General features: G+C 37.0%; 48 protein-coding genes (1 of these 48 only partly in view). 34 read left to right on the forward strand and 14 right to left on the reverse strand.

All coding sequences use genetic code 11. The features are described 5' to 3' along the window. The 4 genes from BKP45_RS06675 to BKP45_RS06690 all read left to right on the forward strand — a co-directional run. Positions 1–846 carry the 3' portion of an ABC transporter permease gene (locus tag BKP45_RS06675; protein WP_245747406.1) on the forward strand. The gene continues 357 nt to the left of window position 1, outside the view, so only the last 846 of its 1203 coding nucleotides appear in the window; its start codon lies beyond the left edge, outside the window; the stop codon is at positions 844–846. 2 nt (positions 847–848) lie between these two features. Continuing rightward, entirely contained in the window at positions 849–2063 is a 1215-nt protein-coding gene (locus BKP45_RS06680) for an ABC transporter permease (RefSeq protein ID WP_071388877.1), read from the forward strand. After that, entirely contained in the window at positions 2060–2749 is a 690-nt protein-coding gene (locus BKP45_RS06685; RefSeq protein WP_071388878.1) for an ABC transporter ATP-binding protein, read from the forward strand. The genes BKP45_RS06680 and BKP45_RS06685 overlap by 4 nt, the downstream gene beginning before the upstream one ends. A 94-nt stretch (positions 2750–2843) precedes the next feature. Further along, the gene (locus BKP45_RS06690) at positions 2844–4145 is read left to right on the forward strand and encodes a hypothetical protein (protein WP_071388879.1); all 1302 of its coding nucleotides are present in this window, start codon (positions 2844–2846) and stop codon (positions 4143–4145) included. 133 nt (positions 4146–4278) lie between these two features. Here BKP45_RS06690 and BKP45_RS06695 read toward each other — a convergent pair whose 3' ends face one another. The 3 genes from BKP45_RS06695 to BKP45_RS06705 form a co-directional block, all read right to left on the reverse strand. Continuing rightward, on the reverse strand, positions 4279–5406 hold the full coding sequence (locus tag BKP45_RS06695; RefSeq protein WP_245747389.1) for a CapA family protein: 1128 nt from the start codon (positions 5404–5406) through the stop codon (positions 4279–4281). Positions 5407–5473: 67 nt separating this feature from the next. Continuing rightward, positions 5474–6226: a ZIP family metal transporter gene (locus BKP45_RS06700; RefSeq protein ID WP_071388880.1), complete on the reverse strand. Its 753-nt coding sequence runs from the start codon at positions 6224–6226 to the stop codon at positions 5474–5476. A 189-nt stretch (positions 6227–6415) separates the two neighbouring features. Beyond that, positions 6416–7633 (reverse strand): M20 metallopeptidase family protein, encoded by a 1218-nt coding sequence (locus tag BKP45_RS06705; RefSeq protein ID WP_071388881.1) that lies wholly within the window; start codon positions 7631–7633, stop codon positions 6416–6418. 330 nt (positions 7634–7963) lie between these two features. Between BKP45_RS06705 and BKP45_RS06710 the strand changes: the two genes are divergently transcribed. Next, positions 7964–8497, forward strand: coding sequence for a transposase (locus tag BKP45_RS06710; protein WP_071388882.1), 534 nt, complete (start codon positions 7964–7966; stop codon positions 8495–8497). 351 nt (positions 8498–8848) lie between these two features. Here BKP45_RS06710 and BKP45_RS06715 read toward each other — a convergent pair whose 3' ends face one another. Both BKP45_RS06715 and BKP45_RS06720 read right to left on the reverse strand, forming a co-directional pair. Beyond that, on the reverse strand, positions 8849–9310 hold the full coding sequence (locus BKP45_RS06715; protein WP_071388883.1) for a hypothetical protein: 462 nt from the start codon (positions 9308–9310) through the stop codon (positions 8849–8851). A gap of 342 nt (positions 9311–9652) precedes the next feature. Further along, the gene (locus tag BKP45_RS06720; RefSeq protein ID WP_071388884.1) at positions 9653–10969 is read right to left on the reverse strand and encodes an anaerobic C4-dicarboxylate transporter family protein; all 1317 of its coding nucleotides are present in this window, start codon (positions 10967–10969) and stop codon (positions 9653–9655) included. A 484-nt stretch (positions 10970–11453) separates the two neighbouring features. Between BKP45_RS06720 and BKP45_RS06725 the strand changes: the two genes are divergently transcribed. Then, a complete protein-coding gene (locus BKP45_RS06725) occupies positions 11454–12620 on the forward strand; it encodes a nucleotide sugar dehydrogenase (protein WP_071388885.1) in 1167 nt (388 codons plus the stop codon). 426 nt (positions 12621–13046) lie between these two features. Next, positions 13047–14045, forward strand: a complete 999-nt coding sequence (gene galE / locus BKP45_RS06730; RefSeq protein WP_071388886.1) for a UDP-glucose 4-epimerase GalE — start codon at positions 13047–13049, stop codon at positions 14043–14045. A gap of 188 nt (positions 14046–14233) precedes the next feature. Here the strand turns inward: galE and BKP45_RS06735 are convergent, their stop codons facing one another. Continuing rightward, positions 14234–14755 carry a sigma-70 family RNA polymerase sigma factor gene (locus BKP45_RS06735; protein ID WP_071388887.1) on the reverse strand — a complete coding sequence of 174 codons (522 nt, stop codon included), beginning with the start codon at positions 14753–14755 and terminating at the stop codon, positions 14234–14236. 277 nt (positions 14756–15032) lie between these two features. After that, positions 15033–15365: a hypothetical protein gene (locus BKP45_RS06740; RefSeq protein ID WP_071388888.1), complete on the reverse strand. Its 333-nt coding sequence runs from the start codon at positions 15363–15365 to the stop codon at positions 15033–15035. A 205-nt stretch (positions 15366–15570) separates the two neighbouring features. Here BKP45_RS06740 and BKP45_RS06745 point away from each other — a divergent pair, with 205 nt between their 5' ends. The 4 genes from BKP45_RS06745 to BKP45_RS06760 all read left to right on the forward strand — a co-directional run bounded on the left by BKP45_RS06745 (position 15571) and on the right by BKP45_RS06760 (position 20078). Next, entirely contained in the window at positions 15571–16308 is a 738-nt protein-coding gene (locus tag BKP45_RS06745; protein WP_071388889.1) for an HI0074 family nucleotidyltransferase substrate-binding subunit, read from the forward strand. Between the two features lie 404 nt (positions 16309–16712). Continuing rightward, positions 16713–17969, forward strand: coding sequence for a DUF418 domain-containing protein (locus tag BKP45_RS06750; protein ID WP_071388890.1), 1257 nt, complete (start codon positions 16713–16715; stop codon positions 17967–17969). A gap of 458 nt (positions 17970–18427) precedes the next feature. After that, positions 18428–18814 carry an SMU1112c/YaeR family gloxylase I-like metalloprotein gene (gene gloA2, locus BKP45_RS06755; protein WP_071388891.1) on the forward strand — a complete coding sequence of 129 codons (387 nt, stop codon included), beginning with the start codon at positions 18428–18430 and terminating at the stop codon, positions 18812–18814. Between the two features lie 163 nt (positions 18815–18977). Next, positions 18978–20078, forward strand: a complete 1101-nt coding sequence (locus BKP45_RS06760; RefSeq protein WP_071388892.1) for an N-acetylmuramoyl-L-alanine amidase — start codon at positions 18978–18980, stop codon at positions 20076–20078. A 472-nt stretch (positions 20079–20550) separates the two neighbouring features. On the opposite strand, the gene BKP45_RS06765 is transcribed toward BKP45_RS06760, so the two are convergent. Then, complete coding sequence (locus tag BKP45_RS06765; protein WP_071388893.1) at positions 20551–21315, reverse strand: hypothetical protein; 765 nt, start codon at positions 21313–21315, stop codon at positions 20551–20553. Positions 21316–21728: 413 nt separating this feature from the next. Further along, positions 21729–23747, reverse strand: a complete 2019-nt coding sequence (locus BKP45_RS06770) for a S8 family serine peptidase (RefSeq protein ID WP_071388894.1) — start codon at positions 23745–23747, stop codon at positions 21729–21731. Positions 23748–24266: 519 nt separating this feature from the next. On the opposite strand from BKP45_RS06770, the gene BKP45_RS06775 reads away from it, so the two are divergent. The 4 genes from BKP45_RS06775 to BKP45_RS06790 all read left to right on the forward strand — a co-directional run bounded on the left by BKP45_RS06775 (position 24267) and on the right by BKP45_RS06790 (position 30226). Continuing rightward, a complete protein-coding gene (locus tag BKP45_RS06775; protein WP_071388895.1) occupies positions 24267–26780 on the forward strand; it encodes a peptidoglycan-binding protein in 2514 nt (837 codons plus the stop codon). A gap of 295 nt (positions 26781–27075) precedes the next feature. Next, positions 27076–27942, forward strand: coding sequence for a VanZ family protein (locus tag BKP45_RS21480; protein ID WP_084787658.1), 867 nt, complete (start codon positions 27076–27078; stop codon positions 27940–27942). Positions 27943–28455: 513 nt separating this feature from the next. After that, positions 28456–29406 carry a hypothetical protein gene (locus BKP45_RS06785; protein ID WP_071388896.1) on the forward strand — a complete coding sequence of 317 codons (951 nt, stop codon included), beginning with the start codon at positions 28456–28458 and terminating at the stop codon, positions 29404–29406. A gap of 16 nt (positions 29407–29422) precedes the next feature. Continuing rightward, positions 29423–30226, forward strand: coding sequence for an SGNH/GDSL hydrolase family protein (locus BKP45_RS06790; protein WP_071388897.1), 804 nt, complete (start codon positions 29423–29425; stop codon positions 30224–30226). Positions 30227–30270: 44 nt separating this feature from the next. On the opposite strand, the gene BKP45_RS22035 is transcribed toward BKP45_RS06790, so the two are convergent. After that, entirely contained in the window at positions 30271–30867 is a 597-nt protein-coding gene (locus tag BKP45_RS22035; RefSeq protein WP_169824075.1) for a hypothetical protein, read from the reverse strand. Positions 30868–31258: 391 nt separating this feature from the next. Between BKP45_RS22035 and BKP45_RS06795 the strand changes: the two genes are divergently transcribed. From BKP45_RS06795 to BKP45_RS06840, 10 genes are all read left to right on the forward strand, one after another. After that, positions 31259–32347, forward strand: a complete 1089-nt coding sequence (locus BKP45_RS06795) for a cytochrome c3 family protein (protein ID WP_071388898.1) — start codon at positions 31259–31261, stop codon at positions 32345–32347. An 81-nt stretch (positions 32348–32428) separates the two neighbouring features. Beyond that, a complete protein-coding gene (locus BKP45_RS06800; RefSeq protein ID WP_071388899.1) occupies positions 32429–33643 on the forward strand; it encodes a NapC/NirT family cytochrome c in 1215 nt (404 codons plus the stop codon). Between the two features lie 15 nt (positions 33644–33658). Continuing rightward, positions 33659–34441: a tetratricopeptide repeat protein gene (locus BKP45_RS06805; protein WP_084787660.1), complete on the forward strand. Its 783-nt coding sequence runs from the start codon at positions 33659–33661 to the stop codon at positions 34439–34441. Further along, positions 34438–35406, forward strand: a complete 969-nt coding sequence (locus BKP45_RS06810) for a 6-bladed beta-propeller (RefSeq protein ID WP_071388900.1) — start codon at positions 34438–34440, stop codon at positions 35404–35406. The genes BKP45_RS06805 and BKP45_RS06810 overlap by 4 nt, the downstream gene beginning before the upstream one ends. A gap of 96 nt (positions 35407–35502) precedes the next feature. Then, positions 35503–36942 carry a cytochrome c3 family protein gene (locus tag BKP45_RS06815; RefSeq protein ID WP_071388901.1) on the forward strand — a complete coding sequence of 480 codons (1440 nt, stop codon included), beginning with the start codon at positions 35503–35505 and terminating at the stop codon, positions 36940–36942. 293 nt (positions 36943–37235) lie between these two features. Continuing rightward, positions 37236–39347: a multiheme c-type cytochrome gene (locus tag BKP45_RS06820; protein ID WP_071388902.1), complete on the forward strand. Its 2112-nt coding sequence runs from the start codon at positions 37236–37238 to the stop codon at positions 39345–39347. Between the two features lie 313 nt (positions 39348–39660). Beyond that, entirely contained in the window at positions 39661–41142 is a 1482-nt protein-coding gene (locus BKP45_RS06825) for a C40 family peptidase (protein WP_084787662.1), read from the forward strand. Between the two features lie 600 nt (positions 41143–41742). After that, positions 41743–42117 carry a hypothetical protein gene (locus BKP45_RS06830; protein ID WP_071388903.1) on the forward strand — a complete coding sequence of 125 codons (375 nt, stop codon included), beginning with the start codon at positions 41743–41745 and terminating at the stop codon, positions 42115–42117. A gap of 221 nt (positions 42118–42338) precedes the next feature. Further along, a complete protein-coding gene (locus tag BKP45_RS06835) occupies positions 42339–42911 on the forward strand; it encodes a hypothetical protein (protein ID WP_071388904.1) in 573 nt (190 codons plus the stop codon). Between the two features lie 227 nt (positions 42912–43138). Next, a complete protein-coding gene (locus BKP45_RS06840) occupies positions 43139–45205 on the forward strand; it encodes a penicillin-binding transpeptidase domain-containing protein (RefSeq protein WP_084787668.1) in 2067 nt (688 codons plus the stop codon). 542 nt (positions 45206–45747) lie between these two features. Here the strand turns inward: BKP45_RS06840 and BKP45_RS06845 are convergent. Beyond that, positions 45748–46800 (reverse strand): L,D-transpeptidase family protein, encoded by a 1053-nt coding sequence (locus BKP45_RS06845; protein WP_071388905.1) that lies wholly within the window; start codon positions 46798–46800, stop codon positions 45748–45750. A 183-nt stretch (positions 46801–46983) separates the two neighbouring features. Between BKP45_RS06845 and BKP45_RS06850 the strand changes: the two genes are divergently transcribed. The 4 genes from BKP45_RS06850 to BKP45_RS06865 all read left to right on the forward strand — a co-directional run bounded on the left by BKP45_RS06850 (position 46984) and on the right by BKP45_RS06865 (position 49765). Then, on the forward strand, positions 46984–47421 hold the full coding sequence (locus tag BKP45_RS06850) for an SRPBCC family protein (RefSeq protein WP_071388906.1): 438 nt from the start codon (positions 46984–46986) through the stop codon (positions 47419–47421). A 121-nt stretch (positions 47422–47542) separates the two neighbouring features. Next, positions 47543–48058, forward strand: a complete 516-nt coding sequence (locus BKP45_RS06855; RefSeq protein WP_245747390.1) for a VanZ family protein — start codon at positions 47543–47545, stop codon at positions 48056–48058. Then, complete coding sequence (locus BKP45_RS06860; protein WP_071388907.1) at positions 48055–48864, forward strand: SGNH/GDSL hydrolase family protein; 810 nt, start codon at positions 48055–48057, stop codon at positions 48862–48864. Before BKP45_RS06855 ends, BKP45_RS06860 begins: the two co-directional genes overlap by 4 nt. Before the next feature lie 649 nt (positions 48865–49513). Next, positions 49514–49765, forward strand: coding sequence for a hypothetical protein (locus BKP45_RS06865; RefSeq protein WP_071388908.1), 252 nt, complete (start codon positions 49514–49516; stop codon positions 49763–49765). Positions 49766–49799: 34 nt separating this feature from the next. Here BKP45_RS06865 and BKP45_RS06870 read toward each other — a convergent pair whose 3' ends face one another. Further along, complete coding sequence (locus BKP45_RS06870; protein ID WP_139193752.1) at positions 49800–50396, reverse strand: hypothetical protein; 597 nt, start codon at positions 50394–50396, stop codon at positions 49800–49802. Positions 50397–50698: 302 nt separating this feature from the next. Then, the gene (locus BKP45_RS06875) at positions 50699–51334 is read right to left on the reverse strand and encodes a YigZ family protein (protein ID WP_071388910.1); all 636 of its coding nucleotides are present in this window, start codon (positions 51332–51334) and stop codon (positions 50699–50701) included. A 707-nt stretch (positions 51335–52041) separates the two neighbouring features. Here BKP45_RS06875 and BKP45_RS06880 point away from each other — a divergent pair. The 4 genes from BKP45_RS06880 (at position 52042) to BKP45_RS06895 (ending at position 56460) form a co-directional block, all read left to right on the forward strand. Beyond that, a complete protein-coding gene (locus BKP45_RS06880; RefSeq protein ID WP_071388911.1) occupies positions 52042–53169 on the forward strand; it encodes a sensor histidine kinase in 1128 nt (375 codons plus the stop codon). Between the two features lie 19 nt (positions 53170–53188). Next, a complete protein-coding gene (locus BKP45_RS06885; protein WP_071388912.1) occupies positions 53189–53893 on the forward strand; it encodes a response regulator in 705 nt (234 codons plus the stop codon). A gap of 186 nt (positions 53894–54079) precedes the next feature. Then, positions 54080–55759 carry a DEAD/DEAH box helicase gene (locus BKP45_RS06890; RefSeq protein ID WP_071388913.1) on the forward strand — a complete coding sequence of 560 codons (1680 nt, stop codon included), beginning with the start codon at positions 54080–54082 and terminating at the stop codon, positions 55757–55759. Further along, complete coding sequence (locus BKP45_RS06895; RefSeq protein WP_071388914.1) at positions 55759–56460, forward strand: ComF family protein; 702 nt, start codon at positions 55759–55761, stop codon at positions 56458–56460. Before BKP45_RS06890 ends, BKP45_RS06895 begins: the two co-directional genes overlap by 1 nt. On the opposite strand, the gene BKP45_RS06900 is transcribed toward BKP45_RS06895, so the two are convergent. Next, entirely contained in the window at positions 56457–56753 is a 297-nt protein-coding gene (locus BKP45_RS06900) for a hypothetical protein (protein ID WP_071388915.1), read from the reverse strand. The two genes, BKP45_RS06895 and BKP45_RS06900, sit on opposite strands and share 4 nt — an antisense overlap. 181 nt (positions 56754–56934) lie before the next feature. Between BKP45_RS06900 and BKP45_RS06905 the strand changes: the two genes are divergently transcribed. After that, entirely contained in the window at positions 56935–57369 is a 435-nt protein-coding gene (locus BKP45_RS06905; RefSeq protein ID WP_071388916.1) for a TIGR03826 family flagellar region protein, read from the forward strand. Positions 57370–57671: the final 302 nt, after the last annotated feature.

Below are 57671 nucleotides of genomic sequence, written 5' to 3' on the forward strand. Positions count from 1 at the left end.
AACACCCCAGTAACGGTCTTAGGAAATCCGACACGTCCTTTGCAGGCAGCTCTCGTTCGCACTCTCATGGAAAGTGGTGCCGATATGGTGACCGCTGCACAAAGTGGCGTAAACACGATCTATACGTATATGGCAAAAGCAGGTGTCAGCCAGGAAGAGCTACAGAGCGCTTTTCGCGAATCGGTGCTTCAATTCACGTTACAAACGTTAAATCGCCAAGAAATGTGGGAAAAAACAAGTGTCTCTCTGTACGGAGATGTGAGCATGCAGCAGTACTATCTCGTGACGATCGGGATTATCTTTGTCTTATGCAACGGCTTAGTAGGAGTAAGAATGGGTACGTCAGATAGCAGACTACTCGAGCGACGTTTACGTTCACAAGGGATCGGTAGTTTCCAATTCGTAATCGTACGCTGGATGACGCTATCGATCTTCGTTGCCATCCCGTATTTCTATTACTTTGGCATCCTCGCTTGGATGATGAGAGATTCATATCAAGGTGAAATCAGCTACCTACTCATCATGAGTCTCGTTTTTCCACTGACAGTGAGCGCACTGTTTACAACCGTTTTTACAATCCTGAGAAAAATGGCAACAATCAATCTAGTAAGCTTCGTACTAATTATCGGAATGTCCGTGGTTGGCGGAACGATTATTCCACTTGCATATTTGCCGCTTTGGGTTGAAAAATTTCAGTATATCTCTTTGAATTACTGGCTTGCACAAGCCATCCTTTCTTCTTTTTTTAATGGAGACGGCTTTTGGACTAGTTTGATCGTGTTAAATGTATGTTTCATTTCCTTACTTAGTATTACCGTCACTCTGCAACAAAGGAGAGTGGTGTAAGTATGTGGAACATTTTCTTTTCATCTGTTTCGTTGCGATGGAAATGGTGGGCAAAGCGTCCGTTGGAAGTAAGTGTGTTATTTCTAATTGTTCCACTAGCAATGTTCTTGTTGACGACGATCATTCAAGGTGTCGGACAAAAAGACGGGATCCCCATCGTTGTCGTTGATAAAGATCAAAGTAACTACTCGCAACTTGTGATAGAGAGAGTCGCCGAGCATCCCATTGTTTCGGTAGAACGTTCCGATGAAGAAGAAGCCATTCGCCTATTGCAAACCCAAAAAGTAGAAGCGGTGTTTATTTTTAACGAAGGGTTCATGGAAAAGCTGCATCAGGCCGACCGAAAGCAGTTACTTGAAATGCTACATACACCGTCTTCATTAGTAGCCGGTTTACTTACTGAAGTTTTTACAAGTGAAGTAAATCGACTAGCGAGTAATAGCCAAGCTGCTCACTATGTTTCAAGAAAATATGAAGAGTTAGGGCTAATTGAGATAGAAGAAAAGAGACATGAGACGAGCCTTTGGCAAGAGTCGTGGGAGCACACAGATTCCTATTGGGAGCCAGAGCCGTTGATGAGCATTCGTTATTTCGAGCTTGACCGGTTTTCACACATTGGGCAAAGAAATCAGATAGAAATTGAGAACGGCGGATTGGTTCGCTATGAACTGCAGCTATTGATGGGCTGGCTTAGTGCATTGTTACTGTTCGTGCTCATTTTTGTTGCTCAGTGGTTAGTCGAGGAGAAACAAAATGGTATCCTAAAACGTTTAAAAAGTACGGCTGCGTCTCCATTCTTTTATGTAATCGGTCATTCATTTCCTGCTTTTATATTTGCGTTCATTCAAGGGGGATTCACGTTCGTCATGATTTTTTGGCTGTATGACTTTGTGGTCCCATTAACGCTCGAATTATTAATACTTTTTTTCATGTATTTCGCGGCAGCTTTTTCACTAAGCCTCTGTATCGCAATTTTCGTAAAAACAACAGGACAATTACAGGCAGTAGGTATTTTTATCGTTTTACTTACAAGTCTAGTAGGTGGCAGCTTTATTGATTTAGGTGAATGGATTAGCTTTTTTAAGTGGCTTTCTTATGGTACCCCTCAGGGCTGGTTTTTACACGGCTTTAGAGAAGGCGCATTTGAACCGGCACTTTTCGGTTTTGTACTCTTATTTTCTTTTTTTAGTATAGGAAGGTGGCGAAAACAACTGTGATTCGAGTGGAGAATGTTAGTAAAAAAATTGGTTCTAAAATCGTGCTCGAAAACATTAACTTATTTGTAGAGAAAGGGGGGATTCTAGGCTTAGTCGGTCCAAACGGGGCAGGCAAAACGACGTTGCTTTCTGTGCTTAGCACAACAATCATGCCTGATGGTGGGGAAATATGGGTTGCAGAACATTCGCTAAGTCAAGAATTACAAGAGATCCGCAAAAAAATCGGCTATGTCCCACAAGAAATTGCCTTATACCCTTCACTATCGATTAAAGATAACCTAACATTTTGGGCAAAATTGACTCAAGTAAAAAATAGGAAAAGTAGGATAAAGGAAGTTGTTGAACTCCTAGGGTTAGACCACTATTGGCATGAGAAAGTAGAGCGATTATCTGGCGGGTATAAACGCCGAGTTAATATAGCGGTAGCACTTCTACATCAGCCACAAGTCTTGATTATGGATGAACCAACCGTTGGCATGGATTTATACTCAAAGCGGGAACTACTCCCTTTTTTAAAAAACCTTACAAAAAATGGAACGATTGTTATTTATACGAGTCATGATGTTGAGGAACTTCTATACCTTTCAGACAGAATAGCGATGCTTGAACAAGGTCAACTTGTCTTTGAAGGATCTGTGGAAGAAGCGAAAAAAGAGTTAAGTATTTTACAAGGGGTTATTGGGTAATTTAGAAAAAATTGTATTTTTTTATTCAGAAAACTATATTGTTTAATAAATTTGTAGTATGATTGTTTAGTAGAAAAAAAACAGGGGGTACGTAATGTTTAAATTTAAACCGTTTTTGTTGGTGGTATTAGTTGGACTTATGGCATTGCTTGCGGCTTGTAGTAGTGATTCCGCAAGTAACAAAAATCAGGATCCAAAAGAACTATTAGTGGATGCATTTAACAAGTCTCAAGAAATCGAAAGCTATGCTTTTGATGGTAGTTTTATTGTTTCATTAGATTTTGATGGCTTACCGTTAGATCAAGAAGAAATGGCATTTTTGGATGTTCTAAAAGATTTAACGATCAATTTTAAAGGTGCTTATCAAGAAGACATCGAAAAAATGGAGCTTATACTAGAAACTCAATTAAACTTAGGTGATTTAAGAACGACCTTAGAAGTTCCACTTCTTATTGAAGGAGAAAAAATCTGGGTGAAAATTCCTGCTGTACCTGGATTTATTCCAGATGAAGTAGCAGGGCAATATATCGAATTTGACTTAGAACAATTGGGTGAGTTTACTGGGGAAGAAATTCCTTCGTTATTTGATAAAGAAGCAGAAGAAAATCAAGCGGCTTTAGCACTAGTGCAAGATATCGTTGAAATCTTTGTTAATAACATAGACGACGAATTTTTTACAGTAACTAGCGATACTAACACAATAGTGACTACAGATTTTGGTGGAGATAGATTTTATGAAGTTATCGAAGGTGTCGTAACGAATTCATTACCGGAGCTTATTAGCTTACTAGAAAATGCAGAATATCTAGATTTACTAGGGTTGGCTCCAGCTGATTTAGAGGAGCTTAAAGCAATTGAAGAAGAGATCCCAGCAGAATTTTACGAAGCATTAGAAGAAATGAAAGAAGCTTTACAAGTGAATAAAGCAGAACTTGCTGTTCACATTGATAAGGATGGATTTATCTCGAAGCAAGATCTAGTATTTGGTGCTACATTTACAGATCCTGAAGAAGGAAATAGCGTAGGAATTTCGTTTACTACGACAGAAAATTACTATAACATTAATGAGGACCAAGAATTTACGGTAGAAACACCAGTAGATAATGTGTTAGATGTTATGGAATTATTCGGAATCTTTATGATGGGTGCAATGGGCTTTGATGAAGATTTTGATTTTGATATGGATTTTGACATGGATTTAGAGCTTGATCGAGTAGATGAGCTTCAGTTTTCACTATGGGAACAAGAATGGTTCCAAAACCCTGAAATCGAAGAATTATTTTTTACAGACGAAGACTTTTTCGATGCATTATATGATGAAGAAATTTTAGAAATGCTACTCAACGACGAAGAAGCACGCAAAGAATGGTTCAGCCAGTACGGCATTGAATTATAGGGGGTCTGACCCCCACCGCTTTAAAGCGGTAAAACATATGATCGAGTGGTGCCTGCGCACCACTCGTTTTTTATTTATGGGGGTCAGACCCCCGCTGGTTTAAAGCATTAAAGTGACAGTTCCTCAAAGTCCGTCACTCAACCTGAGTGTGTTCAACAATGTCTTCAAGTGTTGCCCCTGAAATAGATGGGCTATCTGCTTCAGACATTGGTACAACAAAGAAGCCATTCTTTTTATGTAGCACGAGAGTGGGCTCAATTTGTGGAGAATGAAGTGACACCGAACTTTTATCTCCTTCAATCACTTTAGTAACTTCCACAGTTGCCACTCCACCTATATCGGTATAATCAAAGTTTTGTCCTGAATAAAAGTTACCTAACGAGAAGAAAACGATTGTTTCTTGGTCGTTATCTTTTAGCCGTTCGATAGGTTGTAAGACATGAGGGTGGTGACCAAAAATAATATCAACTCCTGCAGCGGATAAGATTTGTGCGAGGTCGCGCTGTGTTTGATTAGGTTTACGTTCATACTCAGATCCCCAGTGCATATGAACAATGACGATGTCTACTTGATCTCGCAGCTTCTGAACATCGTCAACGATTCGTATTGGATCGATTAATGCTACTACATCTTCGTGACCTTGAGGAATAGGAATACCATTTGTCCCGTATGTGTAGGCGAGCACACCAAGCGAAACGTCTTCAACTGTTACGATGCGAGCATTATTTCTATCTTCCGTATCACGGTACATCCCAACATAAGGCATTTTAACATCGTCGTATAAGTAAATCGCGCTATCGATTGCTTTTATTCCTTTGTCTAGAGTATGATTATTTGCGCCAATCACCATATCGACTCCTAAACTTTGTAGATCAGTCACAATTTCTTGAGGACTATTGAACGTTGGATAGGTGGATAAGCCGATATCTACACCACCTGGTATTGATTCGATGTTTGCCATTAAAAAGTCAGGTGACTGTAAAAGGTCTTCAACTCCTTGTAACATAGGTATAAAATCATACCGCCCATTATCCACTTCCGCGTGTTGGTAAAGGCGCTTATGAAGTAATACATCACCAATCGCACCTACTGTAACGGTTATTTCCTTTTTTGTATCTTCTTTTACTTCAATGTAATCCTTCTCTTCAACTACCTCAGAGAAATCTTCAATAATTCGGTTATCCTCTTTTGTTTCATCAGTATGTTGACAGCCGATCATTAGTAATATGCTCATCAAAAGCACAGCCTTAAATAATTTCACCTAATACACTCCTTGTATGGGGGTCAGACCCCCACTGCTTTAAACCGCTAAAGTAACCCCTGATTCCCTACATATAATGTAGCCATAATGAGATGAAAACACCAATTGAGGTGACGAATCCGACGGTAGGTCCACCTTCTTTGTAAGCTTCGGGCATCATGGTTGAGGCGATCATCGCGATAATGGCCCCACCAGCAAAGCTACTGACGATTGCTTTGATACTATTTGGTGCATCATCCAAAAGTGTGGCACCGGCTAGGGCGCATAAAGCAGAAAAAAAGACAACGAGTCCCCACATCACTAAAATTTTCTTTTTTGCAAAGCCGCTTTGTCGTAGGCCTACCGTACTAGATAACCCTTCTGGAATGTTACTAATGAAAACAGAAACCACTAGCGCTAAACTTACTTTGCCACCACCGATTAAACTCATACCAATCATCGCAGACTCTGGCAGTGTATCCATAACACTCCCAATAAAAATACCCATTCCGGAAGTTTTCCCATGACTTTGCTGCTCAGAATCTTTGACAGTAGGACGTTGGGCTTCTTTTCGTTGATGCCCACCTTTATGCGAGATAAAATAGTCCAATATAGTAAAAAGTAGTGAGCCACCCAAAAATCCAATTGCTACTTCTATAAAACCACTAATTTCTAACGATTCTTGTAGCAGTTCATAAGTCGTTGCACCAATTAATGCACCAGTTCCTAAAGCCATAACATAGCCAATAATTCGGCTTGGGATGGAGAATTTCAATGCCAAAACTGAACCAAATAATGTTGCTGAAGCAGCGAAAGTCCCCCAAAAAAGGGCATTCCACATAGAAACGCCTCCTAAAATAAAGTAAAGTAGACGCCAAGAGGCTCTTAAGTAGTAAAACGTAAGCGAAAAAATTATAATATCTATCTTATTTTTAGTAATTTTTTAATAAATATACTTAACTCTTGGGGTCTGACCCCCACCACGTTAAAGTACTAAAGAAACCCCAGCTTGATACAAGCTGGGGTTTCTTTAGTTTGAATGTATATTTGTATCATCAGGGGTTGCTGAAGCTCCCTCTTCAAGGTAATCAACAGTGGCTTGTGCTAATACTCTTGCTGCAACTAACATGCAACGCTCGTCGATGTTAAATTTAGGGTGGTGGTGTGGATAAACGATGCCTTCATCGACATTCCCAGCGCCAGTAAAAAAGAAGGTTCCTGGTACATGCTGAAGATAATAGGAAAAATCTTCACCGCCCATCACAGGCGCCATTTGCTTTACATTTTCTTCACCCATAATTTGTTTAGCGCTCGCTACAAGAGAAGCTGTTTCCGAGTCATGATTAATGACAGTCGGATAGCCTTTTCGATATTTGAATTCATAATCTGCACCAGAAGCAATACAAATACCAGACACATAGCGTTCTAGCTTCTCGATAATATCATCTTGAACTTCAGGCTCAAACGTACGGACAGTTCCTTTTATTTTGGCAGTATCAGAAATAACATTATAAGCTTCGCCAGCATGGAATGAACCGACAGTTACGACCGCGGATTTCAGTGGATCGACATTACGGCTAACGATTTGTTGGAAATTTGTTATTAGTGTTGAAGCTACGACTATAGAGTCAACAGTTTCATGAGGAGCAGCACCATGTCCACCTTTTCCGTGAATTGTCACTTCAAATGAGTCAGCTGCAGCCATGATTGGACCGTAACAGAACCCAATTTCACCAATAGGCATTGTTGACCATATATGTGTGCCAAATACCGCGTCTACACCTTCTAAGCAGCCATCTTCAATCATTGGCTTTGCTCCACCGGGTGCCAATTCCTCAGCAAATTGAAAAATAAGTACGATATTACCTTGAAGAAAAGTTCTATTTTCTTGTAATACCTTTGCTAAAACTAATAAAGTTGCTGTATGTGCATCGTGACCACATGCATGCATCACACCAGGGTTTTGGGATTTAAACTCAACATTCGTCTCTTCTTGTATTGGTAAAGCGTCAAAGTCGGCTCTTAAGGCCACGGTTTTTCCAGGTTTTCCACCGTGTATGATACCAACAACGCCACGCCCACCCACATTCTCTTTGCATTCAATTCCTAAATCAGTTAAATACTGAAAAATCGTCTTTGCTGTTTCGACTTCCTTAAACGAAAGTTCTGGATACTGATGAAAATGGCGTCTAAGTTGAACCATTTCAGAAAATAAATCTTCTAATCTACGAATTACGTTTTCTACCACGGTACAATCCCTCTCTCTCACTGTCATATATACCCATCAATTTAAAAATATTTAGAATTTTTTACTCAATGATAACTTAAAAGTAGTGAAAATACAATTCGGGGGTCTGACCCCCACTGAGTTAAAGCGTTAAAGTGGGTTTGGCCGAGTGTTACTACCACACGGTCTACTCTTTGGGATGATTAACTCATGGAAACGGTGCAGCTATATAGTAGTTCTTTATTATTAAATATGATTGAAAAATTTTTTTAAACCTAAGAAGGAAATTACAATATTTTGTTGAATTACTAATATTGCAATGAAACCATGAAAAACTGAGGTGATTTAAATTTGGCAAGAAAGATAAGAATTTGGTTTCCGGGTGCAATATACCACATTTCGAAACGTGGAAACCGTCGATCGGCTCTTTTTTACGATGATAAAGATCGATTCAAGTATTTGCAATTGTTAGAGGAAACCTGCATTTTATACCCGTTTGTTCTTCATTCCTATTGTCTCATGACCAACCATATTCATCTCCTTTTAGAAACCATCGACCATCATCCAAAAGAAATAATGAAAATGTTAAATTCCCGTTACGCCATGTACTTTAATAAAAGACATGATCTAGTAGGTCATTTATTTCAAGGACGTTATGGAGCTGAACTAATTGATAGTTCTCAGTATTTTCTTGAAGTTAGTAGATATATTCATTTGAACCCTGTCAAAGCACAGATGGTAAAATATCCTCAAGATTATCCATGGAGTAGTTTTAACGCCCTTGTCTCCGAACAAATAAATCCTCATATTACCACTCAAAAAATCTTATCATATTTTCCAGAGCAAAGTAAGGAAGCGTACAAATTATATGTAGAGAATAAATGATATTCAGTATCGCAGTATGCTTTTGACCGTCCAATAAGCTTTAATGAGTTAGAGCGTTAATGTAGCGGGGGTCAGACCCCTCAAAAAAACAAAAAAATAACCTTTGCCCATGTTTCAATTTTTGAAATGTGGGAAGAAGGTTACTTTTGTGTATTTAGTTTTTAAAGTAACCGTTCTTCTTGTGAGGTAGTTACATTAAATAAATCGATACGTTCGGAGTTCGGTCATGGGGAGTATGTCTAATATTATTGTGTGACCTTATTAAGTGTTGAAACATTGAATTTATGTTATTTTTCGTAAGAACATGAAGTCAAAGCGTGGTATTGTTTCGAAGTAAATTGGTAAGTAAGGTTATTGTTTTTGGTTAATATACTCTAAAACATGTTGATGCTGCTTTTGGATAGTAGAGAATTGCTTGATTTCACTACTTAATTCAGTTTTTGTTTCATCGAGTTTTTTCATCATACTTCCATAATAAAAGGCAACCTCTTTGCGCATTTCACCTTGTTCAGCAGCGAGTACGTTTTGACCTTCTTGTAATGAAGTAATATCACTTTTCATTAAGTTCATATCAGACTTCATTAGGCCCATATCACTTTTCATTAAGTCCACATCAGACTTCATTAGGCCCATATCACTTTTCATTAAATCCATATCAGACTTCATTGAATTCATATCTTTCTTAATTGAAACAACATCTTTAGTTAATGTATCAACATTGGTAGTCAATGTACCAACATTGGTAGTTAAGGTACCTACACCTTTGGTCAATACATTTAGTTGGTCGAGAACTTTAGATAAAGTGCCTTCCATGCTATTCACCTCCTTTTTTTTATTATATATGGTAGGTGAATAATTTGTCACCCTTTGAAAGCGATTAACAATTTGTCTAAAAATAGAAAAGAGTGTGCCGAAAATAAATTTTCTGACACACTCTTCCTTTTAAAAGGAAAAAGAAGTTTTTGCGGTTGGAAACTGTCTAGTTTCAGCGCCCGCGAGCTTTGCCACTTCAGTCTTTATCGGAAGTTAAAAAGCGGCTTCTGTAAAAGGATTTAAAGTGCCTATCGTTCGTGAGCAAGGTGCTCTACGCTTTCTGTGAAAGTAATATACTTTCATGCTGGTTGGTTTGTGCGTGTTGAACGCTTGGGTGTTTTCTTAAAAGAATAAGAAAACTAAGATAAACCCTATTACCACGGAACACACACTGGCAATTAGTCCTGGTGCCATAAAACTGTGGTTAAATACATACTTACCAATTTTCGTTGTCCCAGTTCGGTCCATATTAATAGCAGCTAATAATGGTCCGTAGTTTGGTATGAAGAAGTAACCATTAACAGCAGGGAACATGGCAATTAAGAAAAATGGAGAAATTCCAAGGCTAAGTCCTAATGGCATTAATGCTCGAACGGTTGCAGCTTGAGAGTTTACTAAAATTGATAGAACGAATAAAGCTAATGCAAACAACCATGGGAGAGTTGTTACTAAGCTAGAGATATTGTCTTGAATTAACCCTAAGTTTGCTTGGAAGAAAGTATCTCCTAACCATGCGATACCAAAAATAGCAACGACTGCAACAACACCTGATCTGAATACATTTCCAGTGACAATTTTTTCTACATTACATTTACATATTAAAATAATAAGTGCTGAAACTGTTAACATAATAATTTGAATGGCATAAGCCATTGATAACTGAGTAACTTCTTCGCCAACTACAAAAGTTGGTCTGAGTTCAGGGAAGCTACCTAATAAAACAACGAAAACTGCACCGAATAAAAACAAGTAAACAGAGATTTTTGATTGCTTCGTCACTTCTAAAGACTTCGCACGTTCTTGTTTCATAGGCTCTAACCCATCTTTCAAACGACGTTGGTATTCAGGATCGTCTTCAAGCTCTAATCCTTTTTTTCGAATTAAAAATGCAGAAATCATGATCCCAAGGAAAGTAGCTGGAATGGTCACACCGAGTATTTGCAACAACGTAATATCAAAAGGAGAAAGAATTGCTAATAAGGCTACGGTTGCTGCTGAGATGGGACTCGCTGTGATTGCTTGTTGAGAAGCGATAACGGCAATAGAGAGTGGCCGCTCTGGGCGAACTTTCGACTCTTGAGCAACCCCTGAAATAACTGGTAAGAGACTATAGGCCACGTGCCCTGTTCCCGCAAAAAACGTAAATAAATACGTTGTAATGGGGGCCATAAATGTAATATGATCTGGATTTTTGCGTAACATTTTCTCTGCTAGCATGATGAGATAATTTAACCCTCCGGAAGCTTGCAACGCACCTGCAGCAGTAATTACTGCTAAAATCATTAGCATTACGTCAATTGGCGGAGCTGTAGGTTGCATTTGAAAACCAAACGTTAAGATGGCCAAACCAATACCACCCATAACCCCGAGACCAACACCACCGATTCGTGCCCCAACTAGGATACAAGCCAAAACGATAATTAATTGGATCCAAAACATGTTTTTCCACCACCTATTCTTTTAATGTGAGAAAAGCAATATACGAGAATAGTATACCTATAATTTTCAGAATAATGCTTGTCCCATTTTACAATTCACAAATAGTTCAATTTGTTTACAAAGAATGTGAGAGTCTTGTAAACTGCTTAAGGTTATATCAGATTAGTGACACCTAGTAACTTTATGTAATAGTAAAGCGACGACTTTGCCATACTAGAAGCGAATAGAAATAGTGTTTAAACATTATAAAATTCTTATTCAAAAAGTACTATTATGACTTGTTAATTTAATCGTTTTCGATATAATTTAGAAGATGTAATATTCTCAATAAACAAGCCGGGCGCATTAACTTATTAAAAATAGTAATTTTAATTAAAAGTAACAGTAAAATTAGCAACAATTAAGGCGGCTTTCTGTAAAATAATGATATATCGTAAATAAAGTTGAAATTTTCGATGAAATTGGAACGAGGGTGAGAGAACAAATGAAAATAGCAGTAGCTGGTACAGGTTATGTAGGCTTGTCTAATGCGGTTTTATTAGCCCAACATAACGAAGTGATAGCAGTTGATATTGATGAAAGAAAAGTAGAGATGATTAATCAAAAAAAATCTCCAATTGTTGATAGGGAAATTGAAGAGTTTTTAACGACAAAAAATCTAAATCTTGTCGCGACAACAGATATAAAAAAAGCATATGAGCAAGCAGAATTTATTATTATTGCAACACCGACTGATTATGATCCTGAAACGAATTACTTTAACACAAAATCTATCGAAAGCGTTATTAATAATGTGTTGTCGATAAATCCGTCAGCAGTAATGGTCATTAAATCGACGATTCCAGTTGGTTATACGAAGGAGATAAAAGAAAAATTTCAAACAAAAAATATTATGTTTTCGCCTGAATTTTTACGTGAAGGAAAGGCTTTGTATGATAATTTATATCCTTCTAGAATTATCGTTGGTGAAAATTCAGAACGAGCAAAAACATTTGCAAATTTATTAATGCAAGGTGCCAAGAAAGAGGATATTCCGGTATTGTTTACGAACTCGACTGAGGCTGAGGCGGTTAAGTTATTTTCAAATACGTATTTAGCACTTAGAGTCGCTTATTTTAATGAACTTGATACGTATGCGGAATTAAACGGACTAAATACAAAGCAAATTATTGAAGGAGTAGGGTTAGATCCACGAATCGGAATGCATTATAACAATCCTTCATTTGGTTATGGTGGTTACTGCTTACCTAAAGACACAAAACAGCTAAAAGCAAATTTTTCTGGAATTCCAAACAACATGATAGCAGCGATTGTTGAAGCGAATGATACAAGAAAAGATCACATTGCCTCTAGAATTATTGCAAAGAACCCTAAAGTTGTCGGGATTTATCGTTTGACAATGAAAACAGACTCGGATAACTTCCGGGCATCAGCAATCCAAGGTATAATAGAAAGGATACAAGACAAGGGCGTTGAAGTTGTCATATACGAGCCAGTTCTAAACGAAGACTACTTTGAGAACTATAGAGTGATCAAAGATTTAAACGAGTTTAAACAAATCTCAGATGTTATCGTCTCAAATAGACTAGAAGCTAATTTAGCTGATGTAGGAGAGAAAGTTTACACAAGAGATATATTTAATAGAGATTAAGAATTGAACACAATAAAGCTGAACTTCAATCAGTGGGGGGGTTCCTTCATCCCCCACTGATTGTTAGTTCAACTTATACCACAGGCATAAGAATAACTAATCATCAGCTTCACTGATGAAAGTTATTCTATATCGGACCTTTAGGGGCAGTTAATCCCCCACCTAAACTTCTCGATTTTCTTACGTTTTGAGGTGGGGGTCTTACTGCCCCTTAAGAGTGGGATAAAAAACAACAACACCCTCTTTGTTCATATTTTTGGATAAAAAGGGTGTTTATAATTGTTTGCTTAGCCAGAACATCTACAATTTTTTTGTGGAAAATGACTTAAGTGAAGCTTTGTTAAACGAACTTTCATCATTGTATAGTCTGATAGCCAAATAGTATAATGAAGGTTAACGCTTGTAGTAAAAAATAGGAGGTACATAATGTCGATTTTAGTTACTGGTGGTGCCGGATATATTGGGAGTCATACGTGCATAGAGCTATTAGAAGCTGGATATGAAGTGATTGTAATCGATGATTTATCCAATAGTAAATATGAATCGATTACGAGAGTTGAGGAAATTACAGGTCAAAAGATAACTTTTTATGAAATAAGTATCTTAGATAAAGCAAAGTTAGAGCGTGTTTTTGAGGAAAACCAAATTGATGCTGTCATCCATTTTGCTGGGTTAAAGGCAGTTGGGGAGTCTGTGAGGATACCACTCCATTATTATCATAATAATATTACCGGGACCTTACTATTGTGCGAGGTTATGGCTAACTTTGGTGTGAAGAAATTGGTCTTTAGTTCTTCGGCTACAGTTTATGGTGTTCCTAAACAAGTCCCTATTACCGAGGACTTTCCGCTTAGTGCTACAAATCCTTATGGGCGTACAAAATTAATGATTGAAGAAATCCTTCGAGATCTGTATGTCTCAGACCAAAATTGGAGCATTGCATTACTTCGCTACTTTAATCCAATTGGAGCTCATGAAAGTGGGAAAATTGGTGAAGATCCAAACGGAATACCGAACAACTTAATGCCGTATATTACAAAAGTAGCGATCGGTGAATTGCCACATTTGAATATATTCGGCAATGACTATCCAACGGTTGATGGAACAGGTGTGAGAGATTACCTTCACGTTGTAGACTTAGCTAAAGGGCATATTAAAGCGTTAGAAAAAATAAAAAATGAAGCTGGTGTTGATGCGTATAACCTTGGTACTGGAACAGGGTATAGTGTGCTGGAAATAGTTGCAGCATTCGAGAAAGCCTCAAAGGCACACGTTCCTTATAAAATTGTTGAAAGACGTCCTGGCGATATTTCTACATGTTATGCAAACCCGATAAAGGCTAAAGAGAAATTAGGCTGGGAAGCTACAAAGGGAATTGAAGAGATGTGTATAGATGCGTGGCGTTGGCAGCAACGGCGATACTAGAAGCTTAAAAAGTGAAGAGAAATAACTCTTTTCGAAGCAGTGGTTCCTTTATTTTAAAAAAATTAGTAAAAATATAAAGGAACCACTGTTGGCCAATATTAAAAATGATTTAACGGAACTGTAGTCCGTTCCCCCTTATCAAAACCTTCGAAACTTTGGACCCCAAATTCCTACATTATGTTTCTAATCTAGAAATCAACCAGGTCTAATAATTCACTAGTCTTGAGGTTTGATCGTATCCTCTCGATTGCCCTCTTACGCCACTTTTTAACTGTGTCGACAGGAACGTTGTATTGTTTAGCGATAGCTGTAGGTCCTATATCATTTTCATAATACTCAACAAACCAAATACGCTCCGTTTTTGAAAGAAGTGGAACGATACGTTCTAAAGGGAAGGGACGTTGTTTTTGAAACTCTTGTGCTGGGATTTTTTCGACTGACTCAGGCTCAAGGTAGATTTGGAAACGTTGTTGAAAGGTTTGTTCTTTTTTGAGATGGTGAAGCATTTTTCCTCTGACATATTTTTGAGCAAAACTAGGAAAGTATCCTTTCGTTTCATCGAAATTTTTACTTGCTTCCCATAAAGCAATTAGGCCAATTTGATATAATTCATCGTAATGCACAGTTTGATTCAACTGTTTGATTTGTTTTTTTATAAGAGGTTCAAATTTTTCCACTAATTGTTCAAATGGTAGTTCAGTAACATTCATTTTATAAACAACTCCGACGGAAAGCGCGCCTTCCTTGTATTCCGCGGTTGTTTTTATTATCATCACGAGCCGGATTGTTGTCATATCATGAAAATTTAAAAATAAGTTCCATTGGTTATTGAACCTATGGTTTACAAAAAGATAAAGTCTAGCTATATCATCATTTTTTCTTGCTTGAAAAATAAATTTTCATAGGTTAATAACTGCGAGAATTTAAAGTTTCACCAATAATTTAATAAGTAAAAAAAATAGGGTACCCTCAGTGGAGTACCGCATTCTAGTTTTTAAGTATCAAGTTCTTTTCCTCTTCTTCTATGGATATATAGCGTTCAATTTTCTTTAATAACAATTCAAGCTGTAATCGATTTGGATTTGTCTTACTTTCGAATAGCAGCTTTTCTTTTTTGACGATTTGATCATGTAGATCTGCTTTTAATGTGAATATATAGCCTTTTTCTTCTGGGGTTTCAAAAAGATATTCATCGCACGCTTCGGTAACAATTTGCTTCTTCAGCTTAAGATCTTCATAGGATTTCTCTAATTTATCGATTTCGTTATTTAGTTTATTTAAATCGTACTCAATTTCTTTTTTCCACTTTTCGAGTTCCACAATATTCCCTCCATACTTCGGTTCTTTTCTATCATTTTATAGGATTAAATAAACGTTCTCAATACGGTGGTAGGACATTCATGAAAAAACGTAAAATACGTGTGAATTTGAGCAATTAAATCTTAAAGTAGATGTTTATCATGATGGTGGTTAGGTATACAATAAATAGTATAAATTTATTTTTGTCCAGAAATGTGGTGAATAGATGCAGAAAAAAAATAGATACGGTTTACCTAAAGTTGATTTTTTCAAGATTATTGATGTGTATAAGAGTTATGCTGCTTACATTGAAAGAGTTATTTTGTTTGGTTCACGGGCTAGAGGGGACTATAAATTAGCGTCTGACATCGATATGGCTATTAAATTTAGAAATGATCATGAAAAGTTTTATAGTATAAAAGAAAAGCTTTCTCAGTTAAACATCATTTACACCTTTGATTTGTTAGATTACGATAAAATCTCAAATGAAAAGTTGAAAAAATATATTGATACGGAAGGAAAGACGATTTTTTTAACAAACTCTAAAGGACAGGTGATTGGCAATATGAACAAAATAATAGATAAAATAGGGGATCTAGAGAAGGCATTGAAGAAGCTTCATGAAAGTTTAGTAAGAGATCCTAAACTAGATGATCTAGTTATTGATGCTACAATCCAACGTTTTGAATTTACATATGAATTGTCGTGGAAGCTAATGAAAGTCTACTTGGAGTATAATGGTAACTTAGAGGTAACAAGCCCAAGGAGAACAATACAAGAAGCCTTCAAGGAAGGTATTATAACCGAAGGCGATAAGTGGTTGAAAATGTTAGAAAACCGTAATCGAACGTCTCATACATATGACGAAGAGATTGCGAACGAAATCTACCGTAATATAAAGGAAGAATTTAGTACGATTTTTGATAGCTTATTAGAAGAAATGAAAAAGAGAGTACAGCCTTAATCAAACTGATATGAACTTAAGGGTCATAGACCCTCACCTCTAAGCGTAGCGTAGGTGGGAACTTCCATTCAGGTGGAGTTGAGAATCCATCTGAATTTCCGATGTTCTAGCGAAGCTAGAACGAGTTCTCTTGTGGTGTTTCTTAATAGCTAAAAAGTTCTTGTTGGCTAATTGTTACCCTTTCTATTTTTCGTTTTAAGGTGTGAATGTACGTACGTTCACACCTTTTATTTTTATTGCTTCCCCATCAGAAACAAACCTCTCTAAATAATGTTTCCTTCATCCAAAAACGATCATTCCATATTTATGAACCTTTCTACACTTTTATCAAAATTTTTTTAATTGGACAAGAGTATTTAGTGGTATAATCAAGGATGGAAAAATAAGTAAAGGAGGTATGTGGTTTGAAACGAGAACTTTGCTTCGCACCTACTTCAAATCAAGAAAGGATTGTATCCCTTGATATTATAAGGGCTATTGCGTTGTTTGGGATCTTGTTAGTAAATATGAAGTTTTTTTCAACACCTACTTTGCAGGCAGAAATGGCCAATGTATCGTTTTCTACAACACTTGCAGATGAAATAAGCCAATGGTTTATTTTTATATTTGCAGAGTTTAAGTTTATTTCGATGTTCTCGCTATTATTTGGGATTGGATTTTTAGTATTTATGGAGCGGGGGGAAAGAAGAGGTGCTAACGTAAAGAAGATATTCGTTAGACGCCTATTGTTTCTATTATGCGTTGGTTTGTTCCACATGTTTTTCTTATGGTACGGAGATATTTTAACGTTTTATGCTCTTTTAGGATTTGTATTACTTATCGTTCGCTTCAAATCACCGAAGTTCTTATTAAAAGCAACGTTCATGACAATGATGATTCCAGTTTTGTTCTTTCTACTACTAGCAGTATTGTTGGCTTTTGTTAGTCCGACGACAACAACCGATCAAGCTAACTATTTATCATTTAGTGAGGTGCAAACGGTTGTTGAGATTTACGGTGGGGGTAGTTATAAAGAAATTTTTATGCAAAGGCTTCAAGAAATTGGAATGATTTTGGTTGGGAATATCTTTGTATTGGCGGTAGTTTTGTCCATGTTCTTTTTTGGAATGTATTTGTGGAAAACAGGAATTTTCACAAAAACCCAAGAGCAAATAGATAGAGTCCGTAAAATAGCGAGAAATAGTTTTTTAATAGGGGTTGTTGGACTTGTACTCGCGATAGTCGGTAAGCTGCTTTATGCTGGTGGGGATTCGCCATGGTACTTTGTGCAGTATGCGGGACTATTTGTAAGTGGTCCTTCGTTAAGTGTTTTTTATATCATGTGTATTTTATTACTCTTACAAAATAAACGAAGGTTAGCGTCAGTTGCTCAAGTCCTACAGCCAGTTGGAAAAATGGCCTTAACAAACTATTTGATGCAAACGATCCTCTGCACATTTATCTTTTATAGTTATGGACTAGGGTTGTTTGGAAAAATAGGTCCGTTTTATGGTTTATTATTTACGGTTATGATTTTCTTACTTCAAATAGGTTATAGCTTTTTATGGATGAAACGCTTTGCATTTGGACCAATGGAATGGTTATGGCGTAATGTCACATATGGTATGAGTACAGAGAAGTTGAGAATGAATAAGCAGGTTGATCAATCGGTCGAGCGTTGATAAAGCTGAACTTCAATCAGTGGCGGTTTTCCTTCATCCCCCACTGATTGTTAGTTCAACTTATACCACGGGCATAAGAATAACTAATCATCAGCTTCACTGATGAAAGTTATTCTATATCGGACCTTTAGGGGCAGTTTATCCCCCACCTAAACTTCTCGATTTTCTTACGTTTTGAGGTGGGGGTCTTACTTGCCCCTTAAGAGTGGGATAAAATAGTAGGGTTTACGAAAGTACGTAGTTAGAAAAAAATGAATCGACATGTCATGGTTGAAAATCGACTCTATTACTCTAGCAAAACAACATTTCCCATCATTTTCCGGGAAATATCCTTCTTTTCTTTCGGCATTTTCCGGGAAATGTAGTCGATTTGTGATAAACTCGCAGAACAGAAAAAATGATGTTCTGCGAGAACAATTAGTTTTTTTATCAAGAAAAAATAACGAGGAGTGTGTGTAATGAAATTAGCAAATGTCCACCATATTGCTATTATTTGTTCGGATTATGAAAGGTCAAAAGATTTTTATGTTCGAATTTTAGGATTGAATATTGTAAATGAAGTTTTTCGCAAAGAACGTCAGTCATATAAGTTAGATTTGGCATTAAATGATACATATGTGATCGAGTTGTTTTCCTTTGAAAATCCTCCAAAACGCCCCACTACTCCAGAAGCTACGGGATTACGTCACTTAGCTTTTTCTGTTGAGGACATGCCTGAGGCAATCAGTCACTTAGAAGACTACGGTGTTGAAGTTGAGGAAGTACGAATCGATCCTCATACTGGGAAACAATTTACATTTTTTAAGGACCCAGATGGTTTGCCGATAGAATTATACGAAATGTAACAGTGCGTGACCTGAAGCGAAAAAAGGCAGCTACATGACAATATCAGTAGGCTGCCTTTTAGTTTTGCCTAATACATCCCCTTTTTTAATATGGATTGTACTTATTATATAGATAATCGAAATATAATGAGCATTTCTATAAATAGAAAAGGAGAGAAGTTCTATGAATTTTAGAAAATTGGAGCAGCTAGTAGATGTAAGAGCTTCCATAACAGGCCACAAAACTAAACAGTTTCCTGTAGTCGGAATTGAGCGGAAGGAAGATATTGCACTTCATCATTCTTTAACTAAAATGCATCTTAGTGGCAGTAATGCAGAAGGTTATGCAAACTATCACGTTTACACACTAGGTTGGCCAGGGATAGGGTATCATTTTGTGATAGAGGAAAACGGAACGATAAAATGGTGTAATAATTTAGATTTGCGAACGTATCATGTAGGTAATTTTAATAATCAGGCTATAGGAATTTGTTTATCAGGGGACTTTCGTATAGAACAGCCTACTGACGCTCAAAAACAATCCTTACGTCACTTAGTCGAGGCTTTGAAAATAGATTTGCCAAATTATAAACGAACGTTAGGCCATAATGACTATCCGGGATATGCGCGAAAGCAATGCCCTGTTTTTGATTGGAAATCGGTGTTAGCTAGTAAATCGATAGCACCTATAACATTGGAAAACTCGACACATGTGATAAAAAAAGGCGATACACTTTGGGAAATAGCTGCGGGTAACCATATAACAGTCGCAAAACTTCTTTCATTAAATCCGAATCTCGATCCGTATCATCTAAGAATTGGACAAACTATTCAACTAGCAGCAGGAAAAAATAGAGAAGTGATTGGACATGCAACGGTATTAGTTCCATTTCTAAATCGTAGAGCTGAAGCGTCATTTAACTCAAAAATTACTGGTGCGATTCGAAAAGGGCAACAGTTGGAAGTTTACGGGATAAAGAATGGGTTGTATGACATCGGTTCGTTAGGTTGGATTTCAGCAGGGACAAAGTATACGAGATTTGAGCCTACTATTAGTGAACTACCAAATGGTATTTTGAGGCGTGGTGATCGTGGGGAAGGAGTTAAGCAACTTCAGAGAGCACTAAATACAGTTAACTTTCACGTTGGAGAAGAGGATGGAATTTTTGGTAGAAAAACAAAAGACGGAGTGAGTCGTTTTCAATCAGTCTATCTACCAAATGAAATTGATGGTATTTACGGACCGAATACAAAAAGAGAGTTGGAGAGGCGGTTGTTGGAGTAGGTAGACAAATTCAGTGAGTTTTTTTAGGAAGTTATGAAAGTATAATATTTCTAACTTGGAAACTGTTTAGCGCAAGAAGCTTACGAGCTCGTTCACTTCAGTCAAGCAACGGACTTCAATATTTGTTTGAGATCTTTCGTCGATTAGCTTCATGCAGCTTTGCTCCTGCGGTTACTCGTCGCACAAAACACTGCTTCGAGGAAGTTTGCTACGGAACTATGCTAGAAGACGCAGAAGCACGTAAATATGAAAGGCCAAAGAGCGGCTTCTGTCAAAGGACTTCCAGTGCCTATCGCTTGTGACCAAGGCGCTTGCGCTTTTCTTACGGATAAATAAAAATCGATTTATTACACTGATATAAAGTTTAGTAATGATTATTTAACTTACCATCCCCCCCTCATTCAACTTTAATAAAAAGAAGGAGAGTGTGAAGACACACATCTCCTTAGATAATGTCTGTTTGAGTAGTTAGTTAATGACTGATAATTTCTCCGTAATCATTATATATATCGCCTGTTTTCCAATCGACAAAAAGCTCACCAACATAACTTGTGGTATCTGGATCGATCACAGGGATAATCCACGTATATACACCAAAAATCTGAATCGGTACGGGTTCTGTTTTGTATTGCTGTTTTGAAGTGTCAAATTCATCTGCATATTGAAGACCTGTTTTTTCCTCGACAAGTTTGATCGCTTCCCAAGGTCCTATTACATATTCACCTTTGAATGGTGAATTTTGTTGTAGCAAACTTTCTATTTGGTCAATGATTAATTCGTGACTTTCCTGTGTTACATCTTCACCGTTATATTTTATAGTGATTGAATAATGATAGTCTGAATCACTTTGATGAAATAGAACCGTTATATGGGAAGGTTCGCCAGGGAAAATTTCTTTGTTAAAATAACCTTGAAATGAAACTTTTCCATCTTTAATGCTCCATTCACCGTCTGAAAAGAGCTGCTCATTGAATATATCACCTATTGCATAGTAAGTAATTTCATCTAAATATGCTAGTTTTACCTCAATAATTAAGTCATTTTCTGTAGGCTCTTTGTTCGTTTCTTCTTTTGTGTCATCATGGGTTTGTTTTACATCAACTTCTTCTATAACAGGATCCAGCTCCTTATCTTCATTGGTAGTTTCTTCTGTATTTGCACATCCTACAAATAGTAGAGAAGTAACGATAAAGGCAAACAGTACGATACAATTATATAACTTTTTAGTTAAAATCATTTCTTCATCTCCTAAGTTAATAGTTTTAAAGTTGAATACTACATCTCAAAGGATGATATTATTCATCGAGATGTAGTTAAGTTATTAAAACTATGGTTCAATCCGTTGTTAATCATTAACAGATTAGCACTTTTACATTATTTAGTAAAGAAATTATAAATAGTTGGATATAAATAATAACTAAACTACTTATCGCTTAGCTACTCTTGAAGAGGGGAACTTCTTGCATAAACGTTAAAGCACGGTCATAAGTCGATAAAATAACACTACCTCTTGGAAATGAAGATAGTTGGCTAACTTTATTTAGAAAGAACGTTGCACTAGAAATCCCTCCAAGTCTGAAATTTTTTACTTTTATTTTATAAAAAAAGACTCCTAATATAGGAGCCCTTCATGAAAAACAAAGTAGTCGATTACCTGTTTTGATTTACTTCCATTAATTTACCTAAAAGAAGAGGACTAGCTAAACCATCAACAGGTAGCTTATGTTTAGCTTGAAATTTCATTACTTGTTCAGTTGTAATTGGGCCAAACCAGTTTGTAGGATTTGACGATACTGAGAAGCCTGCTTTTTCTAAATCTAGTTTTAGCTGAATGACTTCAGAACGTCGATCACCTTCTTGTAAAAATAAAATTTCGCCGTTAATGGCTTTTCTTAATGTTGTTAATGTTTCGCTATTAGTAACACCTGTTACCGGTAATAGAAAAGCTTTTTGAAATTCTCTGACCTTTTGGGTTGTAATAGGACCATACCAGTTTGTAGGGGTTGCAGATACTTGAAAACCTACTTTTTCAAGATCTAGTTTTAATTGGGTGACTTCTGGTCGTCTGTCACCTTCCTTTAAAACTTTTTCCGGTATTGGTGAACGAGTAATTTCCCCATTAATGACCTTTTTAAGCGTTAGTAATGTTGTTGAGTCAGCTACACCAGTTTCTTTTAATCCAAAAACAGCTTGAAATTCTCTAACTTTTTGAGTTGTGATAGGCCCGTACCAACTTGTAGGAGTTACCGATACACGGAACCCAACTTTTTCAAGGTCTAATTTTAATCGAATGACATCGGGGTGATTGTCGCCTTCTTTTAAAATTTGATTAATGACAGGTGGGCGAGTAATCTCCCCATTAATGACTTTTTTAAGTGTTAATAGTGTTGTTCGATCGGCGATACCCGTTTCGTTTAATCCAAAAACTGTTTGGAACTCTCTAACTTTCTGTGTTGTGACGGGTCCAAACCAATTAGTTGGGTTACTAGAAATAAAGAAATTCGCCCTTTCTAAATCGAGTTTTAACTGAATGACTTCTGGAAGGCGATCACCTTCTTTTAACTCAAGTATCTTTGGAGCTTGGACGATACCAAAACCAAATAATGGATCCCTTCCGACAGATCCTATATCAAGGGCTGATTGTTGTAATTTTTCTCTTATTTGAATATGAGAAAGTGTAGGATTAGCTTCTATTAATAAGGCTAATACTCCGGAAACAAAAGGTGCAGCCATTGAAGTCCCACTCATATTTACATAACCATTGTTTAAATGTGTACTATAAATATTGACTCCAGGAGCTGTTACCTCAATGGCACTTCCTGTAGCAGAGAATGACGGACGCCTTTCCAATGAATCAATTGCTGATACGGCAATAACAGAAGGATAGATAGCTGGATACTGCACAGTGTTGCCAGTCCCTTGTTGATTACCGTTATTTCCTGCCGCAGCAACGACGAGAACCCCTTTATCATAAGCTTTATTAACGATATTTTTAAGTGAAAGCGATTCTTGAGATGTCCCTAAGCTAATGTTAATAATATCCATATTGTTTGTAATTGCCCAATCAACTCCAGCAACGATGCGTGACACAAGTCCTTGTCCGTTTTCATCCAAGGCTTTAACTGCAAATATATTAGCATTTGGGGCTACCCCACTTATTCCATTACCATTGTTTTGTGCAGCGATAATTCCAGCTATATGTGTACCGTGTCCATTTTCATCATTATATGAAGTAGAGTCTGGAAGAAATGAAACTCCGCCAGCAATAGTCAAATCTTTATGAACAGCGATACCGGTATCAATAATAGCAATGTTTATTCCTTTACCGGTGTATTCTAATTCCCAAGCTGCAGCTGCGTGGACTTTCTCTATACCCCAGTTTTGAATTTGACTATTAATCTGAATAATTTGGTCTACTTCTACCGAAAGGACTTTATCATTTTGTTGTAGAAGCATTTTTGCTTCTTCATTAGGCAATTCTGCGATTATTGTTGAAACTTGATGATAGGTTTGATCGATTTGCCCATCTAAATCAGTTATTAAAGATTCATCAATATCGTCATGATAGACGATTATTACTTTTTCAGTAGATGTTTCTGCCCAAGCTTGAGGTAACAATATTAAAAAAACTACTAAAAATAACAAGGGAAATATAAAAACCTTTCTCATTATCCACACCCTTTATCCCATACTATGAATCTATTATAATAGAATGTTTAAAAATATAAATAGAATATTATAGAAATAGTTTGATGAAAAGATAAGAATTTATAAATTTTTGAACTTGGAATGATGCCTAACTCCACCGCCTATGAGCTTTGTCACTTCAGACCTTATCAGAGCCAAAATGCGGCTTCTGTTAAAGGACGCCCTGTTGTGAAGCTACTACTTGGATTACTTCGAAGCTCCTTTGCTCTTGAGCAAACGGAATGGCATAAAGCTGCTGCTCGTGCCCAAGGGTCTTGAGAGTTTCTTATTTTGGGTAAATGTTCTACAAAAACGATATAGGAAAATTACGGTAATGTATATATAATATAGTAGATGTATATTGGATTGTAATATAGAAAGGTAGTGGTTACTTGTAAGGATAATAAGAAATATTACTAGGTTAAGGAGAAACTTTACGTGGTTTACTAGATTTGAAAAATTTAACAAACAATATAGACTTTTTGAAAGGTGTAGAAGCAGTTGAAAGCCATAATAATTAAAGTGTTTTTATCATTTTTATGTTTCGTATTTTCTTTTCAGCCCCTATTTACTAATATTACATTTGCAGAGACTACTCACCAATCTTTTGAATTTGAAGAAGTTGGAGGTGAACTAAACGAAGATATTGTATGGGATCAAAATAAAAGATTAACTGAAGACTTATTTATTAACAGTAAATTAATAATAGATCATGCAATTATAGATAGCAATGGGTTTCAGATTATTAATAATTATGAACTACACATAAATGGAAATGTTACGTTTATTGGGATAGAAGAGGGGAACCTTGAAGATGTAATACTATCAAACGATAGCTCAATTTCTTTTATTTCGTATGACGAGTTTACTAGTTTAGATTTACTCACAGAAGATGAACTCGAAATCGACTCTACTGAAAATAACATATCTACAGCGGAAGAAGTTGTAGATGAAATTATTGAGGAAGAAGAAACAGAGGAAAGCGATAAGATAGAAGAAACGGAACAACTAGAAGAAGAGAATGGTCTAGTATTAAGAGAAGGGGATCGTAATGATGCCGTCATTCAATTAAAGCTTGACCTAGAAAAGGTTGGCTTTAAAGTCTCAAACAATCCTACGAATTGGTACGGTCCGGTAACAACATTGGCAGTTGTGGAATTCCAAGAAACTCACAATTTAGAGGTAGATGGAGTAGCTGATGAAGAGACTTTTAAAAAAATTGCCGAAATCCTTGCATCAGAACTGCAAGAAGAGGCTAGGAATCCTGATGTTATCCAACTAAAGCTTGATTTAGAAAAAGTCGGCTTCAAAATATCTAGTAACCCTACAGAGTGGTATGGGCCAGTAACAACGAGAACGGTAATGGAGTTTCAAAGGGTTCATGGTTTACCTGAAAATGGGATAGCTGATGATTTAACGTTAAAAAAAATTGCTGAAATTCTTGCATCAGATTTGCAAGAAGGGGCTAGAAATACTGATGTCATCCAGTTAAAACTTGATTTAGAAAAAGTTGGCTTCAAAATGTCCAATAACCCAACAGAATGGTATGGACCAGTAACAACAAGAACAGTAATGGACTTTCAAAGTACATTTGATATTCCAGTTAATGGAATCTCTGATCAACTAACCTTGAATAAGATCAAAGAAGTTAGTTCTTTAGTTCTGAGGGAAGGGGTTCGACATGAAGCCGTAGTACTTCTAAAAATTAATTTAGAAAAAGTCGGTTTTCGTATTTCAGCAAATCCAACAACCTGGTATGGACCTTCTACCGCTAAAGCAGTTAGAGATTTTCAAAGAGCTCATAATCTCACAGTTAATGGCGTTGCTGATCAAACTGTTTTAAACAAAATAAATGAGATATTAGCTTCTCCTTTGCAACAAGATGTAAGAAGTAATCAAGTGATTAGGTTAAAAAGAGACTTCGATCGCGCTGGTTTTTCAGTTTCAGCAAATCCAACAAATTTATATGGGAGGATTACAGCTCAAAGGGTCAGCCAATTTCAAAAGTATTATAGCATTCCCGTGAATGGAATTGCTGATCAACTGACTTTATCTACTTTAGACAAAGCTTTAAATGGAGAAATTCGTCCGAAAATATCTTCTGTTGTGAATGGAAGACAAATTTATACGTACGAACAAATGGAGAAAGATATTGTCCAATTGAATAGAATGTATCCAGATATTATTGAAACTAGAATCATTGGCAAATCGGTTGACGGTAGAAATTTACACGCTATTAAGCTTGGCTTAGGTAAAACAGAAATCTTTATTAATGGTTCCAACCATGCGCGAGAACATATGACAACAAATGTTACGATGAAAATGCTAGACGATTATGCTAGAGCTTATGCTCAAAGAACCAAAATCGATGGCTATGACGCTAGACAAATATTAACAAATACTAGTATTTGGTTTGTTCCTATGGTAAATCCGGATGGAGTTACTTTGGTTCAAAAAGGTCATAAAAGTGCCAAAAATCCTCAAGCTGTATTAAGACTAAATAACAATAGTACTAATTTCAGGTCGTGGAAGGCAAACATTAGAGGTGTGGATTTAAATAGACAGTTTCCAGCATTATGGAATTCAATTACGAATAATCCTGGAAAGCCAGGCCCTGAAAATTATAAAGGAACGAAACCTTTAAGTGAGCCCGAAGCAATAGCACTTTACAATTTTACGTTAAGTAGAGATTTTAAAACAGCTATTTCATATCATTCTTCTGGAGAAGTGATTTTTACTAGATTGGATCAGGAACCTTTTACACGCAATATCGCTTCAATGGTTTCGCAAAAAACAGGGTATCGGATTATTGACTTAAAAAACAGTGTGAGTGGTGGTGGGTTTACTGACTGGTTTATTTTAACTCAGAAAAAACCTGCATTAACACCTGAAATTTCACCATTTGTTGGTGCTCGCCCTGTACCACTCTCAAATTGGAACACAATCTGGAATCAAAATAACTCAGTTGGTTTAATGTTAGCTAATGAAGCATACGTAAATAGAAATAGAAGGTAAAAAATACAAGCAAATCACGGAGAGTAATGAGAGGTCTTGAACATTTTTAAGTTCATACCTCTTTTTTTACCTCACTACTAAGGGGCAGTAGACCTCCACTGTTTGAAGTTCAGCTTTATGACGATTAACGCTACATGTGTTCAAAAACACGATTGTAAGGTAGTTGGTTAGAGCTATAATCTAAAAGATCAAAGAGTAGGAGACAAAACAAGTGAGTAGCTACTAATCTTGACATAAAAGGCTAAATCATAATAGATTGGTAAGAATATCAATTCTGTGGAAAAAAGGGGATGCTATGAGAACTTTTAAACTTGTTTTATTCTATTGGTTACCTGTTTTATTTATGGCAACAATTATTTTTGTGGCATCGTCTCAAAGTTATGAGCAACAAGATATTAAACCGTATTTAGGAAAAGTGACGGATATAGAAAAAGTAAAGGTATTAGTAAGCGAATTAAGTATTGAAAATGCGAAACGTAAGCTTTATGAAAAAGGTGATGGATTAGGTCTGATTACGCTTGTTACTGAACAGTGGATGCTCTTTATCGTCCTACTTAGTCTTGGTACTTTGGCTCTTGTTGGTTGGTTTGTCAATTATCTTTGGAAAATTTATAAGAGAAAAGGTCTTGATTATCTCTATAAAGTATTGTTTCACGGGTTTTTATTTCTTATATTAGCAATAAGTTTTATAATGTTGGCAGTTTTTATGGCTTTCAGAATTGAATCAATTTTACTTTTCTTGAAAAGAAAAATTGAAGTCGGAACTGCAATCGAATTTTTGAAAAATATCCAATTTACCTATGCGACAGCCGAAATAAGTATTGCTAGATTAGGTGTAGAATCTTTCCTTGAATTTGTAATTCGAAAAGGAGCTCATTTTACTTTTTTCTTCTGCCTCGGTTTTCTTTTTTATCGAGCGATGTGGGCGAGCAGTTTTCCAAAAGTGTTAAGTTTCATCAGTTCCCTTTGCTTCGTTGTGATCTATGCAATTAGTGATGAGTTACACCAAGCTTTCACACCCAACCGTACTCCTTTGGTGCAAGATGTTGTCCTTGATTCTGTAGGTGGTTTAACTGGGATAGTTTTTGCCCTTTTTATCTATTTTATGATAGATCATTTTAGGAACCAGAAGCAATCAGTCATAAAAACTAGTAGATACTAGAAAAGTATGATGTTTACCATTCTTTTTTCGTCATACTACATAGTAGATTTTTTTATCGGTCAGAGAATCCGTTATTTACTTAAAACTATCAATTATTTACTCAAAAATTACTAAATAACGGAACCATGGTCCGAAAGTCTATAAAAAACTCACATTTTTGAGAAATAACGGAACTGTGGTCCCTAAAACATCCTTTTATCCCACTCTTAAGGGGCAGTAAGACCCTCACCTCAAAACGAAAGAAAATATAGAAGTAGGTGGGGGATTAACTGCCTCTAAAGGTCCGATAAGTTGAACTAACAATCAGTGGTGGATGAAGGAGCTTCCCCACTGATTGAAGTTCAGCTTTATAAAAAAAATGAGGAATTACATAAAAAGATGTATTATAATGGAGACAAAATTCCTGCCATTTTAATGTAGTTAAAGATAAAACTTCTAATAAAATGGTATAATCTAATAGGAACATAAGGTAGTTACTAGAATGAAGGAGTAATAGTTAGATTGGAGGTATGTATGAAAAAGAAACTAGCAGTTATCGTTACTGTACTGTTGTGTAACCTTACTTTTTCTACAACTGTATTAGGAGAAGTAGATGAAAATAAAGATACTTCGAATAAAAATACAGCTATTAATGAGAATGATGAAACGTCTACGGGAAAGCCGACTGACAAACAAGAAGATGATAAAGTAAGTGAACCACCAAAAGAGGAAATACCTCAACAGGAAAAACCAAAAGAAGAAGAACCAAAGCAACAAGAAGAAACTCCGAAAGTAGAGCCAAAACCTAAAGAAACGACACCACCTAAGGAAGAAGAGAAACAGACCCAACCAAATAAACCTAAGGAAGAGAAAACGACAACTGAAAATCGAAAACCACAAACACCTCAAACGACAAATGAAAACGAACCTACTACAACAATAGAACCAGTAATCGTTCCACAGCAAGAGAATGAGGTAATAGAGGATATAAAAAAAGATGTTGTAGAAGAAATTATTCTTTCATTTAATGCAAACAACGAATATTATAAAAAGCTAGATGATTTTATCCTACATAATGTCCTAACTATTCTACTACATAATCATCCTCACGAAAGTGCTTTAGCAGCTTTTTCAGAAGATCCATTCAATGATCTTGTTAGAAGGTTATCAAATGAACAAATCGATGAATTATTGATGATTATTAAAGATAACCCTTATGAAAATGACCTTGATTTCGAAAAGATTATTAGTAGATTACAAGAACTTAAATCTTTACAAGAAGAGTACGTGACAAGGCTTGAAGCCGAGGCTGAAGAAGTAAAGATAGAGCTCGAACAATTTATTCAAAGTGAAACGGTAGAAGTCAACGGAGATGAAGATGAAGTTGAACAACAAAAAGGGTTGCTTTCATTAATTGGAAGTACGATTTCTAACATTTTTAAATGGTTCGGAACGTTATTTAAACTATTAATATCCATATTCTAAGATATAAGGTGAATATATGAAGAAAATAGCAATCGTTTTTGTAGTTTTTATAGCAATAGCTACAATTATAGTAAGTAAAAATTTGTATGATCAAAAATTGAAAGCAACTGCCACTGAGGCGAAACAATTAATGCAGGAAAACATAGAACAAGAGATTCAATCTGAGAAAGAGGAAGCCCAAAAGGAACGATTACGGCTAATAACTGAAAATATGGACGATGCGGTTGCCGAGCTCGTTATTGGTGCAGTAGGTAATAATGAGGAAATAAAGATCGTTATTACCGGGTCTAGCGTACTAGAAGCGACAGCAGAAATGGATAGTTGGCCTGATATTTTTATGGAGCGTTTAGACGAAGCATATGGTCATGGTGTGTTTTCTGTAGAAGTTGTTTCATATGGAGATAAAGGTTCGTATGAAGTTTTACATGAAAAGGGATACCATTTAGTCGTTGAAAAATCCCCTGATATCCTAGTAATTGAACCTTTATTGTTGAATGATAATGGTATAACACGTATCGAAGACACACTCAAACATTTAGATCGTTTCATTGATGAAGTTAGGGAAGTGCATAACGATATCGTTGTTATTGTACAACCGCCACAGCCCATTTTTCAGCCGTCTTATTATTTAACTCAAGTAACTAAGTTAGAGGAACATTCACTTGCAAAGGGTTACCTATACTTTGATCATTGGGACATGTGGCCTTCTATTGAGGATGAAGCACTAAACGAATATATCCTTGATGATCAAAGAACACCTAACGAAGATGGTCACCATCTTTGGGCAAACTTTGTAAGTCATTATTTTATAAGTGAATAACAGGTTGTTGATAAACGATATGAAAAGAGGCGATGAACAAGTGTTCATGCCTCTTTTTTGGGCTCTATAATAATTGTTTGGTAACCCCAACAATTATTATAGAGCCCTTTTTTGTAGGCTAAGAAGAAGCGTAAATTGAGTAACGTGCCAAAAAAAGAAGTGGAATCGCGCATAAATGTATTGCCGCGCACAATCGACAGCGAACCGCGCACAAACGGGAGAGAATCGCGCATAATCGACAAAGAATCGCGCACAAACGGGAGTGAAACGCTCATAAATGGATTGCCGCGCACAACTAGTGGGGAAACGAGCAGAACAGGGTGAGGAACGCACACAAACGGGAGTGAACCGCGCATAATCGACAAAGAATCGCGCACAAACGGGAGAGAATCGCACATAAATGGATTACCGCGCACAACTAGTGGGGAAACGAGCAGAAAAGGGAGCGGATCGCGCACAATCGACAGCGAACCGCGCACAAACGGGAGTGAACCGCTCATAAATGGATTGCCGCGCACAACTAGTGGGGAAACGAGCAGAAAAGGGAGCAGAGCGCGCACAATCGACAGCGGACCGCGCACAAACGGGAGAGAATCGCGCATAAATGTATTACCGCGCACAAACGGGAGAGAATCGCGCATAAATGTATTACCGCGCACAAACGAGAGTGAATCGCGTTCGAGTGACTTAGTGAGTGGATTCTGTGTCCACAAAAGCAGCTATTTTAAAGCTACCATTTCCGAGTCTTGGTTTTGGTGGCTTTTGTCGTTCTATCTTAAAATCCACTAAATTTAAAGCGTTATCAAGTTTGCAAGCTCTTTGGTTGATTGTGGACATACCAACTGAGAATCTCTATCACATACTCTCACACATTATCACACAATTCACATTATGTTCACAACTATAATGGTATGTTTTGTAATAGAATGAGAGTAAGTAACCACTAACTAACACTGTAACAAAACGCTATCTTAATAGTGTTTACATATACCTGGTACGCGGTAAATAAACCAAAAGGGTGGGCCGGAAATTATGGGAAAAGATGAAAAAGTGAAGAAGCCGTTCTTAGTGAAAAGAATACGGAGGCGCTTACGTCAAATCAACTGGAGTGATCCAATAAATAAATGGAAACTATTATTTTTTTCAGTCGTTGCTTTTGTTATGATTGCCGGATTTTCTTACGGAGCGATCGCAGCAACATCGACTACGTCGTTTTGCTCTAGTTGCCATGAGATGTCACCGGAGTATGTTTCTCATATATCAACCACTCATAGTGAGATCAAATGTACAGCTTGTCATATTGAACCAGGATTCACAAGCACGATTCTCGGAAAACTAGCTGCAACAAAAGAAGTTTATCGCCATGTCACTCGTACTCAGCCTAATCCAATTACATTGCCTAAAGCGATGAGGGACGTTGTTTGTTTAGAATGTCATTCCCCTAATCGTGTCGTTTCTGCAACTGATAATTTAATTGAAGACCATGATGTTCATCTAGAACAAGGGATTTCTTGTGTGACCTGTCATAGCGGTGTTGCTCACGCCAAAATGGTTGAACGCGGTATTAACACCAATGATACATACGACTATTGGACAGTTGAAAATGCAGATAAATTAATTACTCGAGATTATGTAAAAACAAATATGGGTACTTGTATAGATTGTCATTATCAAGTAAACCAAGGCTTAAAGCCATGGGAAGATAAAAACTATATTATTGCTGTTCCGCCTAACGCCTTTGAAGGACCAATTTTAACATCTAGTGAAGTTTTTGAGACCGTGATACGAACAGCAAACAAGGACGATAAAATTTCAATGGAATGCCAGACATGCCATATAGAGATGAAAATTCCAACTCACCATGAGCAAACAGACTGGAATGAAAATCACGGTGAGTATGCCCGTAAACAACTTGAACAGTGTATCACCTGCCACGACGAAAATAATTGGGTGAAGAGAGTTCAACCACAATCTATTGAAGAAATATTAGAAGCAAAAGAGATGGCTTGGGATAATTACGTACCTAATATCGAAGTGGTTCAAAGGGAAGCTGCAAATACCGTTTTCTGCTTAACCTGTCATATAGAGAAGAACCCGGATTTTGTACCGAACAACGAGTAATTCGTGTCATTCAATTCACTGATAAAAATAGAATTACTTTTACTAAGATAGCAGCGAAAGGATTAGGTGGGGTGACGAAACGTGAAAAATGATCATGATCAAGAAGAAAAGCAATTACAGGAATTAGGCGCTGAAAGTTCAGACGCATATAGAAAAAAATTAAAAATCATTAAGGTCGCAACATTCTTTTTTATTGGATTAGTAGGACTAGCATTATCCGTGACAATTGGAGTTCAGGCTACCTCTACGAATACGTTCTGTGCAAGCTGTCATATGATGCAGCCGCAAGTATTAACGTGGGAAGCGTCTTCGCATAGTTCGGTTAACTGTAAAGATTGTCATATTAAGCCAGGACTTGAAGGGACCGTTGAAGCAAAAATTGGTGGGCTTTGGGAACTTTATCATACCATTACAGATACGTATGTTGCACCAATTCGAATGCCAAGTTTAATTCCGGATGAGTCGTGTACAAAGTGTCACAATATGGAAAATAGAAAAGTGACCTCCTCGGGTGATATTATTTCCGAACATGGCATTCATGCCGATAAAGAAGTTAAGTGTGTAACCTGTCACGCTGGTGTGGCACACGGAAAAGTATCAGAACGAAGAGTAACATTCAAATCTGATTTTGAACATTGGGATGAAACTTTAGGTGCTTACATGATGAGCTATTCGAAGTATACTGCACCACAAAAAGCGACATGTATGGATTGTCATGAACTAAAGCGAGCGCCGTTAACATGTGAAGCATGTCATTCAACAGGGATGTTCCCAATTGATCATGAAGATAAAGACTTTTTAACAAAAAATCATGGGAAGCTGTCAGAAGAAGAGTTGTTAACCTGTCATAGCTGTCATTCTTTCCAGTCAAAAAATCCTATTAAAGAACTTAAAGACAAAACATATTATACGAAATTTATTCTAAGCGAACCTGATCATCAACAAATACCTGTTCAAGAATATGCGAAAACAAATACATTTTGTGCAGATTGTCATAGTCAAAGTCCTGATAGTCACCAGGCTAAAGGATTTTTCTCAAAACACGGTACGTTCGTAAATGAAAACAAAGACGGCTGTTTAACCTGTCATGATTATGACAAGTCGTCACAATCGCAATCACCTGTCACAAACGTTACTTGTGCAACCTGTCACTCTGGTGGGCATCCAGATCAGTGGCAACAAAAACATCCAACGCCTTTGTCGCCTGAACCGAAGTTTGACAGAACTTGCTTAAGTTGCCATGTTGAACAAACTTGTACCTCATGTCACATCGATGGAAGAAAAGAAGAAAACTAGAAGGAGGGATTTGGAATGGCAAACAATCACAACAGTAAAGAAGAAAAAGAAAAAGCAAGACAGCGAGAATTAGAGAAAGAATTAGAAATGGAACTAGATGAAGAAATCCAGAAATCAAGAAATAACGAAACGGAAAAAATCCCACATTTTAAACAGAAGTTTACCATCCTTCAAACGATTGGTTTACTAGTGATAACGTTACTCCTTAGTACAGGTGGTGGGATCGCGCTTGGGAATGCTTATTTTTGGAATAGTGGAGATATGAAACGAATTAATGAACAACTAGAATTCTATCAAGAAAAAGTAAGCCAAGACCCTAACAATCTAGAAGATCGTATTGTTCTTGGTTATACCTACTATTTAAAAGGTGATAACAAAAATGCAATAAACCAATTTAAAACGGTAGTAGACAAGGATGAGAATTATTTTGATGCGTATTACAATTTAGGGTTGGTGTATTTAGAGGAAGATCGTCATTATGATGCATTATCAATGTTTAACAAAACAGTCCAACTTGCACCAAGAGATTTTAAGGGACACGCACAAATGGGAATTACGTACCGTCATTTAAAAATGTATAACGAAGCGATTGAAGCATTGTCTGAAGCAAATAATCTTGCTCCTGCTAATGCCGATATTATTTATCAAATCGGTCTAGTTGCTGAAGAAGTAGGGGAATATGAAGCGGCAGTTGAAATTTATAAAGATGTATTAAATTATGATCCGCTTTTCCAACCAGCTTTAGAAGCGTTAGAACGTGCTCAAAATGTAGTAAAAGAAGTGGGTGATAATTCATGAATAGATTAGCAGTATATATAGCAATGGCTTCAATCGTTGTGATCAATGTTGTCGTGTTTGGCTTCATTTTTTCTAATCAAACCAAGGCATTGCCGACAGGACTTCAGACAGTTAATCAAGATGCAAATGTCAGAGCTTTGAAACAAATTTATGGTGGTTTTGAAAATGGAATAGAAAGACCGATGGATGTCACTGTTTCAACTCAATTTATGTACGTTTCAGATACAACGAAAAAAGCCATTCATGTTTTTAACGCAGAAGGTGAACCGCTGTTTACGTTTGGTGAAGGTGGCAAAGATCCTGGTCAATTTGATTTTCCTTATGGATTGGCCGTTGATGATAAAGGTACTCTTTACGTAGCCGATATGTATAATGGTCAGATCTCAATGTTTGATAGAGAAGGGCAATTTATTGATTATTTTGCTTACGAGTATAGTGAAGATGGTACATTTATTTCCCCTGCAGGATTAAGAATTATCGATGGAAAAGTCTATGTGACGGATGTTGATGCTAATAAAGTATTTGTCTTTGACTTAGACGGGGAGCTACTCCTTGAAATTGGAGAAGAGGGTAGTGAGGAAGGCCAATTTTTAGCACCAAATGCAGTTACGGCTGATAAAGACGGTAATATTTTTGTCGTAGATACTGTGAATGATAGAGTCCAAATGTTTGATCATGAAGGTAATTTTCTTAGAGTAATAGATGGGGCAAAAAACGAGATGGATCAGTCAGTTTTACTCAATCCAAGAGGGATTGGTATTGATAGTAAAGGAAATATTTTTGTCGTAAGCAATATGTCAAACTTTGTTCACGTATTTACTCAGGAAGGTGAACACTTATATCGTTTTGGCGGAATGGGTCAAGAAGCAGGGCAACTTTATTTACCAAATGGTTTATTTATAGATGGTAGAGATAACGTTTATGTCACAGATACCCTTAACCTACGAATCTCTGTTTTTCAGTAAAAGAAGCTAACATTTCTTTGAAGGAGGTGGTGAGGTAACCAGTAATTAGCTTCAAATCAAGATTCGTAATGATAAATTTATTAAGGAGGGGAAACTGTGAAAAAGGTTAGTTTAAGCTTATTGTTTTCTTTATTTTTATTAGGATTATTTGCAACAGTAGCTTTAGCTGAAGGCCCTATCGGAATTCAAGATCCAGTTGATGGGTATAACGAAGAAGCTGAGCCTAGTGACGTATCGAATGTAAATCCTAATGCTAACAAAACAGGTGTACTAGATTTGAAATTAAATCATAGTGGACAGTTAGTGCCGTCATTTGACAAAGGCGGAAGTAGACATGGTAACTATTTAAATAACACAAACACATGTGCAACGTGTCACCAAACGCACACAGCGTCGAGTAGAAACTTAATTTTTGCAGATAATGTATACCAATCTTGTATTGCATGCCATGATGGTACTGGCGGTGGTGCAAGTCGAAATGTTTTAAACACTGATTATGATTTTGTCATGACACGTAATAGTCCAAACGGGTCTGGATCTACTGCAACTACGGCAGGAACGTTTGCTGGAACACACGCTAGCAATATGAGTGTTCACTTAACAACAGGTACTGTAGCTATTAAAGCTGCACCAGGTGGAAATCCAGAAGGTGATGGCAAGGCATTTACTTGTGCAAGCTGTCATAACCCACACGGTTCTTACAGTAACAAATACCTTCACCATAATCCTAATGGAATGGCTACAAAACCAGTAACAGAGGGAGGTAAAGGATTAAAAAACATAAAAGTTGTTAATACTTTATCTGGTTTAACGGCTGCTGATCAATATGTCTTCCATAGAGAAAATGGAAAAATTGTTTTAAAACAAAGAGTGGGTAACAATTATGTAACGGATAAATCGCCATGGTTAAACGGAAGTTGGGAATTTTCAACGTCAGCTGCTAATACTTCATTAACTGATAGTCAAGCAGGAGTTACCGTTGATCGTGGTGTAAATGCAAATGAAGCACCATTCATCTCAGGTGATAATGTCAATAGCATAACAAAAGTAACGGTAAACCGTGCTTATTTTGTTGAATTACCAACTGATAGAAGGGATTTATGGACGGGTAATGATCATCTAAGAGGAATTCAAATGTCAGAGTTCTGTGCAAGCTGTCATACAGATTACCTTGCCTCTAGAGGTGTAGGGGTAAACGATGGTAAGAGTTACTTTAATGCAGACAAAGATATTTATGGACACACGACAAACACGAATAGCTTTACTTGCGTTCGCTGTCACTATGCACACGGAACAACAGCTGAAATTATGATTGATGCAAAAGGAAATAGCATCTCTTCGTTAACAGCAAGTGGAGCCATGACAAAGGAGCAAGCACATGACTATATGTTAGATGTAAATCCATCTTCAGCGTTAAAGAAATTTACAAACATGTCTAGCTGTTGGGCTTGTCATAACTCATCTAAGAGTGGAAATGTCATTAATACGAATCGATTAATTGATGATCGCCCTACTGGAATGCCAGCAAATAGATAAAAAGACTACCAAGTAGCTGCCACTAATTGATAGTCTATAAAGAGATACCTAAATGACTAATGTATGGGGCTAATAGTCTCATACATTAGTCCTCTAAACAATTATCACTATCATATCGCATTTTCATACAGTGCGCTGTAAAAAATGTCACAGTGAAATTATTTTACGGATTTTATTTAAGGTAGAAAGCACGAAATTTATTACTTGGGAAGTTTGCGCTAGTAATAAAAAGCAATAGTATTATTTAGTTTTTCAAGCTCATTCCGATCAAAACATTAAAGGGTGATACCAGTATGATGCAAAAAAAGGAAGCAAGAAAAAAACTTATCGTATTCCTCTGTTTCATTATTTTCCTACATATCAATCCATTTATCCCCTCATCACTAGTCGTAATGGGTAATGAATTAGAAACTGAAGAGGGAGAACAAGATCCAGATCAAACGGAAGAAGGCGAAGAGTTTATTAAACAAAGTGAGGCTCAACAAGACCTTGCTATCACAATCCTCACTCCGGAAACTGGATTATCCTTTAATGAGTTGATAGAAGTAAATGGTGAAGTAACTGGTAGTATAGAGGAGACAGTGGAAATAACATTACTTGTTTATAATTATGGTGAAGAGGACGTTTTTAAACAGTATGAAAAAATTGCGGTTGATGCTGATGACCATACATGGATTTACGTTATCAACCTTTCTGAGACTGAAAATGAAGATCAATATGTTTATGAAGATGGAACATATCTATTACAAGCAACATTAAATGACGATGAAGAAATTTCATCAAATGAAGTAACGTTTACAGTTGATCGTAAAGCACCAGAAATAGAAATCACAAGCCCTACTAGTGATTTAACAAATCAAGCGATAATTGCAGGAGAAACCGAGAGTGGGGCTATAGTCACGTTATACATCGAGGGAGAAACCGAAGCCTTTACAGATCCAATCATTTCTAATGATGAAGGAAAGTTCGTGTTCGAATTAAACGAGTTACAAGACGGAAAGCATACGTTTATTGTGACGGTCACAAATGAACTAGGGAATATAGCTGAAACTGAAATCACATTTGTATATGATGGTACAAGTCCATTCGTTTCAACGAATTCCCTTTTTCCTAAACCGAATATGTCGCAAGTATCAGTAGAGACTTTAAAGGTAAAAGCAAAAATTATGGATGAAAATATTGATTTAACGAGTGTTGTCACCCCAATTGAAGTAACTGAACAAGGGACAGGTAAGAAAGTGACAGGTACGTATGATATAGTGGATGAAACGATTATTTTTACTCCCAATTCTGGGGAAATAAAACCGAATACAAAATATTTTGTGATCATAAATCCAACGATCACTGACAAAGCAGGAAACTTCATCCACTCTAGAAACTGGTCATTTACGACTGCAACGAGTACGAATGTGGGAAGTCCTCATGGCGGGTATACGAACAATACGAACTCCTGTAAAATTTGCCATGGCGTTCATGCAGCATCAGAACCGAAAATCGAGCAAGTTAATCTAGAGTACGCAGATGATCCAAATAAAGAATTAAAAGAAAAGGTCGTTCCTGATGCGATCAATGGCTATTGTATGACTTGTCATGACGGAACGGTTGCGAGTAATATGACAAACCACCAAAACAAAAAGTCCGACCACAATATGCAACTAGTTCGAAAAGGAGATAACAAGGTCGTCAGCCAATCATGTGGAAACTGCCACAATGTTCACTTAGACTCCCATTCTAGCAACCCAAATTTACTAAAAGATCATTTTGTTTTTGATCATGTTGGTATTGCTGGAGTTGGGAAAATTGATAGTAGTGAACGTTTATGCGAATCGTGTCATCAGTATGATTTGCTAGATGTTTTAAATGAAGATCAGTATCAAGTGTTTTCTTACCGTCATTGGAATACGAGCCAAGAAGAGATTGACGGTGATCACTTCGGTTCAGTAGATGATTATCGCCTATGCCTTCGTTGCCATAATGAAGAGTATGCCAATACGTATAAAAATGTTGAAGATATTGAAACGCACTATAAAAACACGAACTCCGGACACAATATTGCTTTTTCAAAAATAAAGGACGGAACGCTATTAGACGGAAACATGCCTTGTGCTACATGCCATGAAACTCATAGCTCACCGAATGATAAGTTAATAAAATCAGAGCTCGGGGTGAATGCTGATCTTTTAATAGGATGGTCTAGCTCAGATGAACGAAGCTTTTGTTTAAGTTGTCACAACAATGAGACTGAAGTATTTGGAATTACTGTACCTTTACCGATGACAAGAACTAACGGGAATCCGATTGGACCACACCAATCGACAAGCGATAGAGCATGTTCAGACTGTCACGGTGGAGAATCCAAAACGTTTGTAGAAGCAGCACACTCACCAAGTCGGCGAGGGAATTAACGAGTAAACACGAAATGAGGAATGAGCGATTGCGTTCGTTCCTTTTTTTGTTTGTCAGGTGAGTGAATTTCATTGGTATAAGTTAAACTAACAATCAGTGGGGGATAAGGAAAACCGCCACTGATTGAAGTTCAGTTTTATTTTAATAAGTATCCGTGGTAAATATTGGAATACAACTCCTACCTATGTCCTTAATTCGTGTTAGACGCTAAAATATACTGATTTATATCCACAAATCTAGTAAAATAAGGTAAAATAATAGCGAATGAAGAAAACTAGTTCATAGGACATGAATGAAAAGGAGGTAGGAGCTATGGGGACATCTAATCGGAGCCAATTGAAAAAGGCAACTGTTACAGCAACGATAGCAACTGGTATTGGTTTGTTTTTATTATCACCTCAAGGAGTAGAAGCAGCTCTCGGTGATCGGACATTACAACCTGGAATGACACATCAAGATGTAAAAGAATTACAAGATTTACTAAAGCAAAAAGGTTATTTTACTTTCCATACTTCTACAGGCTTTTATGGAGATATTACAAAGGCAGCCGTTGAGAGATTTCAACAAGCTCATCATCTACCAAAAACGGGTATTGCCGATGCGAATACATTAAACACGTTGCTAAATGACGCTCAAGCAACATTACGAGTAGGTTCAAGAGGACAAGCTGTCACAAATTTACAAAATGACCTTAGAGCACTCGGAACATTTAACCATGCAACAACAGGTTATTTTGGTCCGATTACAGAAGCGGCTGTAAAAGAGTTTCAGTTACGAAATGGCCTTCGTGCAACAGGAATCGCTGATAGCGCTACATTAGATGGAATTAAGCGAATTCGTGCGAATGGTACGCAACAGCAAACACAAGAGACGAGTCGAAGTGCTACTTCTCAAACGACATTGCAAATCGGTTCAAGAGGAAATGCCGTTTCTGAAGTTCAGACATTATTAAAAGATGCAAATCTATTTAACTATCATACAATCACGGGTTACTATGGAGAAATTACAGCAACTGGCGTTCGTGATTTTCAAAGACAAGCAAATCTGCAAGTTACAGGACGCGCTGACACTCAAACTGTACAAGCATTAAGAGATCACGTCCAAAAATTAAAGCAACAACAAGCCGCTGCACAGCCTTCACAAACAGTATCTACACCAACTGTACAGTCAGAAAGTTCTTTTGTACTGAAGGTTGGTCAAACTAGTGATTCGGTACGAGAATTGCAACACCAATTAAAATCATTAGGGTACTTTAACCATCAAGTAACAGGTTATTTTGGTCCGATTACGGAAACGGCAGTAAGGGCATTTCAACGAGACCATCAGCTGATCGTAGATGGAGTTGTCACAACAAGTACACTGAATAAAATTGTTGATGAAGCTGCAAAAAAATTGTTACCAGCCATTGTTCTACCTTCAGAAACAGCCAAAAGCTTTGATGTTATGAATCTAATTGCTGATGCATCGCAACTTCTTGGCACTCCGTACTTATGGGGTGGAACGACATCAAGAGGAATGGATTGTAGCGGTTTTATCCAATATGTTTTTCAAAAAAATGGAGTCCAATTACCACGCACGGTTGCGCAAATGTGGAATGTAGGGAGCACGGTTTCTAAACCGAAAGTAGGAGATCTTGTATTCTTTGAAACTTATACACGCGGCCCATCGCATGCGGGAATTTATATCGGAAACAACCAATTTATACATAGTGGTAGCTCTACTGGAGTAACGATTAGTAATATGACAACGAATTACTGGAGTAGTCGATACTTAGGGAGTAAAACTTATCAATAAGAAAGAGAAAGTGCTCGGGTTAGAGCACTTTTTTCGTGCTTTCGTGTGAGGTGTGGAGCGCGCCTAGGGTTTGCAAGTTTTGAATTAAACTTTGTTCATGCTACCAAACGACTCTATTTGTAGCGGACAGACGTTCCGTTATTTTAGGGAATCCTACATTTTTCGGATTCTTTCGGACAGGAGATCCGTTATTTGCTTAAATTCATAGAAAAATAGCTATTAAATGGTGAAATAAAGGAACCACAGTCCGATAGCTTCAAAAAAGTATACTTTTTATAGAAATAACGGAACTGTAGTCCGCTAGGCTTGATGACAGGCAGCACCTAAAATAAAACGGAAAGAATTTTATATGAATTCAGCTCAGTCTCCAAACAGAAAAATAGATTTTTTAAAAGGAAAAAATTATTTGTCGTCGAATGTAATATAATGTAAATTCTTGTCTTGTTAATGACAGTGTACCTTTGTTACGATTTTCAGTTTTAAAGCAAGAGTTATCAATAGAAAAAGGGAGCGATTATTATAAAGAAATTCGTTTTAGTTTTTTTTATCTTCATTTCAGTTATGTTTAGTATAGGGTGCTCGATAAGTGCAGAGGAAGATTTGTGGCGCTTAAGTCCTATTCATAACTTTTTAGATTCAAAAATTGTAGGAAATCCAAATACAATAGGTTTGTCTAGTCCAATTTTTTCTACTGAAGAAGTAACTGAACACTTGTTATATTTATTTGAGAGTGTTCCAGCATCTAGTATAAAGCTAGTAGGGGTTCATAAAGAAACTCATAGAGTTGAAAAAGTTATTATCGACGAAGATACGAAGGTTTGGGAAGTGTCAACTGATAATAGTGAGGTAAGTAAAGGTAGCGACTATCACTACATTCCATTGCAACTCAAATTTCCCCAAACGGGCGTATGGAGATTAGATGTGTTTTTTGAAAATAGGTTTATTAAGCATATTATCGTTAAAGTAAACAAGTAGAGAGTGTATAAAAAAGAGGATCAGGTCATCGTATGAAGAATAACAAACAAAGAAGAGGTAGCCACTAACGGTTGCCTTTTTAATTTCAAAAAAGCACCGGATAAAGCAAATTGTCCTTGAGTTGTCAAACCCCTATAGGTAGTTATTTGTATATGTGATAAAATGTAAATTAAGTAAAAAAATCCAATGTGCACTTGAAAATAAAAGGGGGAATGTTAACATTGATGAACAAATCTTTATCACTAAGGTTCGGAATAGTCGGCCTTGTAGTAATCGTAATGGCTGTTTCTGCATACAATCATTACTTACGTTCAGATAGTTCTAGTTTAGTTGATAAAGGAGATGAGAAAGAGGTTGTCGAGGATGTAGAAAATGTTGAAATTGATGAAGTCCCAACTGAGCCTGTCGCAACTCCGATTGACAACGCCAATGAAAAAGAGCTACATAATAAAATTTTCCAATTACATACTGAATTAAACAACACCGTAGGTTGGAGAGGGTACCTAAGTGTAAACTGGGATGATGAAGGTAGAATGAACTATTTAATAGAGCAAACGTTTTTAATAGAAAAAGGTACAAGCAGTGAGGTGCTTAAGCAAGATATGGTCAATATGAGAGCTTGCTTAGAAGTTGCCTACGAAAAAAAAGACGTGTATGGTCTTAGACTTGCTCACCGGATTATTCATGATCTAGATTATTTCATAAATAACAACAGTACTGACGGTATCGTTTACAATATGACTAGTTATGGTAACGATTCAAAGATAAACGAAGTCTTCACGTATATTCAATAACGACAATCGTTAAACATAGCCAAGACGCCAAAAAAGCATTAAATAGAAGAAAAATTTTAAAACATCGTGAAGGAAAAAATGTAAGTTTCTTAGCTAAATAAGTCATCAATAAGGGAAATAGTAGTTTTTTTCCGAAGTGGTTTACGAGAGTGGATTTCAACTAGGTACAGGCCGTTCAATGTATAATACATATAGAGGAGACACCATAATGGGAGGGGTAGGAAATAATGTTTTCACACAAGTGTAAACGAAACGTTTTATATGTTTGTATGCTTTTAATAACGTTGGTTGTTGGTTGCTCATCAGAAGAAGAACCAGAACCGACGCCAGAAGAGGCGTTTCAAGCGTATGCAGCGCTATGGGAAAATGGAAATTACGAAGCGATGTATGAATTCCTTTCCGATGAGTCTAAAGAAATGATTACAAAAGAGACATTTGTTGAAAGATACACTAACATTTTTAGTGGAATTCAGGCAACGGATCTGACTGTTCAGCTGATAACGGAAGAAGAAGTTCCTGATGAAATCGAGGTCGAAAAGGAAGAAACAGAACCTGGAACTGTCGTAACCCTTTTGTATGAGCAATCAATGGACTCGTTAGCCGGAGACCTTCTGTTTGAAGCGGAAGCTACGTTAATTTTTAAAGTAGAGGAAACAGAGGAGGAAGTTGAGAAAGAATGGGTCATTGACTGGAAACCATCGTTGATTTTACCACAGCTAGAAGTTGGGGATATTGTACGTCCTAGAACGCTTCATCCAAAACGTGGTGAAATTATTGACCGACATGGAAATGGACTCGCTATAAATGGCGAAGTATTTGAGGTTGGTATTGTACCTGGGAGTTTACCTGAGGAAAAATCAATTTCAATCCATGCATTAAGTGAAGTATTAGAAATTACTGAAGAGGAAATTGAGAAACTTTTAAATCAAGGATGGGTGAGAGATGATACGTTTGTACCGCTAAAATCGATCCCATTAGAAAATACAACGGTATTAGAAGAAGTAACAAATATTCAAGGTGGTACGTATCGACAGGTTGGTGGCCGAGTGTACCCGTTAAAGGACGCAGCTGCACATTTAATCGGTTATATTGGACCAATTACAAAAGAAGAGTTAGAAAAAGTAGAGGATCAAGGCTATAGCGCGAGTTCGGAAATTGGTAAAGCTGGTCTAGAACTACTTTTAGAAGAACAACTCCGTGGCCAATCAGGTGGGATTATTACAATCGTAGATGCATCAGGTAAACAAAAAGAAGTTATTGCAGAAAAAGCACCTGTTGATGGAGAACTTATTCAATTAACGATCGATAGTGATATCCAAAAATCTGTCTATCAACAACTAGAAGGTGAAGTAGGTACAGCAGTAGCGCTTCATCCAACGAATGGTGACGTTTTATCGTTAGTAAATGCACCTGCATATGATCCGAATGAATTTGTATTAGGGATTAGTAATGAACGAAGACAAGAATTAAATGATGAAGGCGCGATGCTTAATCGATTTACATACACATATGCGCCAGGTTCGACAATAAAGCCAGTGACGGCTGCAATTGCCTTGGAAAATGACTGGGATCCTCATAAAAAAATAACGATCGATGGACATACTTGGCAAAATAGCCCTTCATGGGGGGACTATAAAGTTCGCCGTGTGACTGACCCTGGTCATGATGTTGATCTTAATGATGCACTTGTATACTCTGACAACATCTATTTTGCACAAATGGCTCTAGATGTCGGTGTACACGAAATAGAACAAGGACTAATCAAATTTGGCTTCGGAGAAAAAATTCCGTTTACGTACGGGATAGGTAATGCCCAAATTGCCAATGCGACAATAACAAAAGAAGAACAACTGGCAGACACCAGTTATGGTCAAGGACAAATGCTCATTAGTCCGCTGCATTTAGCTCTCCTATACACATCTTTTGTGAACGAAGGTTCGATTCCGAAACCTACGTTACTATTAGAGGAATCAAACGGAGAACTATGGAAAGAGAATGTTATAGAGTTAGAGAATGCGAACTATATTTTGGATGCGCTAAAAGATGTCATCCAAACACCAAGAGGAACAGGAAGAAATGCCAACATTGAAAACCTTTCATTAGCCGGAAAAACCGGAACCACCGAACATAAAGCAAGCCAAGACGAAACGGGAAAAGAAACAGGTTGGTTTGTAGCAGTAGATACAGAAGACCCACAATTGTTAGTGTTAATGATGGTTGAGCATGTTGAAGACAGAGGCGGCAGTGGGTATGTCGTCCCTAAAGTAAGAGACGTATTTTTAGATGTACGTTAGCAAAAAAAGGTTGACTCACGAAGCATGAGTCAACCTCTTTTTTATAAGTTAAGTAGCCTAGTACAAGCGTCTTCCTTAATTTCTGCGTGATTCCGCATTGGTAATGAACGATCCAACGTAGATTATGCGCGTTTCTCGTGAGTTTCTGCGCGCCCCCATGTCGAATGTGCGCGCTTTTGAAAAAATGTGCACGCGTCGAAATTTATGCGCGTTTCTCGTGAGTTTCTGCGCGCCCGCGTGTCGAATGTGCGCGCTTTTGAAAAAATGTGCACGCGTCAAAATTTGTGCGCGTTTCTCGTGAGTTTCTGCGCGTCCGCGTGTCGAATGTGCGCGCTTTTGAAAAAATGTGCACGCGTCAAAATTTCTGCGCGAATTCGTAAAATTTGTGCGCGGTTCTCGTGAGTTTCTGCGCGCCCCCATGTCGAATATGCGCGCTTTTGAAAAAATATGCGCGCGCCGAAATTTATGCGCGAATCCGCAAAGGATATGTGCGCTCCACAGTTGAAGTTCTCAATATAAATAGCACACCTAATGATACTCTATTAATCCTCCCATAAATAAAGTCCAAATCTCCTCAAAGTCATTTGTATGAGCTTAATTTTTAACTCTTCATAGTTTAATTCAGGAGGTATAGGTACATCGACTTCTACTGGAGCACTACCTATTGAATCGCTATCTTGGTCGGAAGGCTCTGTTTTAGGTTTACCGCTATCCTTTTCGGTTGGTTCCTTATCTTCATCTTTAGGTTCAGGTTTCTCAGAATTATCGTTTTTGTCCGTAGGTTCTGTGTTTGTTGGAGGTTCATCGTTTTCAATAGGTGTTGTTGAGACTGGTTTGCCAGGTGAATTTCTTAAGGTTAACTTTGTTTGTCTACCGACGATACCGTCGACAAGAATAGAATGATCTTTTTGGAATTGAATAACGGCTTGTTCTGTGACGTCATCAAAATGCCCACCTACTCCGCCAGTATCATAGCCAAGGTCTGTTAAGGATTGTTGCAATTGTTTAACTTCTGGGTGTGTGCTTCCCAGTTGTAACAGTGTGTTTGTAATTGGTGGGGCAGAGCCAATGGTGGTGGCGGTGACAGAAAAATCATGTGATGTAGCAATGGCATCAAATGAGCTGGTCGATGTAACAATGATAACGGGTGTATTCACTTTTACTTGATCAAAAAGCCATTCCACTTCGTTATTTTGCATTCGAACACATCCTAAACTAACGTATCGCCCAATCGAATTCGGATTATTATTCCCGTGTATAGCGTACGTTGTTCCCCATGTGCCTCTAGCGTTAAGACCGAGCCAGCGAGTGCCGAGTGGATTTGAAGGGTGGCCACCTGGAATGTTTTCCTTATAATACGGTCTATTAACAATTTTATTGACGATTTGAAAGCTGCCCTCAGGAGTTAATGAAGGGCTTTTACCAGTTCCAACGCTAAAAACGCGTGTAAGCTTATTATTTTCATAGAAAGCTAGTTCGTTACTTGATTTATTAATAATAATTAATTGCCCTGTTGCTGCTGATGTTGTGATGGGAAAAGATAATGTCAATAAGAAACCAACAAAAATAGAAAAAATAAGAAACTTCTTCAACATGAAACCCTCCCAAATTCTTAGATGTTATATTAATAGTCGCCATTTTATGGAAAAATGTTTCCTTTTTTTACAAGTTTGATAAAAGAGGTCATTTTCTCTTCTTCCCACACGGTAAAAAGGTCATAATTGACAAACTACCTTCATACTATTTTTAAGAACTATTTCAACCTTGGAGGAAATCTAATGAAAATGATCGAATACAGCGTCATTATTAATAAACCAGTCTCAGAAGTATTTGCTTACATCGAAAATCTTGAAAATAGACCCAAATGGGAGCTAGGAGTTGTCCAGGCGAAGGTTGTATCAGGAAAGTATGCAGAGCCAGGCTCAGTTATTCAAATCACAAACCAACTATTAGGAAAAAAGATGGAGACCGTCGCAAAAGTAATAGAATTTGAGGAAAATAAGTATGTGATCTGCCAAGCTGACAAGCCGTTTTACCATGAAATTTCGAATATATATGAAGATTTAAATGGGAAAACCAAATTTATTCGAAGAGCAACAGCTCACATTGATCAAGAAAAGAAAGTGCCAAAGCTCGCCACATCCCTCCTAATAAAAAAAGTTGAAAAAGCCTTTGAAAAAACTGTTCAAAATGCCAAAAGACAAATAGAAAAATAAGTTCGACGTAATTCGGGGCGTGACAGGAACGCCCCGATTATAATTTCTAAAATGGTAGTTTTTTGTCATTTTTTCAGGTATAATAAGCCTTATGTAAATTTGGAAAACAGTGGTGGGGAAATTGGTTCACTTTAAGAAAAAGCACTTCATACATTTTAGCGTTTATTGGCTCCCGCCTATATTATGGGCTGGGTTAATTTTCTATGCCTCATCACAACCGTATGAAAACCAGGACTTACGACCGGCACTAAGCTCTAATTTTAATTTAAACTTTACCGAGGAGTTATTTTCTGATGTTGCCTTTTATTATGCAGGAAGCGAAGTTAGTATTGAAACTCGTGGAGTCGAAGGCTTTGTTGAATTTTTTATACGAAAAGGGGCTCATTTAGGCGTTTACTTCATTCTAGGCTTTTTAGTTTTCCGTCTCATTAGAACTTACATATCTCAACCTTCAAAGACGTTTTTCATTTCTTTTTTTCTTGTTGTTTTATACGCAGCAACCGACGAATTGCATCAATACTTTGTCCCGAATCGTACTGGAATTATAGATGATGTTATTTTAGATAGTATAGGTGGTTTATTAGGAATCATAGTAGCAATATTCCTTTATAAAAAAAGAAACAGGAGATTAATATGAAAAAATTTGTGCTCTTATTACTTTTAATTATTATTGCAGGTATAACTATTTTTTATGGAAGAATCGAATACAACAAAAAAATACAGCAGTCAGTTTTTCAGGCGCAAGGGGAAATGGATCGCTACAAGGAAGAACTTGAAGAGAGACAACAACAAGAAGAACTCGAAAGACAAAACTATATCCTCACTTTAGCAAAAAATATGGATCAACAACTATCCGACATGTTTGTACAAGCAATTGAAAAGGGAGAAGTTATTCATGTCGTTACTATGGGTTCAGCAGCCTTATCCGCTGAAGACGATGAGCTTTCTTGGCCTAGACTAGTGGAAAGCGCGGTTAACGGAAGATACGGAACAAATATTATAAAGATAGATGTTTTATCGTATGGTCGAGAGAATACCTTCGAAGTCGTTCGGAAAGGTAGACATTTACATGCAGCTGAGATGAATCCAGATATTTTTATACTGGAGCCATTTATTTGGAACGACAATGGCTATGCAAGAATTGTCGATACCCTTTATCATGTTGATGTGATAATAGATGCAGTTCAAAGTGAAAATGAGGATGTCATTGTACTCATTCAACCACCTAACCCGATTTATGGTGCAGGTCACTACATCAATCAAGTAAACGCTTTGAAAGATCATGCTAAAGAAAATAATCTTCGTTATATCGATCATTGGCAAAACTGGCCTGAATCAACTGATGAAGCCTTACATGAATTCATAACTGAGGAAAGTACCCCAAATCAAGAAGGGCACGAAATTTGGTCCGACTATATTATTGATTTTTTTGCAGCAAAATAAAACAGTTGAAAGAGTAACCGTGTGTTACTCTTTTTTTAGTTTGAAGATTTTTTAGTTTGAAGAACAATGAAAGTTGAAAGTTAAATACATAAAAGATGTCCAAACAGATTCCTAATAAAAGGGTAAAATTAGACAGGGAAGCCAGCATATTCGCTTATTTCGTCAAAAAAATCTAGTTTTTTTTGAAAGGATGTCATATAATGTCAGATATACTTGTCTCTTCGCAAAAAAAATATATGCATTTTTATCCCTACGAGTAAAGTGAGTTATAACATCATTTTCGTATAAAAATAAATAAAAAAGTTTACAATAAATTAATGAACATTCACGATTTTTGCTACAAGATATATACGGCTTGGTTTTGGTAATTATGAAATTCACTATTATACATAGTTATTTATCCCACTCTTAAGGGGCAAGTAAGACCCCCACCTCAAAACGTAAGAAAATCGAGAAGTTTAGGTGGGGGATAAACTGCCCCTAAAGGTCCGATATAGAATAACTTTCATCAGTGAAGCTGATGATTAGTTATTCTTATGCCCGTGGTATAAGTTGAACTAACAATCAGTGGGGGATGAAGGAAAACCTCCACTGATTGAAGTTCAGCTTTATTAATAGAAACGAGATAATACGTAAAGGGGAGACGGAAATGCTAGGTTTACGTTTGATTAGGGGGAAGAAAAAGGTAGAAGACGCAACACATGCCAAGTGCCCTCACTGTGAAAAAGAAGTAAAAATTGAGTTATGGAATAAGCAGACGAGAGCTTTTTTAGGGGACGCAATTCCATGCGTAACAGAAGGGCTAAATACCAAAATCCCTTATCAATGTCCGGAATGTTTTTCAGGACATCTAGCAAAAAGTATTAAATTTATCTCAAAAGAGAAGCAAGACATCTTTTAAGAAAAAAATGGGTACCAATGTTTGGTACTCATTTTTAGTTTGTTAGCATCGAATACAAAGATTGTACTTTCTCTTGTTTGATGGCTTCGTATTGCTCCCTAAAAGGTACCGCTTTATCTACAGAATAGCCAAAGTAAGTTAATTCAGCCTCGAGATCTTTATACATCTTCTCAAAATCAAAATCAATTTCACTTTCTAAATCTTTTAACTTAGGATAATACGTTCTGTAAAACGAAATCAGAGAGGGGTTTTCTTCATTTGCGTACTCATCAATGGCCTTTGAAGCTAAATTAGAAACCTTTTGGAATGCTTCTTCTTGAAGCTGTTCAAAGGAAGTTTCGTATTTTTCTTTTATTTGTTCGCTCGTTACGAATGTAGACGTATCTTCTACGTACGAATATTCCTGTCTTTCTTCGGCTTCCAAAAATTCTTTTGGTACACCATGCCGCTTGTCATCAAAATAACTACGTGGCTCCTCTTGTGATATTACCTTTTCACTAACATTCATTTTGTCTTTAACCCGAAATTCACTTTGTTGTACGTTTACTTGGTTTTCAACCATAACAATCAATACCCCTAGTACGAGTAGGAACGAAATAATAAATAATTTTAATGACCGTTTTCGTCTCATAACTATGGAAACACCTCAATTTCTAAAGCTTTTCCTACAATTATCGCCAAAAAGTAAAAAAAGTATCCTTGTATGGAAACGAAGGATACCGTGTTTATCCCACTCTTAAGGGGTAAGTAAGACCCCCACCTCAAAACGTAAGAAAATCGAGAAGTTTAGGTGGGGGATAAACTGCCCCTAAAGGTCCGATAAGTTGAACTAACAATCAGTGGGGGATGAAGGAAAACCTCCACTGATTGAAGTTCAGCTTTATTAGTAGTATGAAATTTATGGTTGAGAAATGATGTTACGTTTTTTCATTATCAACAAACATCTTGTTCTAAATACTCTAATTCGCCTTCTTCAATATTAGCCTGTCCATTTGTTAAATCCGTCATCCAAGCAATAAAGCTGTCGGTTTCATCACTTGCTACATATGTTTCAACTTCAACTTGATCGAGATAGTGAATTTCTTTAATAAGATAGCGAGAACTTCGAAGTTCGTTTTCAAGCTTTCCAAGCCATGTATAATCAACTGTCGTATGAAAAATTCGCATTAATTTCCGTTCGACAATACCTGTCGCATTCAAGCCTTCGCTCGTTGCACTACCGTAAGCACGGATCAATCCCCCAGCACCAAGTTTTATCCCGCCGAAATAACGAGTCACAACAACGACCGTATCTTTTAAACCACGCTTTTTTAACACTTCAAGCATCGGTACTCCAGCAGTTCCGCTCGGCTCTCCGTCGTCATTTGCTTTTTGAATGTGATCACGTTCACCGATTAAGTAAGCGGAACAATTGTGATTTGCGTCCCAATGTTTTTTCTTTATTTTTTCAATAAAACGTTGAGCTTCATCTTCCGTTGTTACTCGGTCTATATAAGTAATAAATCTAGATTTTTGAATGACAATTTCATGTTCCCCATACCCTTTAACAGTTTTATATATTGAAAGCACACTCTCCATTCCTTTCTTTTATTATTAGTGGTGTCATACGACGGCCGCTCACTTAAACATGCATTAAACATAACGCTTTTATCATAGTTTACATTTATCTCACTATTACGGGCAGTAGACCCCACCCCAAATCTAAAGAAAATAGAAAAGTTTAGGTGGGGGATGAAGGAAAACCCTATTGATTGAAGTTCAGCTTTAAAAATAGGCGCTTTACATAGGTGAATTCCTACCACCATGGTGTTAACGTACATGCCCTTATTAGCCATATTGTACCACATTTGTGACATCTTAAATGAACATCATGAATTAACACCTGACACAAAAAACATATGGTAAAATAGTAAAAAAGGGGTTGACATTAAATGTTATTTGGCAGTAACATCCAATCCCTGAGAAAATCTATAAAAACGATATGCTTAATCAAACTGATTTGATCTTAAGGGTCATAGTCCCCCACAACAATGAAGTTAGGTATTTGCTTTTTTCTAAAAAGTAACATGTTAAAGCATTGGAATTATTAGTTCGACTAGTACCTTTCCTAAATATGATCATATAGATTAGTAGGTTTAACTGGATAATTGGAAGGTGAAATTCCCCGAAAAATAAAAGTTGCCAACTTAATAGGAGATTATACCTATTCAAAGATTGGGTATATAGTGTCTATTTTATCAGTCAATTGTTCTGTACATTAAAATGGAGGACAAAAAATGTCAAATAAATCAGTCTTAGACGAAATAGTAAAAAAAATGGTTGATACGGTTATTCAAAGTAAAGAGCAAGTTTTTGACATAACGGAACAATCGCGAAACGAATATTCACAGCTACAGCTAGAGTTAGTACAAGTTCAGATGAAAGTAGCTTCTGTCATAGAGAATACCGATAAAACAGAACGGTATGCTAGGTTTGCTAGAAATCGTTTAGCTGAAGTAAGTAAGAATTTCGATAAATTTAGTGACGAAGAAGTACGAAATGCCTATGAACAAGCAAATGATTTCCAAGTCAAACTCGCTTTGTATCGCCAAGAAGAAAAACAACTTCGTGAACAGCGTGACCATATGGAACGTCGCTTACTCGCTCTTCAAGACACGATTAAAAAAGCCGAAGCATTAGTAGGGCAAATTTCAGTGGTATTAAACTACTTGACTAGTGACTTACAACAAGTGAATGATATTCTAGAAGATGCAAAAGAGATGCAAGAGTTTGGATTAAAAATTATTGAAGCTCAAGAAGAAGAGCGTAAACGAGTGTCAAGAGAAATACATGATGGTCCAGCACAAATGATGGCAAACGTTCTTCTTCGATCTGAACTCGTTGAGCGCATATATAAAGAAAAAGGTATAGAAGAAGCCCTAAAAGAAATTCGTGATTTACGAGCGATGGTTAAAAGCTCATTATCAGAAGTGAGACGTATTATTTATGATCTCCGACCAATGGCGTTAGACGATCTTGGGTTAGTTCCTACCCTAGCAAAGTACTTAAAAAACTTTCAAGAGCGTACAGGATTAGAAATTTCGTTTCGTAACTTAGGGAAAGAGGAGCGCCTTCCGTCTGCATTAGAAATTGCTATATTTCGTTTAGTTCAAGAAGCAGTGCAAAATGCCCAAAAACATGCGAATCCAAAACAAGTTCAAGTGAAAATGGAAATTAAAGCAACAAAAGTCATGGTTATTATTAAAGACGACGGTAAAGGCTTCGACCAAAATGAGAAAAAAGATGGTGCCTTTGGATTACTAGGAATGAAAGAAAGAGTTAATATGTTGAAAGGCGAACTTACCATCGATTCAAAAATAAACAACGGCACAATTATTATGCTTGTCATTCCAATACATGCATAGAAATGAGGGAGGACTTCACATGTTCGACACAAATGAAAGAAAAATAAAAATCGTTATTATTGATGATCACCAACTTTTTCGTGAAGGTGTGAAACGAATACTAGATTTGGAAGATAATTTTGAAGTTGTAGCAGAAGGTGATGATGGTTCAAAAGGAATCAGTCTAGTTGAACAACATAAACCCGATGTTATTTTAATGGACATTAATATGCCAAAAGTAAATGGAGTAGAGGCAACGCGAGAACTTATCGAGACGTACCCGTGGGTGAAAGTTCTAATTCTTTCTATCCATGACGATGAATCATATGTTACGCACGTATTGAAATCAGGTGCCTCTGGTTACTTATTAAAAGAAATGGATGCAGATTCTTTAATTGAAGCTGTAAGAGTGGTCGCAGATGGGGGCGCTTATATTCACCCAAAGGTAACTCACAATTTAATTAATGAATTTCGTAGATTAGCTTCAGAGAAAGCACCGGATACAGAAATCGGTTTTCGCGAAGTCGAATACGTTCGTCCATTACACCTTTTAACTCGACGTGAGTGTGAAGTGTTACAGTTAATGACTGACGGAAAAAGTAATCGTTCCATCGGTGAAATTTTGTTTATTAGTGAAAAAACCGTTAAAAACCACGTCAGCAATATTTTACAAAAAATGAACGTAAATGATCGTACCCAAGCAGTTGTAGAAGCGATCAAAAACGGATGGGTTATCGTACGATAATAGATCGATTTATGTTAAGGAAGTAAGGGCAAGTCACAGATGGTTTTAATAGCACAAAACTATTGGACAATTGTTCACAGTTCTTGATACGATAACAATGGAAAAGGTTGATGTAAAGCTTGTGCAAAACCTTGTGCAAGCTTTTCCTTTATCATTTCTCACTACAACTAAAGAGGTGATTCATTTATGAAATTCGTCACGCTTGTTCGTGAAGAGCAGCGTTATGCTTGTCCTATTCCATGTTTACCTTCGGATACGACTACTGCTTCACCACCTACTGCAATGAGTAAACTCCTAGATTTTTACCAACCCCCATTGAATGAGACGTTTCAATTTTCAATCGAACTCCAGCAACTCCTCAACGGTCGGAAACTACTTCTTCAAGAAATTCCCTTTCCTATTCATCTCATTCACGATCACTACTTAAACGGATATGTTTCTTATAACAAAAGCATAAAAGAGGAGAACGGAACATACACCTGCTTACGTTGCGGTAACACCGAGAAACATCTTTTTGCTAAGTATCAGTGTGCTAGGTGTGACGAAGAGTGTACGTATTGTCGTCACTGTATAACGATGGGAAAAGTTAGCCAGTGTTCACCGCTCATCACCTGGTCAGGCACACCTATTCAATATCCGAAACAACATCGGCCTCTTCGATGGGAAGGAAAGCTTTCACCTGGACAACAACAAGCATCAGAAAAGATCGTTCAGGCTGTTGAGAAGTCGCTACGATTAGAAGGTTGCAAAAAGGTTATTGGTCAACAACAAGAAGTACCACTAGTTCCTAACGATGTTACTAAGAGTGAGAAAAAACTTAATACGAATGTCCATTGTCTTACTTTACACCAATTGTTACTTTCAATCTTCAACAAGCAGCGACAGTCGCAAACCGTTCAACAAAATAAGCTCCTCGTCTGGGCCGTTTGTGGTGCAGGAAAAACGGAAATTCTCTTTGAAGGAATGAATCGAGCACTTGAACTTGGGCAGAACGTTCTTATCGCCACGCCTCGAAGCGATGTTGTCCATGAACTAACTCCGCGCATTAAAGCAGTGTTTCCTAGTACTTCAGTTATATCATTGTTTGGTGGTAGTGAAGATCGTGGCAAACAAGGACAGCTTGTCATTTCGACGACACACCAGTTACTAAGATATAAAAATCACTTTGACTTTGTTGTTATTGATGAAGTAGATGCTTTCCCCTTTTCGTATGATCCAATGCTAAAGTATGCAGCAAGCCAATCAGCAAAACCCGAAGCAACAACAATCCTACTAACGGCGACGCCAGATAAAAATTTACAAAAACAAGTAACAAAGGGAACGCTTGACGCAGTGAAAATTCCGAAACGCTATCATGGTCACCCTCTTCCTGTACCTACTGTAGAATGGTCAGGCAACTGGAGAAAGCTATTATCTAAAGGTTTGATTCCAACTAACATTTGCGAATGGCTAGAAAAAAGAATGAACTTAAAGCAACAAGCATTTTTATTCGTTCCTTCGGTTGCTGTCCTTCAAAAGGTTGTCCCTATTTTACAAACGACGTATCCCTCAGTAGAAGGGGTTCATTCAGAAGATCCTGATCGCCGCGAGAAAGTTCAAAAATTCCGTAACGGTGACATTCTTATTTTAGTAACGACAACTATATTAGAGCGTGGTGTTACGGTTCCGAATATTGCAGTAGCCGTATATGGTGCTGACGATGATGTATTTACTGAAAGTGCACTTGTGCAAATTTCAGGTCGTGTTGGTCGTAGTGCAGAGTACCCGAGTGGTGACATCGTTTTTTATCACTATGGAAAAACAGAAGCGATGCTAGACGCGATTGACCATATTCGAGAAATGAATAAATTAGGAGGTTTTTCATAATGAACTGTTTATGGTGTCATGAATATTTTATTGAAAAAGTATGCTGGCATTATGTATTTGGCTTGTCAACACCCCCTGTTGTATGTGAGCGGTGCAGGGAAGAACTTGAGTTAATCTTAGATGATGACATATGTGATAAATGCGGTAGACCTTTTCGACATTTAGCCTCCGAGTATCGCCAAGGTAATTTATGTAATGACTGTGTTCGCTGGGGAGATCGTGCATTAACAAAAAATCGATCTTTATACGTGTATAATGAATTTTTACAAGAAGTGATCGCCAAGTGGAAGTATCGTGGTGATAGTGAGATTGCAAAGTTGTTCTGTCCGTCACTCAAAAGGTGTGCAAACGAATTTGGTATGATCGATGCAGTCATTCCGGTTCCTTTAAGCGATGAAAGGCTATACGAAAGAAGTTTTAATCAAGCTAAAATGCTAGCGGAAGCTCTACCCTACCCACTCGTTGAGATTTTAAAAAGAAATGATCGATCTACAAAACAAAGTAAGAAAAGTCGTAAAGAACGCTTAGAAGGAGAAGAAAGGTTTCAAATGGTGCCATCTTTTCCTTACGACTTACAAGGAAAAACGATCTTACTCGTTGATGATATTTATACTACAGGAGCAACCCTTCACTCTGCTGCCAATGTATTAAAAGAAAATGGTGCAGCAACTATTTTTTCTCTAACTGTTGCCCGCGGTTAATTAAGTAAATTGACAATGTTTTTTAGATGGGACTTTGTGACGCATTGTTCGATTGCTTCACTATTACGAACAACTTGCTCGTGAACGATTGAGAGCTTCGCGTCGGTTTTATCAACTTTAGCTTCAATTCGATCTAATCTTTCATCTACTCGATCAAATCGTTCGTCAATTCCGTTCAATCGGTGATCAATTCCGTTTAATCTTTTATCGACTCCACGTAATCCGTTTTCTACTCCACCCAACCTATGATCAATTTCTCCTAAAATCTTGATTATTAATTGTAATTCACTCACATGTATCTCCTCCTTTTCTACGGTTAGTATACCACAGAGCTACTTCGAATTAAAAGAACGTTTGTTCTGTTTTCCTGTTAGAAAATCTAACTTTTTTTTATACTTATAACAAAAAAACTTTATGAAATAGGTTGATGTGCCGATATAAATATTAAGAACTTTTGTGATGGAGGAAAGAGAAATGGCAGAAATCCTAAATTGTCCGCGGTGTAATAAAATTTTTGTGAAAAATTTACGAGATGTTTGTACCGATTGTGCAAAAAAAGAGGAAGATGATTTTCAAAAAGTATATCAATATGTTCGGAAAAAAGATAATCGAATGGCATCTATCATTGAGGTTGAAGAAGGGACGGGGGTCTCACAAAGATTCATTTATAAATTTATAAAACAAGGAAGAATTTCACTCCACAATTTTCCGAATCTAGGATATCCTTGTGAATCTTGTGAAAAAATAATAAGAGAAGGGCGTATTTGTGCAGCTTGTAAAACGAATATCACAAGTGGACTCGACCGAATTGAAAGTGAAAAGAAGTTTCAAGAAAGAAAAAAACAGGATGAGAATAGTAAATATACAACATACCATTCGTTGAAAGATAAAGTTGATCGAAGCACATAAGTAGTTGTACCATTAGTTCTATCCTAATGGTTCTTTTTTCTCTTTATCTCACTCTTAAGGGGCAAGTAAGACCCCCACCTCAAAACTTAAGAAAATCGAGAAGTTTAGGTGGGGGATAAACTGCCCCTAAAGGTCCGATATAGAATAACTTTCATCAGTGATAGCTGATGATTAGTTATTCTTATGCCTGTGGTATAAGTTGAACTAACAATCAGTGGGGGATGAAGGAACCCCCCACTGATTGAAGTTCAGCTTTATGAAAGTATTTGTACTTAGCAACTAGTGTTTCAAACCTGTGTTCA

It is taken from the genome of Anaerobacillus alkalidiazotrophicus (assembly GCF_001866055.1).

Bases quoted from the DNA above. Each gene is read 5' to 3' on its own strand.
- BKP45_RS06680 (WP_071388877.1), top strand. From the start codon at position 849: ATGTGGAACATTTTCTTTTCATCTGTTTCGTTGCGATGGAAATGGTGG.
- BKP45_RS06690 (WP_071388879.1), top strand. From the start codon at position 2,844: ATGTTTAAATTTAAACCGTTTTTGTTGGTGGTATTAGTTGGACTTATG.
- BKP45_RS06700 (WP_071388880.1), bottom strand. From the start codon at position 6,226: ATGTGGAATGCCCTTTTTTGGGGGACTTTCGCTGCTTCAGCAACATTA.
- BKP45_RS06715 (WP_071388883.1), bottom strand. From the start codon at position 9,310: ATGGAAGGCACTTTATCTAAAGTTCTCGACCAACTAAATGTATTGACC.
- BKP45_RS06720 (WP_071388884.1), bottom strand. From the start codon at position 10,969: ATGTTTTGGATCCAATTAATTATCGTTTTGGCTTGTATCCTAGTTGGG.
- BKP45_RS06725 (WP_071388885.1), top strand. From the start codon at position 11,454: ATGAAAATAGCAGTAGCTGGTACAGGTTATGTAGGCTTGTCTAATGCG.
- galE (WP_071388886.1), top strand. From the start codon at position 13,047: ATGTCGATTTTAGTTACTGGTGGTGCCGGATATATTGGGAGTCATACG.
- BKP45_RS06735 (WP_071388887.1), bottom strand. From the start codon at position 14,755: ATGAATGTTACTGAACTACCATTTGAACAATTAGTGGAAAAATTTGAA.
- BKP45_RS06745 (WP_071388889.1), top strand. From the start codon at position 15,571: ATGCAGAAAAAAAATAGATACGGTTTACCTAAAGTTGATTTTTTCAAG.
- gloA2 (WP_071388891.1), top strand. From the start codon at position 18,428: ATGAAATTAGCAAATGTCCACCATATTGCTATTATTTGTTCGGATTAT.
- BKP45_RS06760 (WP_071388892.1), top strand. From the start codon at position 18,978: ATGAATTTTAGAAAATTGGAGCAGCTAGTAGATGTAAGAGCTTCCATA.
- BKP45_RS06765 (WP_071388893.1), bottom strand. From the start codon at position 21,315: ATGATTTTAACTAAAAAGTTATATAATTGTATCGTACTGTTTGCCTTT.
- BKP45_RS06770 (WP_071388894.1), bottom strand. From the start codon at position 23,747: ATGAGAAAGGTTTTTATATTTCCCTTGTTATTTTTAGTAGTTTTTTTA.
- BKP45_RS21480 (WP_084787658.1), top strand. From the start codon at position 27,076: ATGAGAACTTTTAAACTTGTTTTATTCTATTGGTTACCTGTTTTATTT.
- BKP45_RS06785 (WP_071388896.1), top strand. From the start codon at position 28,456: ATGAAAAAGAAACTAGCAGTTATCGTTACTGTACTGTTGTGTAACCTT.
- BKP45_RS06790 (WP_071388897.1), top strand. From the start codon at position 29,423: ATGAAGAAAATAGCAATCGTTTTTGTAGTTTTTATAGCAATAGCTACA.
- BKP45_RS22035 (WP_169824075.1), bottom strand. From the start codon at position 30,867: ATGCGCGATTCTCTCCCGTTTGTGCGCGGTAATACATTTATGCGCGAT.
- BKP45_RS06795 (WP_071388898.1), top strand. From the start codon at position 31,259: ATGGGAAAAGATGAAAAAGTGAAGAAGCCGTTCTTAGTGAAAAGAATA.
- BKP45_RS06805 (WP_084787660.1), top strand. From the start codon at position 33,659: ATGGCAAACAATCACAACAGTAAAGAAGAAAAAGAAAAAGCAAGACAG.
- BKP45_RS06810 (WP_071388900.1), top strand. From the start codon at position 34,438: ATGAATAGATTAGCAGTATATATAGCAATGGCTTCAATCGTTGTGATC.
- BKP45_RS06820 (WP_071388902.1), top strand. From the start codon at position 37,236: ATGATGCAAAAAAAGGAAGCAAGAAAAAAACTTATCGTATTCCTCTGT.
- BKP45_RS06825 (WP_084787662.1), top strand. From the start codon at position 39,661: ATGGGGACATCTAATCGGAGCCAATTGAAAAAGGCAACTGTTACAGCA.
- BKP45_RS06840 (WP_084787668.1), top strand. From the start codon at position 43,139: ATGTTTTCACACAAGTGTAAACGAAACGTTTTATATGTTTGTATGCTT.
- BKP45_RS06845 (WP_071388905.1), bottom strand. From the start codon at position 46,800: ATGTTGAAGAAGTTTCTTATTTTTTCTATTTTTGTTGGTTTCTTATTG.
- BKP45_RS06850 (WP_071388906.1), top strand. From the start codon at position 46,984: ATGAAAATGATCGAATACAGCGTCATTATTAATAAACCAGTCTCAGAA.
- BKP45_RS06860 (WP_071388907.1), top strand. From the start codon at position 48,055: ATGAAAAAATTTGTGCTCTTATTACTTTTAATTATTATTGCAGGTATA.
- BKP45_RS06865 (WP_071388908.1), top strand. From the start codon at position 49,514: ATGCTAGGTTTACGTTTGATTAGGGGGAAGAAAAAGGTAGAAGACGCA.
- BKP45_RS06870 (WP_139193752.1), bottom strand. From the start codon at position 50,396: ATGAGACGAAAACGGTCATTAAAATTATTTATTATTTCGTTCCTACTC.
- BKP45_RS06880 (WP_071388911.1), top strand. From the start codon at position 52,042: ATGTCAAATAAATCAGTCTTAGACGAAATAGTAAAAAAAATGGTTGAT.
- BKP45_RS06885 (WP_071388912.1), top strand. From the start codon at position 53,189: ATGTTCGACACAAATGAAAGAAAAATAAAAATCGTTATTATTGATGAT.
- BKP45_RS06890 (WP_071388913.1), top strand. From the start codon at position 54,080: ATGAAATTCGTCACGCTTGTTCGTGAAGAGCAGCGTTATGCTTGTCCT.
- BKP45_RS06895 (WP_071388914.1), top strand. From the start codon at position 55,759: ATGAACTGTTTATGGTGTCATGAATATTTTATTGAAAAAGTATGCTGG.
- BKP45_RS06905 (WP_071388916.1), top strand. From the start codon at position 56,935: ATGGCAGAAATCCTAAATTGTCCGCGGTGTAATAAAATTTTTGTGAAA.